This is a genomic window from Carboxylicivirga longa, from assembly GCF_050589825.1.
Lineage (GTDB): Bacteria > Bacteroidota > Bacteroidia > Bacteroidales > Marinilabiliaceae > Carboxylicivirga > Carboxylicivirga longa.
Window position 1 is genome coordinate 1 of sequence record NZ_JBNGOZ010000023.1, and the last position, 57,671, is coordinate 57,671.

At 41.8% G+C, this 57,671-nt stretch carries 27 protein-coding genes (1 of these 27 running past the window's edge); 11 read left to right on the plus strand and 16 right to left on the minus strand.

Annotation, left to right across the window (positions count from 1 at the left end):
* Positions 1 to 43 precede the first annotated feature (43 nt).
* From ACRD7A_RS16130 to ACRD7A_RS16145, 4 genes are all read right to left on the minus strand, one after another.
* Entirely contained in the window at positions 44 to 2,665 is a 2,622-nt protein-coding gene (locus ACRD7A_RS16130; RefSeq protein WP_430812235.1) for a ligand-binding sensor domain-containing protein, read from the minus strand.
* Positions 2,666 to 2,770: 105 nt separating this feature from the next.
* Positions 2,771 to 4,408: a RagB/SusD family nutrient uptake outer membrane protein gene (locus ACRD7A_RS16135; RefSeq protein ID WP_430812236.1), complete on the minus strand. Its 1,638-nt coding sequence runs from the start codon at positions 4,406 to 4,408 to the stop codon at positions 2,771 to 2,773.
* A 19-nt stretch (positions 4,409 to 4,427) separates the two neighbouring features.
* The gene (locus tag ACRD7A_RS16140) at positions 4,428 to 7,694 is read right to left on the minus strand and encodes a SusC/RagA family TonB-linked outer membrane protein (protein WP_430817955.1); all 3,267 of its coding nucleotides are present in this window, start codon (positions 7,692 to 7,694) and stop codon (positions 4,428 to 4,430) included.
* Between the two features lie 350 nt (positions 7,695 to 8,044).
* Positions 8,045 to 10,690 (minus strand): DUF4962 domain-containing protein, encoded by a 2,646-nt coding sequence (locus ACRD7A_RS16145; protein WP_430812238.1) that lies wholly within the window; start codon positions 10,688 to 10,690, stop codon positions 8,045 to 8,047.
* 384 nt (positions 10,691 to 11,074) lie between these two features.
* Here ACRD7A_RS16145 and ACRD7A_RS16150 point away from each other — a divergent pair, with 384 nt between their 5' ends.
* From ACRD7A_RS16150 to ACRD7A_RS16200, 11 genes are all read left to right on the plus strand, one after another.
* On the plus strand, positions 11,075 to 12,250 hold the full coding sequence (locus tag ACRD7A_RS16150) for a glycoside hydrolase family 88 protein (protein WP_430812239.1): 1,176 nt from the start codon (positions 11,075 to 11,077) through the stop codon (positions 12,248 to 12,250).
* Positions 12,251 to 12,263: 13 nt separating this feature from the next.
* Entirely contained in the window at positions 12,264 to 14,210 is a 1,947-nt protein-coding gene (gene hepC / locus ACRD7A_RS16155) for a heparin-sulfate lyase HepC (RefSeq protein ID WP_430812240.1), read from the plus strand.
* Positions 14,211 to 14,216: 6 nt separating this feature from the next.
* Positions 14,217 to 15,449 carry a glycoside hydrolase family 88 protein gene (locus ACRD7A_RS16160; RefSeq protein WP_430812241.1) on the plus strand — a complete coding sequence of 411 codons (1,233 nt, stop codon included), beginning with the start codon at positions 14,217 to 14,219 and terminating at the stop codon, positions 15,447 to 15,449.
* Positions 15,450 to 15,507: 58 nt separating this feature from the next.
* Positions 15,508 to 16,839, plus strand: a complete 1,332-nt coding sequence (locus tag ACRD7A_RS16165; protein ID WP_430812242.1) for a sulfatase family protein — start codon at positions 15,508 to 15,510, stop codon at positions 16,837 to 16,839.
* A 4-nt stretch (positions 16,840 to 16,843) separates the two neighbouring features.
* Positions 16,844 to 18,436, plus strand: coding sequence for a sulfatase family protein (locus ACRD7A_RS16170; protein ID WP_430812243.1), 1,593 nt, complete (start codon positions 16,844 to 16,846; stop codon positions 18,434 to 18,436).
* Between the two features lie 8 nt (positions 18,437 to 18,444).
* Positions 18,445 to 18,999: a choice-of-anchor J domain-containing protein gene (locus ACRD7A_RS16175; RefSeq protein WP_430812244.1), complete on the plus strand. Its 555-nt coding sequence runs from the start codon at positions 18,445 to 18,447 to the stop codon at positions 18,997 to 18,999.
* A 28-nt stretch (positions 19,000 to 19,027) separates the two neighbouring features.
* Positions 19,028 to 20,368 carry a choice-of-anchor J domain-containing protein gene (locus ACRD7A_RS16180; protein WP_430812245.1) on the plus strand — a complete coding sequence of 447 codons (1,341 nt, stop codon included), beginning with the start codon at positions 19,028 to 19,030 and terminating at the stop codon, positions 20,366 to 20,368.
* A 63-nt stretch (positions 20,369 to 20,431) separates the two neighbouring features.
* Positions 20,432 to 24,697 carry a polysaccharide lyase family 8 super-sandwich domain-containing protein gene (locus ACRD7A_RS16185; protein ID WP_430812246.1) on the plus strand — a complete coding sequence of 1,422 codons (4,266 nt, stop codon included), beginning with the start codon at positions 20,432 to 20,434 and terminating at the stop codon, positions 24,695 to 24,697.
* An 18-nt stretch (positions 24,698 to 24,715) separates the two neighbouring features.
* The gene (locus tag ACRD7A_RS16190) at positions 24,716 to 27,688 is read left to right on the plus strand and encodes a polysaccharide lyase family 8 super-sandwich domain-containing protein (protein ID WP_430812247.1); all 2,973 of its coding nucleotides are present in this window, start codon (positions 24,716 to 24,718) and stop codon (positions 27,686 to 27,688) included.
* Positions 27,689 to 27,709: 21 nt separating this feature from the next.
* Complete coding sequence (locus ACRD7A_RS16195) at positions 27,710 to 30,283, plus strand: polysaccharide lyase family 8 super-sandwich domain-containing protein (RefSeq protein ID WP_430812248.1); 2,574 nt, start codon at positions 27,710 to 27,712, stop codon at positions 30,281 to 30,283.
* Positions 30,284 to 30,313: 30 nt separating this feature from the next.
* Positions 30,314 to 31,942: a sulfatase family protein gene (locus ACRD7A_RS16200; RefSeq protein WP_430812249.1), complete on the plus strand. Its 1,629-nt coding sequence runs from the start codon at positions 30,314 to 30,316 to the stop codon at positions 31,940 to 31,942.
* Positions 31,943 to 32,082: 140 nt separating this feature from the next.
* On the opposite strand, the gene ACRD7A_RS16205 is transcribed toward ACRD7A_RS16200, so the two are convergent.
* From ACRD7A_RS16205 to ACRD7A_RS16260, 12 genes are all read right to left on the minus strand, one after another.
* A complete protein-coding gene (locus ACRD7A_RS16205; RefSeq protein WP_430812250.1) occupies positions 32,083 to 32,274 on the minus strand; it encodes a hypothetical protein in 192 nt (63 codons plus the stop codon).
* A 35-nt stretch (positions 32,275 to 32,309) separates the two neighbouring features.
* Positions 32,310 to 32,885: a DUF1961 family protein gene (locus ACRD7A_RS16210; RefSeq protein WP_430812251.1), complete on the minus strand. Its 576-nt coding sequence runs from the start codon at positions 32,883 to 32,885 to the stop codon at positions 32,310 to 32,312.
* A 151-nt stretch (positions 32,886 to 33,036) separates the two neighbouring features.
* The gene (locus tag ACRD7A_RS16215; RefSeq protein ID WP_430812252.1) at positions 33,037 to 36,225 is read right to left on the minus strand and encodes a chondroitinase family polysaccharide lyase; all 3,189 of its coding nucleotides are present in this window, start codon (positions 36,223 to 36,225) and stop codon (positions 33,037 to 33,039) included.
* Between the two features lie 17 nt (positions 36,226 to 36,242).
* A complete protein-coding gene (locus ACRD7A_RS16220; RefSeq protein ID WP_430812253.1) occupies positions 36,243 to 39,566 on the minus strand; it encodes a chondroitinase family polysaccharide lyase in 3,324 nt (1,107 codons plus the stop codon).
* A 443-nt stretch (positions 39,567 to 40,009) separates the two neighbouring features.
* Entirely contained in the window at positions 40,010 to 41,047 is a 1,038-nt protein-coding gene (locus tag ACRD7A_RS16225) for an endonuclease/exonuclease/phosphatase family protein (RefSeq protein WP_430812254.1), read from the minus strand.
* Between the two features lie 89 nt (positions 41,048 to 41,136).
* Entirely contained in the window at positions 41,137 to 42,363 is a 1,227-nt protein-coding gene (locus tag ACRD7A_RS16230; RefSeq protein WP_430812255.1) for a glycoside hydrolase family 88 protein, read from the minus strand.
* Between the two features lie 93 nt (positions 42,364 to 42,456).
* Positions 42,457 to 45,126, minus strand: coding sequence for a glycoside hydrolase family 2 TIM barrel-domain containing protein (locus ACRD7A_RS16235; protein WP_430812256.1), 2,670 nt, complete (start codon positions 45,124 to 45,126; stop codon positions 42,457 to 42,459).
* A gap of 92 nt (positions 45,127 to 45,218) precedes the next feature.
* On the minus strand, positions 45,219 to 48,434 hold the full coding sequence (locus tag ACRD7A_RS16240) for a DUF8487 domain-containing protein (protein WP_430812257.1): 3,216 nt from the start codon (positions 48,432 to 48,434) through the stop codon (positions 45,219 to 45,221).
* 508 nt (positions 48,435 to 48,942) lie between these two features.
* A complete protein-coding gene (locus ACRD7A_RS16245; protein WP_430812258.1) occupies positions 48,943 to 50,916 on the minus strand; it encodes a SusD/RagB family nutrient-binding outer membrane lipoprotein in 1,974 nt (657 codons plus the stop codon).
* A 93-nt stretch (positions 50,917 to 51,009) separates the two neighbouring features.
* On the minus strand, positions 51,010 to 54,099 hold the full coding sequence (locus ACRD7A_RS16250) for a SusC/RagA family TonB-linked outer membrane protein (RefSeq protein WP_430812259.1): 3,090 nt from the start codon (positions 54,097 to 54,099) through the stop codon (positions 51,010 to 51,012).
* A 947-nt stretch (positions 54,100 to 55,046) separates the two neighbouring features.
* On the minus strand, positions 55,047 to 56,594 hold the full coding sequence (locus tag ACRD7A_RS16255) for a sulfatase family protein (RefSeq protein WP_430812260.1): 1,548 nt from the start codon (positions 56,592 to 56,594) through the stop codon (positions 55,047 to 55,049).
* Positions 56,595 to 56,709: 115 nt separating this feature from the next.
* Positions 56,710 to 57,671: the 3' portion of a family 20 glycosylhydrolase gene (locus tag ACRD7A_RS16260; protein WP_430812261.1), read on the minus strand. The gene runs 1,363 nt beyond the window's last position; the window shows 962 of its 2,325 coding nt (coding positions 1,364-2,325); the start codon falls outside the window, past its right edge; the stop codon is at positions 56,710 to 56,712.

The window sequence follows — 57,671 nt, forward strand, 5'->3', positions numbered from 1 at the left end:
ACTTCTTTTATTTTGGCGGTATCCATGGCATTTTCTCATTAAGTTACAAAATTAAAACGCTATTGTAAACTACAGCCATAATCTTTTGCAAAGGACTAATAATAAGTGTTAAGGGCGTTCTAAACTCATGCGAAATATTCGTGAAAAACTGCAGTTTCATTTGGTTCACTTCTGTTATCTTGTGCTTCTCCAGGCGCTCGAGTCTTAACTGTTGCTGCGTTTTAATCCGTTCTTTTAAAAGCACATAAGCTGTGTAAAACATTGATATTAAAACAACAAAATATCCCAAATATGCCCAATATGTTTCCCACCATGGAGGCTTCACCTCAATGTCGAGAGTTGCCAATGAATTACTATCCACTTCACCATCAATAGCAGCTCTTACCTTAAACACGTATTTACCAGGTGTGATATTTGAATAATATGCACTGCGGCTAGCTTCACTTAAACGCCAATCATCATCATAACCATCAAGCTTAAATTCATAGCTTATCTTATTGCCATTAATATAGTTAATCGCTGTAAAGGCAATGGTAAATACATTTTGATCATGCGCCAACTTAATGTTTGTTGTATGGTTTAAGCTATGTTCCAGCAGTCTGGATTCATCGCCTGGGATAATAACATTGTTAAATAAACTAAAGCGCGTAAATATGACCTGATTATCAAACGCTGTATCTTGAATATTTGCCGGATCAAATATGGTAATGCCGTTAATACCCCCAAAAAGTAACTCGCCGGTACTCGCTTTGCAGAAGGAGTAATTATTAAATTGAGTATCCTGAATCCCATCATCCTTATCGTAGATAATAAATCGTTTTGTCCGTGGGTTGTAACAGGCTAAACCTCCGTTGGTCGACACCCACATCAAACCCTTATCGTCTTCTAAAATACCGTATACAAAACTGTTAGGCAGCCCTTCATCCACCGATATTTCCACGAAATTGCGCTCAATCTCGTCAAAAATGCATAAGCCATTGCGGGTACCTATCCAGATTCTTCCTTTACTATCCTCATAAACACAGGTTATTTCATTACCGGGCAAAACATTGCTAGAATTTGATTCATTGACAAATGTCTCAAACGCATTTCGGTCGGGGTAAAAAATATTAACCCCCTCAAAGGTGCCAATCCAAATTCGCCCCCGTGAATCTTCAAGCAAATACGAGATCTGATCGGAGGTTAAGCGTTGGCCGTTGCTATCGATATAATAGGGAGTAAACGTCTGGCTTTGCTCGTTAAACTGATTCAGGCCTTTCCACGTTCCTACCCAAATCCGGTTTTTTGTATCTTTCAACAGGGCGTATACATTATCATCTGAAATATCGCCAACAGCTCCACCAGCTCTAAAAACTAGGTTTTGTTTTGTATGGATATCGTAATAATTTAAGCCTGCATTGTGTGTTCCAATTAGCAGCTTGCCAGGCTCACCATATTCTATCGACTTCAGGTTGTTGGTACTAAGGGTATTGGACTTTTTCTCATCGTGTCGAATCACGGCAATGGATTTGCGTTGCCTATCCCAGTAATTTAATCCATCATCGTTGGTTAAAATCCAGAAATTACCCTTTTCATCCTCCTTTATGGCACTTACCACATTGTCGCTTAACGACAGGGCTCCTCCATTCTGGTTTAAAATATCAAATTTAATATTGGACTGATGATAATAGTTAACGCCTCCAAAAAAAGTACCTAACCATACCCCCCCATTTTTGTCTTTAAAAATCGAACGAACAGAATTTTGACTTAAAGAATAAGGACGGTCAAATTCCTCGGCGTAGTTAAAAAAAGTATTCGACTGAACATTTAGAATACTTAAACCTACAAAGGTACCAATCCACAATTGGCCATTCTCATCGAAACAAAGTGAACGCACATTGTCATTACATAAAGTATTTTCCTTGTAGACGCTATGCTGATAATGATCTATTAATTTAAAATCGGCAGCCACATGAAAAACGCCTTCACCCTCAGTGCCTAGCCAATAGGAGCCATCTACATCCTTAACAATAGCCCTTACAGGTGCATCCATCCCTGGCAGTTGTATGCGGTCTAAATTCAAACTTACTTCATCGAGCTGAAACAGTCCACTTTCAGTGCCAATTAGTAAATAGTTATCGGCTGCATACAAAGTACCAATATTTGTTCCAACGGTACTATCTGACCATTGCAGCTTCAGCTCTTCAAACTTGTCAGATGCAGCTTTATACCGAAATAACTTTCCATTATAAGAAGCGGCCCATAAGTCGCCTGACTGAGTTTGAACGATACTGGTGATGTATCTCCCTTTCTTTTGCTGAAAAAGGGGATAGTTAGTAAATTCTTCGGTGCGTTCGTTATATTTACTAACGCCGTTATTACCACCAATCCAAACCAAACCTGCTCGATCGACGAACAAGGAACGAATATAGTTCGACGATACCGTTGAGTGTACGTCGTCCCCTCTGAAAACTTTGAATTCGTATCCATCGTACCGATTGAGACCATCTTGCGTGGCCAGCCAGATATAGCCGGTTGAATCTTGTGTAATTGAAAAAACAGTACTATGAGAAAGTCCGTCTTTATTGGTAATGTTCTTAAACAACACTTTCCGGTCATTGGCCTGAGCAATAAAACAAAACCCTATCAAGACTAATTGCACACACCTCTTTATCAGCATACTCATTTTCGTTTCTATTTACGGCGTTACACTCTATTGTATAAATTACAAAAGGAGAATACCCAAAAGTATTCTCCTTAACATCAAAATCAAACCATATTATTAATAAAACTAGGAACCATAGCCCGGATTTTGTTGTTCTAAGCCATTATTCACATCCATATCTCTTTGAGGAATTGGATATAGCTGATGTTTTCCATCGACAAAATTATCCATGGCCGGGTAAGGGTATTTTTCGCGTATGGCTTTGGCAGCAGCTCCCGCTTCCTGAATTTTTTCGTTCAACAGATTCCAACGAATTAAATCCCATTTACGCCATCCTTCATAACAAAGCTCCCAGGCTCTTTCTTGCACCATGTTTTCCCGAAAATCGCTTTGCGAAATACTTTCATCCCAAGGATCTAAATCGGCACGTTGTCGCACAAGACGAACAGCTCCAAAAGCATCGGCCATTGTTAAGTTACCGGGCAAGTCATTACGGCACTCATTAATGGCTTCGGCGTACATTAACAACACATCGGCATAGCGTAACAACACCCAGTTAACATCTGTTTCATTAGTAAATTCGGGCGAGCTTGCATTCCATTCTCTTCGCCATTTACCTGGGAATATTTTATGGTAATTACTTTTTTTGGTATCGTAATACTTTCTGCTATTGTCCGCCTTGACTTCGTATGGAGCAATGGCTACATCACGTCGTGCATCATCTAGCGAAAAGGTTTCATAAAAAGGCCACATAGCATTGATAAAGGCATTGGCTCGCCCGTAACTACTCTTTGCATCTGTTTTTGGACCAATGTATGTCGAAATAAAACCTCCATTTTCAGCATTGATACCCATGGGCGCAAAGGCTATTTCAAACATGCTCTCCATGGGTTCAACTTTTCCCTCGGCATAATTGCGAAATACCTGTTCATAATCGTAATTCAACAGGTGTTCCCCCGATCGAATAATAGTATCTGCCTCTAGTGCAGCTCTCTTAAAGTATTCCAGGTAGTTATCAGGTCGCGTAATACTACCATCGAGCTGCAAGGAATAACCAGCTCTACCCATTAGAACTCTCACCAAGTATCCACGTGCAGCCCCTTGATTAACCCTTTCGTTTTGTGGTGCCTCCGAAGCCCATGGCAGTTTAGCTTTAGCATATTCTAAATCCTTTATAATCTGGTCGTAAATGACCGAACGATTTGTACGTGTAACATGTAAATCTTCGTTAACTGATGTAGGTTCTGTTGTAAAAGGTACATCGCCCCACATTCGAACTAAATCGAAATAGACCAGTGCCCTTAAAAATTTTGCTTCTCCGATATACTGCTCCAGAACAAGTTTTTCTTCATCTGTCCCATCCGTATACTGACTCATCTTGCTAATACCGTCAATGGCGTAATTAGCACGCTCAATAATAACATAATAGTCGCGCCAGGCTCGTTCAAACATGGCAACCGAGGGATGCCCCGTGTAATGTCCAACTGAACGTTTACTCCCATCATCGCCTGTACCTCTAATTTGTGAGATATCCGTATCGCATGGGAAAATTGCAGATACAACTTGACCATATAAATTAGTGGTCCCTAGTAAATCATATACGCCAATAACGGCCATATTAGCCTGCTCTGTACTTTCAAAGAACGTATTACTGGAATAAAACGATTGTGGTTCTTCGTGTAGCAAATCTTCGCATGATGTGAAAGACACTGCACCCAACACTATTAATACAAGTGCTATATATGAACTTTTTATATTTTGCATTTTTCTGATTTGTTAGTGATTAAAAACTTAGGTTCATACCAAATACATATGATTTGTTACGCGGATATGCACCGAAATCAACACCTGGTGTAATACCTGTTCTATTTTTGGTACTCACCTCAGGATCGAAGCCTGAATAGTTGGTAAATGTATACAGGTTGTTAGCTGTGAAGTAAACCCGACATTTATTAACCCTTACCTTGTTTAACCATTTCTTTGGCAAATTATAGCCAAGTGAGATATTACTAATGCGTAAGAACGAGGCATCTTCAATGCCCCAAGAATGGGCTCTCATTCCATTCAGGTTTAGCTCATCAATACGGGCTACATTTGCTCCTTTATTCATTTCTGCCAACTGCGCAGGATCGCTTACGGCAAAACCATTTTCATCAATATTTGACCAGCGGTTAGTAACAACTGCCAATGCGTTACGGTTACTACGGTCTCCAGCCGAATTAAACAGTTTACTGGCATTATACACATCGTTGCCCCACGACCAGTTAAGAAATACACTTAAATCTATGTTTTTGTACGAGAATGTATTGGTTAATCCACCAAAGTGTATCGGGTTAGCATTACCAATTACTTTTCTGTCATTTGTATCTATAACTCCATCAGGTATAGGATTACCGTCCTCATCATGATCACCTGCTATATCCCTATATTTCCAGCTACCAGGTTGAGCCGGATTATTGGGATCATCGGCAATACCTTCCTTAAGTGCATAAGTGCCATTTACAGCATCATAATTAAAATCCTCAACGCGGTAAATCCCTTCGGTTTCCCAACCATACATTTGCCCAACGGGGTCGCCTACGCGTACAATATAGTCACCTGTAATATTGGAGTTCCAGCCTGAATCGAATAAGAAATATTCCTGATCACCAACCAATGATGTCACTTTATTTTTATTGAACGAGATATTAAAATCACTGGTCCACGTAAAGTTTTTGCTTTGTATATTAACTGTTGACAGGATAAATTCCATTCCCTGATTTTCCGTTGCGCCAATATTCATCACTCTATTAGCATAACCTGATGAATAAGGAATAGTAGCATTTAACAGCAAGTCAGATACTTTGTTTTGATAAAACTCACCTGTGAATTGAATTCGCTGATTAAAGAATCCCATCTCTAAACCAAAGTTCATAGTTGTGGTCGTTTCCCACTTAAGATTAGGATTGGCTAATCGATCTGGTTCAACCCCAATGACGGAAGTGCCGTTTAAAGGATAAGTAATACCGCTAAGTGTTGATAAGGAGTTGTAATCACCAATACGATTATTACCGGCCTCACCATATCCGAATCTAAGCTTTAGGTTTGAAAAAACATTCAAATCTTTGATAAATGGTTCTTCATTAGCCCTCCAGGCAATTGAGGCAGCAGGGAAATACCCCCATTTGTTGTCAGCACCGAATTTAGATGAACCATCAGCACGATAGGTTACCGTCATTAGGTAACGTTGCCGGTAGCTATAAAAAGCACGCCCAAAAAATGAAATCAGCGTATTATCATACTCGTATGAAGCAGGTACATCTGGCGTGGCACCTAAAGAAAGATCTGCCAAACCGATGTCGTCATTTGGAAAACCAGATGCTCCTGCTCGGAACCAACGTGCTTTGCGATAATTATTTTCATTTCCTACCGTTAAATCAATACGGTGCTTATTAAATTTGTTTTTATATTTTAACAAGTTCGTGTTATTGTAGGATGCGATCTCATCGTTACGCAGCGATCCTTGTATGCTGTTACGTTTTGCAGTAATTGAACGCTCACCGTCAAATATTTCTGTACGCCGGTTTTCATCTCTAAACCCTCCGCTTACCTTGGCAAAAAAGTTAGGTAAAACTTCATATTGCATACTGGCATTCATAGACAAAATCTTGCGCTGGTACGAGCGATGTTCAGCATGTGCAGAGGCAATAGGGTTTTGCATCACGTTACCGTTCTCATCTTCCAATATGGGGTCTTCATCCATATTGATTAAATCTTCGTCCTCACCCTTTATACCAATGGTTGGACGGTATTGAATCACATGCGACAAACGATTAAAGCGGTCGTTACCTGTTGAAGTTCCATTCCCATATTTCTCCTGGCGCGTATAATTAATATTGGTAGAAATATCCAGTTTATCATTGGGCGTTAAATTTAGTTTTAGTTTCGCATTATCACGATTAAAGCCACTGGCTACCATCAAACCTTCATCATCGAAGTGTGAATAAGCCAAGTTATAACGTGCCGATTTTGTACCACCGGTTACGCTTACCTTATAGTTCTGAATGTATGCATTGTCACCGAGCGTTTCATCCTGCCAATCTATGCCAGGTCGATTGGTGTATAACTCCTCATGCTGCTCCCAAAATCCATAGATGTTAGCGTGGCTTCTGTATGCGTCTGTTGGAATGGGCATGCCATTTGCGTCAATGCCACTATAAGGATCACCCAGTGTCTCACGTTCGTAATCCATTCTTACGAAATCGTATGGACTCATCACATCCAAGCGATTGCTTAGTTGTTTAATGCCGTAATATGCATCGAAGTTAACCGTCGTCTTTTTTACGGTACTCCCTTTGGTGGTTACCACAACCACCCCATTGGCACCGCGCGCGCCATAAATAGCCGTAGAGGAGGCATCTTTAAGAATGTCAATTGATTCAATATCTGACGGATCCAAGGCTGACAATCCATCCTCAGATGGGAAGCCATCAACAACATAAAGAGGTTCATTACTTTGAGTAATTGAACCACCTCCACGCACACGAATAGAAATACCAGCTCCTGGTTCTCCTTCTGAGGTAGTAATTTGTACACCGGCCACACGACCTGCCATGGCTTGTGCCACATTGGCCACAGGCATCTTTTCCATGTCAACTACATTAACAGATGCAATGGCTCCTGTTAAGTCTTTTTTCTTCATGCCTCCATAGCCAATAGCAACCACCTCATCCAACTGAGCGAATTCGGTTTTAAGAATGACATTGATAACATCTTGTTTGCCAACAACTATTTCTTGATCATCAAAACCAATAAAAGAAAACACTAAAACATCTTGCAATGCATTATTGACCGTGAGTGTATATTCACCATTAATGTTTGTGATTGTCCCCCTGGTGGTGCCTTTGATAAGAACATTAACCCCAGGCAATTTCTCGCCGAGCTCATCCATTACTGTTCCTCTGACAGTTTTCTGTTGAGCTATGGAATAAGCCGAACACAAAAGCCCCATCATTAGAAATAAAATTTGAACACCTATCTTTTTCATAAAACGTTGGATTAAAATTTTCATCCAAAAATACATTTAGCCTTATGTCTCATGCTTCGCTTTTCGTTAATTCGCTCTAAGACTATGTTGAAAGGCTGTTAAAATCGTTGAAAACAATTTCAAAATCGTCGAATTAGCACCTCTCGGTACATTTAGACTAATTACTTTGTTAAAAAAACTGCACAAAGAAATTGATTTTGTAAGAACCAGAAGTATCGAATACGATCATTTTAAAAAAGAGCATAAGTAAACATTTGGCTGAGCATACGTTAATAATTACATCAAACAGCCCCCTTCCTTTCGAGGCCATCATGTTACAGCGATTTTGAAGCACCACTAGTCAAATGAATACGGGTCAACCAGTATGCAATACATCAATAATAGACGGCAGCTCCAGGCAAGTTGTCAATCAGCTCATCCACTCTTATGCCATCTTCAGTTTTTTCTATTACCAGCGTGCTACCTTTGGTCTGACGCGAATAGCTTACTTTATCAAACAACACATTGCCATTTCCAAAACTGACACAAGCCTTATTCCTTTTTTTCATGTCTAATTGTGCGGGCTGATTAACATTTAACTCGGCGTTTATTAACCAGTCATTAAGCTCGATTACTCCATCATTTCTCACCTTTAACTTCTTAAAGCGTTTTGACTTTGGTCCAACCTGAATAATAGCCAGGTATCTTGTGCTACTGCATTTTGATGTTTTGGCAACTCCATGCCAATGGTTGTTAAATTCTATGCCTCTTTTAGAGCCATTACCCAACCAATCATCAGCAGCAGCAAAAAATGTATCTGTCACCGAAAATTTCAGGTTGTCGTTGCTAAATAATCGACACAATGCTTTACCAGTTCTGTTTTCGGTTAGGAAGCTATTGTCTTTCTGCTCTATTACATCGCGTCCATTCAAAAGCCACGACCACTCCACTGGCTCATCAGCTTCCAGTTCATCGTAAATGACAATTATATTATCATCCAACATACTAATATGCCTTCTGAATATATTAACGCCCGGATGACCAAACCCATTTTCTTCTGTTATTTCAATATTCCACTTGTCAAACTGCTTCACAAAAAAGTCGCGCAATAGCTGGCCTGAATAAGCATTTGAAGCATCGCCTAACGCGTAAGAAAAGTATTGACCAGTTGCAAAACGGGCAACCCACCCATATGAAGCGGGTGTCATAGTTTGCCCTATTCCATTGGCCAATATAGAATTGTGGGCTCGGGTATGGCGGTAGCTCAATGCTGAGTGTGGATCGACAAAACTCGAGTAATAGCCGGTTTTAAAAAACAGTGGTTCACCGCCGTATTGAATATTAAAGGCATTTTGACTAGCATGAGCATGGCCGGTAAGGCCATAGGGCGATGAACGAAACAGCACCATTAAATTATCACTAAATTTCTGCAAGTTAGAATTCATAGATACCATTCCTACATCAGGAAAAATGGCTGTCCTCTCTGGTATAATGGATTTCTGACGCCTATTTTCATTGGCCATCATCATTGCAAACCAATAGATATTTCCATCATCTGAGAGCGATATCAAATCAAGCGGTGATTGATTATCAGATAACGGCACCCCTTCAGCTAATTGAGAATAGAGGTACCCATAAGGATCACCTGTAATGGCTGAAAGAGCTCTAACATAACTCAGGTTATTCTCTCGCTTCAGCTCTGCTAAATCACCAAACCCTCCAGCCACATGACCTATGGGTGAGGTATAATACATATATTTTGGCGAATTCTGGTACCATGGAACTTGAAAGTAATCTACCCCTGTTAGGCGACTCAGGATAACCGCAAAAGTTACCAGCGACTCGGTGTTGGCAGAGAAGTAACCATTATCAGGTACCCAACCCCCATCATTACGACTACCTATAGGCGCCCTCATCGACCAAACTTCGTAAACGTACCAAAGCCATTTGTCGGCCTCGGGCGTATGGTTTATGAGCGCAAGGCTGGTCATAAAAAAATGTCTGAAATGATGCTGCCATAAATGGTTATCAATAGCAAAAACCTCTCCTCTATGCAGTATATGGTGATAAGATTCTTCTTGCTTCTCTGTCAGATACGATATAATCTCAAGTCTTTCATTTGCTGATAGGTAATCGTAAAAAACATCAAACATTTGCGTGGTAATATTGATGTAAAATCCTTCTGTAAAATCATTATAGGCACCAGCCTCCAGAATCATAGCATATTGACGTTTCAAGTATGTATACCTCCTTCGTGCCTCTTCCTTATAACGCATATCTTCGGTTAACAGCCAGGCTTTTAGAATACTGTCAAAAGCACGAGCCTGACTACGGTATTTTTCTTTTGTGCGCTTACTTAAAAACCTTCTATAGTCCTTATCATTTAGCTGCTTTTTTTTAGTACTTAGCACCTTTTGGTTATTATAAACTAATGTGGCAGGTAGCCGCTTACCAACTAGTTTTTCGCTCTGCTCCAAAAAAGTAATTAACCCAGGTAAACTCATATCAAATGCCCCTACTTGCTCCTGAGAACAATAAATTCGTGGGTGCTTGTTGCCTATCCTGTCTTTTAAGGTCGCAAAGGGAGGAATAACAAAATCGCGCTCCTGACCACTCACCTCAAATCGAATTGGTTCTGACCACAATTGCTCTCCGCTTATTTTATGAATACTCCCATATTGCCAATACCAATACCCTTTTGCCAACTTTACATGCGGATTATAAAGTGTCCATTCCTTAACCGGTGAAGTTATCGTTGAAGAGTCAGCAAATGTTAAATCATGCGAGAGACGACACTGATAGAGATACTCTGAGTCAAAGCTATAAGTATTATATCCACTTTTACTTTTCACCACAGGTGACCAATAAAACCATGGCGCATTCACCTCAATCTTACCACTCCGAGGAGCAGCCTCGAATCGCATCAGAGGCATTAATTCCTCTTTCTGAATAACCTGCCGTGCTTTTTGAGCCCAAGTTGTAATACTGAAGACGACTATTATTAATATGGCAATACCCCGATAGGAATGGATTAAGTTCATTTTCAGTTGATTTAAAATTAGGCTCCCAAAATATAAAAATCATATAGCCCATACATTTCCGAATCACTACTTTCCCTTTAATGCAGTTGAATGTGTAATTTCTTCCCATACAGCAAATATCAAGTATAAAATAAGCTAAGCCTTTTTATAATAAAAGAGCTAATCACCAAGCTCTACAATGCTAACTATCAATACTCAACGAGCTATATACGATGAAATTTAGAATGGAGACATTCAACTAAAGTAAAATGATTTTCAACAAAAGTATAAGCTAGGAGCCATTTTTAGAAAGCTTATGGATAATCACAAAACACAAGACGAGTCATCTGCAATATGTTTGCAATACTAAAATCGAAAGAGAAAACAATAAATAATTAAACACAGATGAATCGACTATTTTTACACTTATCCAGGTACATTTTAATTGCGATTGTATTAATGGCCTGTCAAAAGCCTCCAACCGACCAGTGGCTCAACCATGCAGTTAAAACAGCAGAACAGCAACTAGTGTTAGCGGCAGAACATTATACACCTGAGCATAACCCTCGCTCGGTTTATCCGAATGGAGATGTTCGCTTGTGTCATTTACAAGATTGGACTGTTGGTTTTTTCCCCGGAACACTCTGGTATGGCTACGAATTAAGTGCCAACGATCAATTAAAGGATGAAGCCATAAAATACACCGAAGCCTTAGACTCGATTAAGCACATAACTCATACACACGACTTAGGTTTTATGCTTTACTGCTCCTACGGTAATGCCTACCGCTTAACAAAAAATGAGGCCTACAAGAATGTTTTATTACACGGTGCGCAGTCATTGATTTCGCGATATAATAAAACCGTAGGCTGCATTCGCTCATGGGATTTTGACGAATGGCAATATCCGGTCATCGTTGATAATATGATGAATCTGGAATACCTAATGTGGACTAGCAATACTTCCAATGATAAAGTCTACTCAGACATTGCCACATCGCACGCTGATATAACCATGGCTAATCATTTCAGAGAGGATTACAGTTCGTATCATGTGGTAAGTTATGATACAATAACTGGAAAACCCTTAGAAAAACACACCCACCAGGGGTACTCGCATGAATCATCATGGGCCAGAGGACAAGCCTGGGGCGTATACGGATATACCATGATGTATCGCTTCACAAAAGACCCGGCTTACTTGCAGATGGCGACCAATATCGCTGATTTTATCATGAACCTGGAAACCATGCCTGCCGATTTGATTCCCTACTGGGATTATAATGCGCCAAACATCCCCAATGCACCGCGCGACGCCTCAGCTGCTGCGATAACAGCCAGTGCCTTACTTGAATTATCAAAATACACTACTGGCGGTGAGAAGTACTTTGAATATGCAGAGAATGTTCTGAAGAGCTTATCCTCGCCAGCCTACCTGGCTGAAGCAGGAACCAATAACTTCTTTGTACTAAAACATAGTGTTGGCGCCCTACCCAATAATTCGGAGGTAGACACGCCAATTAACTACGCCGACTATTATTACCTGGAAGCTATACTACGCTATCAATCAATGAAAAAATAACGGCTACATTCATATGCTAAGATACAGAACAATACTAGGTTTATTGCTTGTTGTTGCTTTCCCATTTATGATGAAAGCACAGCAGGCAATTGCTGTTTTTGACCTGATAGACCTTGATTATCCAGGCTTAGAAAACGTTAAAACACAAGTAAGGGCTAAAAATTACGATAAAGCTCAGGAAGAACTACTCGCTTACTACCGTCAGCGAACATCTATCCAACACCCGGAGGTAAACAGAGCTGACCGTGACAAATTTTCCAATAAAAAGCTGAGTGGCGCCACCCTGGAAAAAGCCAATAAGGGTATGCAACACCAGTTTTTTGTGCACAAAGGTTATGGCTACTTCGATTATGGCGATACGATCAATTGGCAATATTGGCCAGTAAAAGATAATGAAGTCCGCTGGCAATTGCACCGCATGTATTGGTGGATTCCAATGGGACAAGCCTATTGGTCGACCGGTGATGAAGCCTATGCCAAAGAATGGGTATGGCAAATGCGCGACTGGATAAAAGATAATCCCAGAGGCTTATCGAAAGAAAACGATCGCTTTGCCTGGCGTCAGCTGGAAACAGCCCGACGGGTGCAGGATCAGACTAACCTGTTTAACTACTTTATTGATTCCCGTCATTTCACTAGCGATTTCTTAATCGAGTTTTTGTATAACTACCATGTGCATGCCGAACGTGTGCGAGAAAAATACTCCGAACGTGGCAACCACCTTTTGTTTGAAGCACAACGCATGATATATGGCGGTGGCTTTTTTCCCGAATTTAAAAATGCTTCGGTTTGGCGTAAAGAAGGGATTGCTATCCTTAACAAAGAAATAAACAAACAAGTATACCCCGATGGCTTACAATATGAGCTATCATTGAATTATCATGTTGCGGCCATCAATATCTTTTTAAAAGCCTATTACATGGCACAGTTATGTAACATGGCTAATGAATTTCCACCAAGCTATGCCTTGGCGATTGAAAAGATGATAATGGCCACTGTTAACACCTCTTTCCCTGACCATACATATCCGATGTTCAGCGATGCTAAAAAAGAATCGAAGCGTAACATGCTAAAGAATTACAAAATCTGGGCACAGGTATTCCCGGACAACGAGATCATCCGTTATTATGCCACAGAAGGTAAAGAAGGGATAGCACCACAACACCTATCAAAAGCGCTTAAGAATGGTGGATTTTATACCTTCCGCAATGGCTGGCATGATGGATCAACCGTAATGGTATTAAAAGCTTCGCCGCCCGCATTCTGGCACAGCCAACCAGATAACGGCACGTTTGAACTATGGGTAAATGGCCGCAATTTTATGCCAGACGCAGGCTGTTATGTTTACGGTGGTGATGCTGAAATTATGAAGTTACGTAACTGGTACCGTCAAAGCAAAGTACATCAAACATTAACGCTCGACAACAAAGACATTACGGTTAATGCCAACCTTATCGAGTGGTCGACCTCTTCAGACCTTGATAAATTGGTCTATCAAAACCCCAGCTACGAGGATTTAACCCATCAGCGTAACGTCTTCTTTGTCGATCAATCCTTTTTTGTCATCGTTGATAAAGCGATAGGCAAAGGGACCGGTCAAATTGATCTACATTATCAGCTGGTAGAAGGGGAAGCTGACATTAAGCTAAAACACAATAGTGCCTGTACGACCTTCAAAGATGGCAACAACGTATTTATTCAATGTTTTGCCAATAGTCCCATGCAAATGATTGAAGAGGAAGGAAAAGTATCCTATGCCTACCGCAAGGAAATACCACGTCCGGCCTTCGCATTCAGGCAACAAAAAAAAAATGGCAACAACACGCAATACATCACAATCATTTACCCTTTCAGTGGCCACAAACCACCAAAGGTAAAGGCTGCCTTTACTACTACTTCGGAAGGAAAGCAGCAAGTTGAGATAGTGGTAAATAAAGAAAAACACCGGTTAGAAATATAAGATACAATGAATAAAAGCTTGAAACATTATTTACTGGTATTGCTTATCGTAATTCTCTGCACACCGCAATCGTCTAATGCACAAGGCCTCTGTAAGGAGGAGGCCCCTGGATGGGTGCACAAGGCCTTTGATGTAATCGAAAAACAGGCCGATGGCATGCTAAAAGAGGTGAAAAGAACACAGTTAACACCGCGCTCAATAGAACGGGGTTTACGTCCATCAAAAGACTGGACAAGTGGATTTTACCCTGGTATCCTTTGGTATTTATACGAATACACCGGTAAAGCTCATTGGCAAAAAGAAGCTGCCACGGTTACAGCCTATCTGGAAAAAGAGCAATACAGTAATCATGATCACGACATCGGGTTTCGTATTTATTGCAGCTATGGCAATGGTTACCTGTTAACCGGCGAAGAGCAATATAAGGCAGCAGTGGTGAATGCCGCAAAGGCACTCTGCACACGTTTCAGCGAAAAAACACAAAGCATTATGTCGTGGAACCCCAACAAAGAACGCGACTGGAAATATCCGGTTATCATCGATAACATGATGAATCTGGAACTGCTGTTTGAAGCCACTCGTTTTTCTGGCGACCAGTCATTTACTGACATCGCCACTAAGCATGCATTGCAGACTATGAAATTTCATTATCGTGCTGATTATTCATGTCCACATGTGGTGGATTACGATGCCGAAACAGGCGCTTTTCGGCGCATGGACTATAACAATGGTTTCAGCGATCCGAAAACGGCAGCCTGGAGTCGGGGCCAATCCTGGGGCTTATATGGTTTTACATTAATGTTCCGCGAAACAGGAGAAGCACAATATCTCAGCTTTGCAGAAAACATTGCTGAGTTTTTATTGAGTCATCCGAACATGCCGGAAGACATGGTGCCCTACTGGGATTACCATGCACCTAAAATACCAACCATGCGCGATGCATCAGCAGCGGCCATTATGGCATCTGCCTTGTTGGAATTAAGCACTTACACTGATAATGGCAAGCGTTACTATAAAGCAGCCGAGAAAATTCTGACCAGCTTATCGTCTGAGCAATACCTGGCACAACCAGGCACCAATGGTCATTTCGTTATCAAGCATGCCACTGGCAATTACTTGAATGGCAGCGAGGTAGATGGTACATTAATTTATGCCGATTACTATTATGCCGAGGCCCTGCTTCGTTATATCAAGCTGAATAATAACCAATCGCTTTTCTCGTATGATCCACGTCAGTAAACACTTCATATCTGCGTTCTGCCTGGTTATAAGCCTGCTAAATGGTATAGATCTAGCTATGGCAAAAGCACCGGTAAACAAGAATAAACCCAACATCATTATTTTATTTGCCGATGATTTAGGGTATGGCGATTTAGCTTGTTACGGCTCAAAGGGGATTAAAACACCGCACCTCGATCAGATGGCAGAGGATGGCATGCGCTTCACTGATTTTTATGTGTCTGCCGCATCCTGCACGCCATCGCGCGCTTCACTGATGACGGGTGTTTATGCTGCCAGGATTGGGCTGGAAAAAGTAGTGGATGATTTATCGACGACCGGTTTAAGCGCAGCTGAATTAACCATTGCCGACTACCTGAAACAAGATGGGTACAAAACCGCCATATTTGGAAAATGGCACCTGGGACACCACCCAGAGTTTATGCCCCGTCAGCATGGCTTCGATGAGTTCTTTGGTATTCCCTATTCGATGGATATGTGGCCATTTCACCCAAAACCATCACATCACTACCCGGCCATTCCGCTTTACCACAACGAAGAGGTGATAGAGTATAATCCGAATGTTAATACACTCACACAGCGCTTAACACACAAAACCATCGACTTTATTAAATCACATAAAGACCAGCCCTTTTTTGTGTATGTGCCATACCCTCTGCCCCATGTACCATTGGGTGCTTCTGAGCAATTCAGAGGTAAATCAAAAGCCGGTTTATACGGCGATGCAGTCATGGAGATCGACTGGTCAGCAGGGCAGATAGTAAAAGTGCTTAAAGATTTAAAAATCGAAGAGAACACATTGCTGCTCTTCTCGTCCGATAACGGGCCTTGGCTATCCTACGGTAATCATGGGGGCAGTGCTGGTCAGCTCAGAGAAGGTAAAGGCACCACTTTCGATGGGGGCCATCGGGTACCCTTTATTGCACAAATGCCAGGCACCATCCCTGCTGGCTCTACCTGTAGGGAGCTGGCATCAACGCTCGATCTGTTACCAACAATTTTGGAAATAACCAATCAAACACTGCATCAACCGGTTGATGGCAAGAGCATTTATCCACTACTCACCACCCCATTAGCCAACACGCCTTACGAAGCCTTCTTTTTTATGAATGGTCGCCGTGTAGAAGCTATCAGGGCCGGTAAGTGGAAATTACATGTACCGCATCGCTACCGTATTGTGGAAACACCTGGACACGATGGACAACCAGGTAACCAAAATAACCACGGCGGTTCCATCGGCCTGGCACTTTACAATATTGAAAAAGATAAGGCGGAAAAAAACAATGTGGCCCAGCAACATCCAGATGTAGTTAAGCGATTGACACAGCTTATACTGGATTTCGAATACGACATACTAAAAAACAGCAGGGCAGCTGGTTCTGTAAAATAAGGATATGGTCAATATTAAATTTTCACATACTAGATTGATACAGGTGGTTTGTATTGTTTGCCTGGCAGCCATTCACTTTGGCTGCCGGCAAAGTAATACGACAATTCAGCAGCCCAACATCATTTTTATCATGTCTGATGATCATGCTACCAATGCCATCTCAGCCTATGGTTCGCATTTAGCAGAGGTAGCGCCAACTCCCAATATCGATAGACTGGCCAAGGAAGGGGTTTTGTTGACGAACTGTTATGCCAATAATTCTATTTGCACGCCCAGCCGGGCAAGCATATTAACCGGACAATACAGTCATACTAATGGAGTACGTACCCTTAGTGATCAACTGGACACAGCGACAGTGCACATTGCGCATCATTTACGCCGCGGGGGCTACAGAACTGCCCTCATCGGTAAGTGGCACCTTCACTCCGAACCACAAGGTTTTGACTATTGGAACGTATTGCCCGACCAGGGGTTATATTTCAATCCTGAATTTATAGAAAAAGGCCTTGACGAAAATACGGACTTCCATCACCGACAAGTGCAAACTCACGAAGGGTATGTCAGCGATGTGATTACAGACCTTTCGCTTAATTGGCTAAAGGAGCAACCCAAAGACAAGCCGTTTATGCTAATGATGCATCATAAAGCTCCTCATGCCTTATGGGAATATCACCCTAAATATAAAGACTTGTTTGATGGCATTGAGATACCTGAGCCAACTTCGCTCTTTGAAGATATGAGTCACCGCTCTATAGCTACACGCGAAGTAGGCAATACTTTAATGCGATTAGCCAAGCGAATGAGCGGACAAATAAAAGTTTCGTCTGTGCACGATTATAGTGAATGGCCAACCGGTAAGCTTCATATTGAAGGCCTAAGTGAGAAGGAAGTGGTTAAGGCCACTTATCAAAAGTACCTGAAAGACTACCTCCGCACCGTAGCATCGGTGGATGAAAGCGTTGGGCGTATTATTGATTATCTGGATGAGAACGGTTTGACTGACAATACCATTGTCATCTACACATCCGACCAGGGTATGTTCCTTGGCGAACATCAATACCTTGATAAACGCTGGATTTTTGAGGAAGCAATCAAGATGCCGTTTCTGATGCGCTATCCTGGTTCTTTAAAACCAAAAACAGAAATAAAGGAGCTGATATCGAACGTTGACTTTGCACCTACCTTACTTGATTTCGCAGGCATTGAAGTACCGGAAGAAATGCAAGGCCGAAGTTTTAAACCTTTACTTGAAGGTCAGGCCATTCACAACTGGCCAACGGCAGTTTATTACCGTTACTGGATGCACCGTTCAACTACACCTGCTCACTATGGTATCCGCACTAATGATTATAAACTGATTTTCTACTATGCACTCAACCTGGATGCCAATAATTACGGGCATCCGGATTCGACGCCCGGATGGGAACTATATGATTTAAGAAACGATCCTCTGGAAATGAATAATGTGTATCACCAACCAGAATATCAGGACGTAATTACTGAGTTAAAAAAGCAGCTAAGCCAGATGAAAGCAAAAATTGGCGATACCGACAATCAGTATACTGAGTTAAAACAACGATTGAATACAACTAAATAATTAACACAATGAAAAACTTTAGAAAACTAGCAATTGCAATCGGCTGTCTGGTGATGACGATAAATGCCATGGCACAAGATGCTAAAACCTTACCGTATAAAGCTGCCTGGGCAACCGATCTTGAAGACTGGCAGGTAATTGACAATAAATACCAATCAAAAACCTGGCAATGGAAGAGTGCGGAAACATTGACGATTACTGATAGTAAACGTGCTAACGACGACTGGTTAATCTCACCAGCCATCAACTGTTCTGGTAAAGGTGCTAAAAAGGTATGGCTAAACGCCGCTTGGAACAAAGCACAATCATCCAACATAAGCCTTTACTATTCAACCAATTTTGAAGGCAATGTAGAGGCGGCAGAATGGATCTTAATAGAAGAAAATATCATTCCGGATTCACACCCTTTTGGATTTAAATGGGCGGCGTATTACACATATAGTAAAAAGCTAAAATTTAGTGCCCCGAAGGTACATTTTGCCATCCGCTATCAACCTCATAACGAGGCGGGAGAAAGGCAAAACGAAATCCGCATTCGTCGCTTTAAAGTACTTGGGAAATAAACTTAAATCTTAAATTAAATCTATTATTATGAAAACAATTACCAAAGTTAAACAACTTTTAGTGCTTGCAGTAATCGTCGCAAGCACAATGGGTGTAAGCCATGCCCAAACAACCATGTACAGTACCAACTGGAATGATGGCTATGAAAACTGGATGGTAAGCAGTGCTACCTCAGGAACAGTTCAGTGGGATAACAGAGGGGGCGGTGATGGCATTCAGGCCACCAACACACAAGATACACAAAGTGAAGAATGGATCGTATCACCTGAATTTGATTTTTCAAATGGTTCAACTTTTACCTTAAGTTTTGTTGCAGCTCAGGCCGATAATGGGTCACCAGCGGGTAAATTAGATGTGTACTATACCGAAAACTGGGGGAGCGATGGAACCGGCGCTACCTGGACTTCTTTAGAATTAGATATAACTAATGGCTATTCAGTAGGCTGGAATGGTGGAGCGGGTTATGTGTCTTCATCATATGTAATGCCAAGTACTTCAGCAACCGTACGTATTGCATTTAAGTACACTTCAGAGGGATGGACCGACCCGAACAATACTCCCGAGGACAACACAGATGATGAGAATCGCAATCGCATTCGTGTCAAAGACCTAACGCTTACAACATCTGGTTCCGTTACCGAATGGCCTTTACCATATGCAGCAGCATGGGCAAATGATTTGGAAGATTGGACTGTCGTTAGTAATGTTCATGCAACAAAAGAATGGGCTTATAAGGCGGCAGCAACAGTGTTTATGACTGATGGAAAAAGAGACCAGGATGATTGGCTTATTTCACCAAAAGTAATATGCTCGAGTTCAAAACAAAAACAAATTTCATTCTTAGCTGGCTGGAAAAACTTCCAATCTTCAAATATTTCACTTTATTATTCGACTGATTATGATGGCGACCAGGCTGCTGCCACCTGGATTAAGATAAGTGAGAATATTATTCCAGATACACATGGTTTTGGTTTTGCTACTTCTTTATTATACAGCTATAGCCATACAATGGACTTACAAGCCGATGCCGTAACTTTTGCCATTCAATATGCACCGTATAAAGCATATGGTGATAGCCAAAATGAAATCCGCATCAAAAATTTTAAAGTGGAAGAAGCCACACCTACTAACCTAAATGACAAGGAGCTTTTAGCTGTTGAAGTTTATCCAAACCCAACTCGCGACATGCTCAATATTAGTATTGATGGTAAGGCGCATGCAGAGATTTACAATTTAGCTGGCCAGCTGGTTAAAAAGGCACCTATCAACAACAAGCAAGTTAATGTGTCGGAGCTAACTGTTGGACAGTACATTATCATGGTAAAACAAGACGAAAAAGTTTCTGTTACCAAATTCATAAAAAAGTAAATAATCAACAATGAGAAAAAGGCTTCCCCAAAGGGAGGCCTTTGCTCTTTTAACAAGATGCGTATGAAACGAAGTGCCTTGATATTTATAATCATCCTTTCCGCATTCACCTCTGTATCGGTATTATCGCAGGAATACAACTACCTATCCACCTTATCGCAACGCTCCAAACCCGGGCGACTCAAATTAGATAACTCAGGTGCTTTGTTTGTTACTCATCCACTCGCACACCAGGTGTTAAAAATAGCCATAGCCGATGGCAGCCTGCTGGCTGAAATAGGTGAAGCCAATACAGCTGGAAATACCAATACCCTGCTGAATAATCCTTCCGATGTTGATATTGATGAATCAGGCAACATCTACATTGCCGATAAAGGCAACCAGCGAATTGTTAAATACGATGCCTCCCATGCCTACATAGGAGAGATAGCGCTCTCTCTCAAAGCACCTGAAAGCATTACCATTGGACCTGATGGTAAACTATACATCTGCTACTCCGGTGATGAAAAAGGTTTACTCATTTACAATGGTACCTCATTAGAAAGTACCATCACCACCTTATCAACCGATAAGTTTCGCGACCCTAAAAAAGTAAGGTTTACTGCCAATGGCCAACTGTATATAGTAGACCGAAATACTGGTCTTATAAAAGTTTCTTCCTTCGCAGGCAATCAGGCCGTTGTCAGCCAAATTATTAAAAAAGAAAATGGTTCAGCCATTATTGTTAAAAATGAAGACTGCGCTTTTTCTTCGCAAGGTTCTTTAATAGTAACCAGTAACGAAGACAAGGTAACAGCCGGTTTATATCAAGGCTTGTACCGTTTTAACGTGCAAGGAGTGTTTGTTGATCGAATAGGTACAACGGGCGCCAGCAGCAACAACAATGGTTTTAATGCCCCTGTTGGCATTGATATTGACAACCACGACAATCTATACATCGCCGATTACAATAATAACCGCATACAGGTGTGGCAAGCAACCGACATACAAGCCCCCCACTTTCTATCCTTTAAATTAAACAACAATACAACGCAAGAGGTTAACTTTTCCTTGTCTTTGAATGAAACAGGCATGGTGTATGGACTTATTCAGGAAGCGACACTTTCGCCCCCTGAAGTTGCGCAAATCATCAACCCGGCACCAGGCGATATTGCCTTTAGCCTTAACTACACAACGCCACTCGAACCATTATCTCATAAGCAAACAGACCTCTTGGAAGGTAAAAACTATTGCATTTACTACGTTGCTGTAGACGATGCAGGCAATACCTCTGAACGAAAGGCTTCGGAATCTTTTTCAACTGCTGCGCATATTAAGCACTTAATTAACACAGCTAAAGAATCAAACCAGGTTCAGCTATTATTAAATGCCTCCCTAAGCGGCCAGGTCTGGTACGTTGTAGAACCCTATACCGGACAAGCACCTGGCTACGAAACCGGTGAACAAATAAAAAATGCACCATCCAGTTTAAACATCCCCTATCCTACGGCAACCACTGATTACACTTTTGACATAACGGGTTTAACGGCCGCATCAAACTATCGCATCTCATTATATATCGAAGACGGAAGTGGTCTTTCAACACCCGTAAAGCATTATATTTTCAGCACCTTCAACACCTTTGAAACCATGCTGAATAACTACCGCCAATGGTGTGTTGGCAATGCCTCGGCCGACTACAGCGAATCCTTACTTTTTGCTCGTTACCAGGCGATATATGCAAGCGGAGAATTAGCAATAGCTAACTTACCCAGTTACGATGTGAATAACCCGGGAGAAACATATGATTTAGTTAATAACCGCGACCACATCAATCACATACGGGAATTAATCCGAGAAACCTTATTTCCACTGGCTTTGCTTTACAATGTGCCAGGCCCGGTGAATGAACCTAATCCGTATTTTAAAAATCCAGCCACAGAGCAACAATTAATCGATTTATTCAACTACCTGATTTCCCGCGGATTTACTGAAGGTTGTAAGAGTGAATTCAAAGGTGGTGGTGTCTATCTAGGCCTCACCGGTTACTTTTATGCCGCTATGCTGATGAAGCAAGAACTGGATAAAGCCAATCTATTGGAAATGGTTAGCAAAAATATGCAATGGTGGACCCGCTGGAATTTAATTGAACTCACGACTCAACCCTGGACTTACGAACAAAAATCCGCATTAAAGCAAGCCGATTTTGTCAGAACATTCTACAATAACCACTTGATGACCATATTAACAATGCCCGATTCAGAATTAGATAAACCAGCCCAAATGTCTTTGCTGGCTGATGTGTACAACGAGGCCTGTGAAATATCGTATGGCTGGGGTGGTTTTATTAAACCCGACTATACCGGTTATCATCACCACGGCATTTGGGGCAACGCCTACATTACAGAAGCCCTACACGTAACTGCGCAAATGAGCATGATTGTAAAAGAGACACCTTATGCATTTAGCTCTTCAGCTATTGATAACTTAAGCCAGGCCATGCTTGCCTATCGCTTTTATTGTAACACATACGATAATCCAATTGGAATTAGCGGACGATTCCCCACCAACCAAGGCGATTTGTTGCTGCACACACCAGCCTTTGCTTACCTGGTTGAAACAAATAATGGCAACTTTAACGCAGAACTGAAAAGGGCCTTTAAACGACTGATGAATGCACCACAAAATCATCTACTAAACACCCTGGCGACAGATGTAAAATCATCTATCCAATTTAGAGGTGGTCTGGGGGGCTTGCAACAAAGCATTCTATTGGCTTCTAACACAAATACTGAAACAGCACCAGAAGGCAACCGTGTATTTCCCTATGGCAACATGCAAATTCATCGCCGTAATAATTGGATGGTAAGTGTAAAAGGGTTTAGCAAATATGTGTGGGACTACGAAAGCAACGGCGAACAAAACTGGTTTGGGCGCAATCAGTCCGCAGGGGCCTTAGAGGTTTTCGCCTCTACAGATCCGGAATCGGGAACTGTAACTGCCGAAGCCAGTGGTTGGATGGAAAATGGCTACGACTGGAATCATGTTGCGGGCACTACCACCTTTGTCCTGCCTAACTGGACCGACCATGACAAGGATTACATCTGGGCCAAATTCTCGCCAGAGTATTTTGTGGGAGGTGTTTCACATCAGCAACAAAATGGGGTGTTTGCACTGAAGTATGTGGATGTTAGGGAAACCGCCTGGGTACAGCGTGACTATAAATTAACTGCCAATAAATCGTACTTCTTTTTCGATGATCAGGTAGTTTGCTTAGGCTCAAACATTAATTCTATTCACCCAAGCTACGAAACGCATACAACCTTATTCCAGAATTATTTACACGATATTAATTCAACTTCTACAATTAACGGCGCAGAAAATACAGGGCTTGGGCTCAACTATGCTCACCCTGACAATACATCGGTAACGATGACTGATGTAACAGGCAATGCTTATTTTCTGCGGGATGGGGCACAGTTGAATGTAACCCGTTCCATGCAATCATCGCGCGATAACCGCGACACTAAAGATACACAGGGTAATTACATCAAAGCCTGGATAAATCATGGCTTGCCTAAAGCTGCAGCCTACGAATACCTGGTATGGGTGCAGGCACCCCAAGGCAGCATCGAACAAGTGGCAGCCAATCCAGATGCTTTCTACACAGTAGAGCAAAAAGATGCAGTGGCTCATATTGTCACGCACCATCAAAAAAATATGACCGGATATGCCATATTTAAAGCCAATGAGGTGATTAATAAAAAACACATTTTCTCAACGGATAACGACTGTTTGATAATGGCAGATGAATCAGTAGCCAACAAACTAACTTTTAGTATTGCTCACCCAGATTTGGGCTGGCTGGATAAAGAGCAAAGCCTCTACCAGGTATGGAGTGTAAAAGATAATAACCGCTGGCTACAACCCGTTGCACAACCAGTTGAGGTAACCTTAAACGGACTATGGGCATTAAGCAGCCCCCATGCTTCTGTTGCGTTGATAAATTACGATACGGCTAACAAACGCACTACCTTTCTGTTTAGTTGCTTCAATGGCGAAAGCATTGATGTGGAATTACTGGACGAAACAGTCACATCGATCGATAACACCACAGCAGATAAAGCGGTACATATTTTTCCAAACCCTGCCAAAGGTGTTTTTACGATTGACTTGTTGGATGCGGTGGAGCAAATGGAAATTATTGACGCTAGCGGCAAGAGCATTGCCAACTTTAGGAATTTGAAACAAGGTCAGCACACTATTACTAATCAGCTTTCAAGTGGCACCTATTTGGTGCGTTTATCTAACAACACTTCATTCTCTACCCATAAACTCATTATTTTATAAGCGCTAGAAAGTCAATCCATGAAGATATTACTCAGTTCTTTACTTTTATTATTTTGCCTCGGCATTAACGCCCAGGAAGTGATCTTTGCCGATTACTTTGATATAAAGACCAACTCGGACAAGCAAACGGCAGTAATGGGAAAAATACACCTTAAACGGAACAAGGATGTGCTATCGAAAGCTGTGCCGGACAGTTACCATTTTGAAATAAGCAATGATCCTTCGGGTTTGTTTAAACTTAAAAACAACCGCGAAAACATCGGCCAGATGAAAGGCCTTTTAGTGGGAGAGTTAAGTTTGAAAAAAGGCAAAAAAACACCTAAGACACCTGTTGATTATACGATAGCTATTACTTTAAAAAATGGAAAGACGTCTCTGGTTGAAAAAAAAATCACGGTACATGTGGTCACAACCACCATGTGGGAACACCTCGGCGATTTTTACAAGAAAGAGACAATTGATAACAGCCGCTTATGGGGCCGAAAAAAACTATCTGATAAAAAAATTGAGGCGCTGCTCGATGAAATTGAAGCCAATAATGGGGCCATGCCATCGCTCAGCCCAATATATACCAAATCGACTGAGGACATCCGCAAAATAGAGGACGAATGGGAAAAGGTGGCCAGCCGCATTGGTGCATTGGGCTATGCCTATGCCAATCAACAGTCGGCCTGGTATAGTTCACCTCAACTGTATAAAGGCATTGTTAAAGCCTCCACCACGTTTATGAATGGCATACCCATTTTTGGTAACGAGATAGACGACCCAATCGGCAACGAAATTGGCGATGGTTTACAAAGCTTAGGCGAGAATGGTATAGTATCGCATGGCTTTGTAACACACCAGTGGCGCCTGGTTGACGGACTTGGCGCGCCACTTGTACACATTATGCCCAACCTCCGTCACGACATAGCCAATCGCGAACCGGAAGCACTTGCTTTACAGGAAGCTATTTATCGCTTCTACCAGGCTTTTTACTCAATAACACCCAAACGCAGAGCCATGGATAACGATGCGCAACGCTGGCGCAATATCTCCGATACCCTTTACTCAGAAGGCGCCTGGAGCGATGCAAATACAGCTCATCGTATGCGCTCACTAATGGTGATGGGCGTTATTTGGAATGACTACAACCGCCCTATAACCTACGTACCCTATTGGTACGATGATTATTATAACGCTACGGAATTTGACGGTTTGTCATTTGCCAAAGGCTGGAGTCCCAAGGGCATCATTAAAGATATCCGTTTCTGGTGCTCGCGCCTTTCAGTGCCTTCGCAAATGTACGACCAATCTGGATTTCATCCCGATGGCACCGTTTCGCACCACACCGGCCATAGTGCCTCGGATGTAGCTATGGTGGCCTATGGCTTTGAATGGATGAAGGAAATTAATAAGGCAATTAAATTCTTTCAGCACACACCGTTTCCCATCGAAAACAGCCAATACCAGTTTTTAGCCGACCGCATCAACTATACCTATCGACGCATGGTCTATCAACAACAGCTGGATTATGTGGTGGCTGGTCGAAGCCATTATTCCGACATGCAGAAGTTTGTGACAAAAAGCCTGAAGAAGACTATCAATGATTTAGTAAAAGGTAAGTCGCCGTCAACCATCATCAAAAATGAAAAGGAATTGATTGAATTAAATAGAAACATGCAAAACAATACGCATAAACACACCGAATCAATTGGTTTTTGGAATGCTGATTACCTCGTTCATCGCCAGGAGAATGACAACAATCAGTTTTATTATTCAGTCAAACAGAAATCTCTTCGTACATCGGGCGCCGAAGACTTTAGCAAAGTGCGTAAATCGTGGCATGCCGGCAGCGGTGTTTTCCAGCTAAAAGTGGATGGCGATGAGTATGCGTTACCCGTGCTGCAAGCTTACGATTGGCATGTGCTACCAGGTGTTACCGAAGAGTGGCGCACCGACCCTATGCCACGCGGTCGGGCAAGTTCAGCAGGTCCAGGTTTAAATAGCTATTCAGGTGTTCTGGCCAATGGCCGCTATGCTACATCGGCCTTTCAGTATGTACCAACGCCAGGTGGCGAACACCATAAATTACCTCAATACGCCTCGGCCAGTGCCTTTAAATCTTACCACTTAAGTGATAATTATGGAACGGCAATAGGTAGTAACATTACACGTAAAGATGGTGGTCAGGGGCAATCCATCGTTACCTGTATCGACCAGTCGTTACAATCCGACATCCTGTATTACAGCATTGATGGGGCAAAGGCGAAAGCGATTAAACCCGGTACCGATGTCGATTTAGCTGTACAAATGAGTGGCCCAAGCTGGGTGTTTCATAAAAACAAAGGCTACCTTGTCTTTCCTCAAAAAAACCAACAGCTTTTTATCAAAACAGGTGCTCACATCAATGTTACCGATACTAAAGTTAACAGCAGCAAAAACTACATTATTGCGATCGACCATGGTACACAACCAAACAAAACAAGCTTTAATAACTACCATTATGTGATGGTGGCCAATGCCAGTTTAAAAGAAATGCCCGAAATTCTGGACCATTATCAAGAAAATTATCGGACATTTAAGGAAAATGCCAAATTACATGGCACGTATAACAGCCTAAATAAACGCGCTCAGCTGGCCTTTTTCCAAGCCGGCAAAACCTATCTGGATACGTCCAAAAAACAATGGTTAGAGGTGAATAAACCTGCTATTGTAATGACAGAGGAAAGTGCACAGTACCTCGAACTATCAGTTTGTGACCCATTGCATAGTTTAAACACAGAGTCGATAACCATTAAGGCATCAGTGCCCTTAAAGGAAGGGGATTACCAATATACCATCGAAGGCATTGAGTCCATCCAGGGAGAAACCGTAAATGTAAAAAGCGATGGCAATTCGTCGGCCATTACTGTCGCCCTGCCCGATGCCAAAGATGGCGCACGTTATAACTATCGTGAAGCTGTATTGGCTGGTGCACCAATAATTATCAAGTTAAACAAAGCAAATTAATCAACTACAAAGAGCTATTTAATGAGAACCATAATTACTGTCTCCATTTTATTCCTACTAGGTTTGTTTCCGGGTAAGGCCAGTGCCAATGAAAGTACTGAACCGGATCAGATTACGATGATCGCCAAAAACTATCGACATTGGATTTTAGGCAGCGACACCATCGATTACAGCAATCCTTTTGTTCAGGTACGCTATAAAGAAATGATGAAAAACGTTCGGGCGGCCTACGAGCTTTACGAACGCGACAAAAATCAGGATGGCCATCCTGATATTCTATTTGATACAAGCATTAGCGTACCCCAAAGCACCAAACAGCTTTCTTCGTTCTTTAGCAAATACCTGTTCCCATTATCGCTGGGCTACCATCTTAAACCAGCAGAAGAATATGGTTTAAACAATCCATACTACCACAATAAACAGGTACGCGAGCGCTTGCTTACCCTTTTTAACAACCTGCACCAGCAAGGTTGGAAAAGTGGTATCGACATTGGGGTATTACATATGAACCGCTATCCCGAAACAGGCTATATTGGCTATTATTCGGGCATGTCTCTGCGCTGCTTAGGCTATGCTTTGTCGGTTTTTCTTAACCAGGACCTATTGCAAAACGAAGGGCTGTTAAAGCGGGAGCTGAACACACTGGACTTTATCTCAAAAGAAATTGGACCCCAATATAACACACCCATTCTCTGGCAGCAAAAAGGCTTTAATACTGATGCTGTGCGTTCCATGTTCAACGTTCGCTGGTGCTACATCCTATCGCTACCAGCGAATGCACCGGGCCGCCAGGAGCAGATGACCTACTTTTCAAAGATGCTGAATAAATCGCTGCAAATTGCGGATGGCTGGGCCGATATGATTAAACCTGATTATCTGGGCTATCACCATCAGGCCGCCTACCTCAATGCCTATGCGCCACATGGCTACCACGCGGCATCCATCTTTGTGCATCAGCTTAACAACAGCCCCTACCAAGTGGGTAACAAAGCCATCAATAATTTAACACAAGCCTTGTTGCATTCACGCATTTACTGCAACCTTTACGATGCCCCTCGCAGTGCAGCCGGCCGCTTCCCCGATAGGCTCAATACCTTAGTAAAAAACATTCCCGCCTTTGTCTATCTGTCGCAGATTCAATCACCCCATCAGCAGGAACTCAAAGGGGCGTTTATGCGGTTGTGGCAACCTGATGTCAATGATTTTCAAAAGGACTACCTGAAGCAGGCCGACTGTGCCATTGTTTACACAGCTTCATTAGGCGAGATTGAGCAATCGGCCACACTAGCTGCCAGTGGTATTCAGCCCGAACCATCGCCCAACGGCTTCTGGTATTACCCTTATGGTGGTTTAGGTATTTACCGCCAGGCTAACTGGCAAGTATCATTTAGCGGATGCAGCCGATATATCTGGGATTATGAATCGAGTAAACGAGGCGAAAATCAGTTTGGTCGATTCGCCCGTGCCGGTGTATTGCGCATTCTGGCCGGTGGCCATCCCGTATCAGCTGCCAGCAGCGGCTATGTTGAAAAAGGATGGCACTGGTGTCGCCTGCCAGGTGCTACCACCATTGAAATACCTTTTAATAACATGAAACAAGATACCTACAAAGACAGCCATCGGAAATTTACAAGCGAAAGTTATTTGGGCGGTTTGCACATCGATGAAAACACAGCAATGGTATCACTCAAGTACAATGCTCCCCTTTACAACAACACCCCCATTAACGAACTAAAAGCCAACAAGTCATTTTTCTTTTTTGATGATTATATTGTTGCCCTTGGTACCAATATTAAAGGACAGTCGAAGAATGACTATCCGGTACAAACAACTTTGTTTCAGAATGGGATGGACAATATAAAGGTTGAAACCACGGTCAATGGCAAGGTACATAAAAATGCATGGGCCAAAACCTTTACCAACGAAAGTGTTAGTTTATGCGATGCGCAGGGCCACGCCTACTTTGTACCTCACGCACCAACATTATGCATAGAACGGACTCGCCAAAGCGCTCCCGATGATGAAAACAAGGCCACCCATACAGGTTCCTTTACCTCAGCCCGATTAATGCACGGCGCTGCACCAAACGATGCATCGTATTTATATTTCATCCAGGTGCATGGCGGTAAAGAGGGGGCGCAATCCCTAGCCAGACATCATCAAGACATGTTTACTGTCAGTCAGCAGGACAGTATTGCCCATATCGTAAGTTATCAGGCTGAAAGAGTGAGCGCCTATGCCATCTTGAAAAGCCATGATCAATTTCAGGATAAGTGGCTGCAACGGAGTAATACACCATGTCTGCTGATGATTAAAGAGCAAACAAATGAACGCATTCGCCTGGCCATTCAAAATCCGGATCTGGGTAAATTGGAAAAGACATACAGCTATAAAAGAATAAACCGAGACTTTGCCCATGCACCAAGTACGGTTCAGCCCGTTGAAATTACATTACAAGGTATCTGGAAACTAGCAGCAAGGGATCAAAGAATTGATAATATAGAACACCGTGGTAATCAAACATTGATTCGCTTTAACTGCTTCGATGGTCAAGCAATACAGGTGGAACTTCAGAAAATAACAAGTGAAAAATAACTACTAGCTAGTCAATTAAAACACAACAAAATGAAACTAATACAATTATTTGCCTTTATTCTGCTGTTCACAGGATGTCAGGGTTCTAAAAATAACACCCAACCGAATCAACGGCCCAATATCCTGTTCATCATGACCGACGACCATACCACACAGGCCATGAGCTGCTACGGCAGTGAGCTGATTGAAACACCCAACCTCGACCGCATTGCCAAAGAAGGAATGCGCTTTAATAACTGTTACGTCACCAATGCCATTTGTGCCCCATCGAGAGCCGTGATACTTACCGGTAAACTCAGTCATTTAAACGGTGTAACAGATAATGCCAAAGTGTTTGATGGCAGCCAGCAAACCTATCCTAAATTACTGCAGAAAGCTGGCTACACAACGGCTATGATTGGCAAGTGGCATCTGGGCTCAAGTCCAACCGGATTTGACTACTGGAGCGTTTTACCCGGTCAAGGGAACTACTATCAACCCGAATTTATTGAAATGGGTGATACCATTACCGAAGATGGCTATGTAACCGATGTGATTACAGATAAAGCTATTGAGTGGCTTAACAAGCAAGCAAAAGACCAACCTTTTGCCATGGTATATCAACATAAAGCACCTCATCGCAACTGGATGCCGGCCCCCCGCCATCTGGGCATTTTTGAAGACAAAGTGTTTCCGGAACCAGCCACCTTATTTGATGATTACGCAGGGAGAGGCTCGGCTGCGCGGGAGCAGGAAATGGAAATTGCCAACCACATGTGGGATGCCTGGGATTTTAAACTGGCCTCTAAAGCAGAGCTGGACGAGTTTGGGGCGAATAATCAGCTGGAAATTATTAACGATGCCAAACATCACGATGTTGCCGGCGCCAATAAGCGTGAGGAGGATTTAGAGAAACTGTACCGCGTATATCGCCGCATGACACCGGAACAACAAGAACAATGGCATAAAGCCTATGCGAAACGTATTGCAAAATACAAAGAAGGGAACCTATCTGATAAAGAGTTAATTTCCTGGAAATATCAACTGTACATGCGCGATTATCTCGCTTGTTTATTGTCATTGGACGACAATGTTGGACGCTTGCTTAAGCACCTTGAAGCACAAGGTCAACTGGATAATACCATTGTGGTGTACACCTCGGACCAGGGCTTCTTCTTAGGCGAGCACGGTTGGTTCGACAAACGCATTATGTACGAGGAGTGTTACCGCATGCCATTGTTAATACGCTATCCAAAAGCCATTGATGCAGGCCTTGTCAGCAATGCCTTATCCATGAATCTGGATTTTGCCCCCACCTTTTTGGATTATGCCGGTGTAGAAATACCTGACAACATGCAAGGCGCCTCTTTACGTCCACTCTTCGAAAATAACGGCCAAGCGCCTGACACCTGGCGAGAGGCAACCTATTATCATTATTACGAATACCCGTCGTGGCATTCTGTAAAGCGCCATTATGGCATGCGCACCAATCGCTACAAACTCATCCATTTTTATAACGATGTGGATGAATGGGAACTTTACGATTTAGAAAAAGACCCGCAAGAGTTAAAGAACGTCATTAATGAAACTGAATACGCCAATTTAATTCCGCAATTAAAAGCCCAATTAAAAGCCTTACAGGCAAATTATAAAGACGACTCAGCAGAGTACTTGAATTAACTATTTTCCGATTGAATATATAAGGCCACTTACATTACTTGAGATGTAAGCGGCCTTTCTTTTTTAAAAAAACTCAAAAACATAAAGGCTCAAACTATCTGGTTAAACAGATAATTTGAGCCTTGTTATCACTATTAAAACTAATCTAATACTTCGTATATCGCGTAATTATCATACAGACCTTTAGCGGGTACCATCAAACGTATGGCCGTTTGGCCACCTTTCAGATAAGCATCTTCCATATCATCAACAAATTCAAAACTTAACTTACCATCGATGTACCACTCTATGGTGTTTTTATATTTAACAACTTTCAGGTGATGCTTTCCCATTTTATTGTTGAGCAAGAAATCTACTCCTTTAATGGTTAAACGCCGCCCCGGCCTGGAGCAAAAAAGGAAATACGGTAGTTATACAGGTCGCTCTTGGTATACTGCGCTGCCACCCCCCAACGTTTTTTCAGATCCTCATCAAACACATCCTGACCTTCGTTACCTGTGCAGCTAAACATGAGCATATGAAGTGCATTTTCGCTCAGGCTTTGAAAATCACATTCGATAATATAGTTATCAGGGGTTTTAAATTTGTTCCAAAATACGAGGTGTCCTCCCCTAAAAATACCACCGGCATAGTAATCTCTAACAGATTCGCCAATATCGTTGCGCATAGCCGCTTCAACGTCATCGTAATAGTTTTCTCCCAATCCACTAAATGGCTGACCATTTTCCTCAAACCAGGCGTTGGCTACTTCATAATATTTCGAATGAAGCAATAACTGGCCATCCTGCAAGCTGGCTACTCCTGGTCCTTCCATCACCCAATCTTTCAAATCATCCGCCGAAGAAAAATCACAGCTATATACCCGTTTTGTTGTATAGTTCTGGGCCTGAGAAAAGGAGGACACTCCAACCATAAATAAGAGCATAAAGAAACGCATTATCATATTTTCTTATTTTAAATTCTGGACAAGCCTATTCAGAAGTCGTATAGCGAATGCGTAATTAAAAACGATAGGATTCAACTATTTTACACCTGTATCAAAAAAAAAGCCGGGCTGCTTATTTTATTATAAACAACCCGGCTCCCAGCGCTACCTACTTTTTCTCTCGCAATGGTAAATCGATGCTTTTACCGTCTTTACAATATATTTTAAACCGGGTTTGTGCATCCGTGTAATCATAGTTAAGTAATTCATAAACATAAGCCGCCGGCTTCCAATGCCCCTTCAAGCTTATTGTAACAATACTTCCTTGCGACCATTCATGAACAATATCGCCTGGCATCACCGACATGTTATGGTTCCACTTCTTCAGTTTTAAATCAGGGTTAGCTACCGTTAAACATGCATTGTGTTTATCCTGTTGGATGTATAACATCACCGGGGTATCCACCGATGCCACTAATCCCTTATGTACTGGTGCATCAGCATTAAAGATGGCGTAAGCACATGCGTTGCTGGCATGATGCTTTACAATATGTGCCGAGGCATCGCGTTGCAATACTTCGTACCCCTTGTTAGTTTTTCTTGTTAAGGCCTTATCAACCGGCTCATCCATTAAAATCAGGTATTCATAACCTTCTGCTTTTGGCTGCTTGCCATGGTTTAACCAGGCTTTAACATGTGGTGCCGTTATTGGTTTATATTTGCCTCCTGCTATCTTCTGCAGCGAAGCCTGATTTTTTTGCTCTAATATCACATTAAAAGCTTCCGGGATGATGTAGTGAATGCCTTGGGCATCGGTAAGCACACCGCCCTTTAAATTCTTAGTCAACGATAAGGATTCACCAATGGACTCTCCATTCAATAACGTGGCCCTGTCGGGTATACCATGCTCACCAATATTCGTTTGAAACAAGGTGGTAATAGTTGCATAGTCCTTATCATCATTACTAATGTTTGAGCCTAAACACACAATCTCACCATCGAAAAAGAAATAGGATTTACGTGCTCTAAAACTGGCATCGAACAAGTTTTTATCCGGTGATGGCTGCACATCATCGCGTAATTCCATGGCAAATACACCGTTTTTACCTTCTGCTGTTAGGCCACGTGCAAAAGTTGTTTCGGTAAAACTACGGTGAAAACCCTCTTTGTACTTCTCTGTTGGTTTGTTTTTAAAATACACCTTATCAATAGGCATAGCTTTAGTAGTGGCCCCGGGCAAGTACCCCCAATGGAAACCACTGTTCTGTTCCATTCCAGCGGCTTTCATGCCTCCGCCCGGCGATGATTTAAACAGGAACATGGCACCATGACTCAGGTAGCGGCCTAAATTGTTCTCGCCTTTATGACCGGTTTCGTAGTCCCAAACATATTTGTCGTAACCTTTTACCGTAGCTAACCAATTATCGCGACGATGCACGGACAAGCTGGAGTAAGGTAAACTGTAATTCCCGTCTTCCGGTTGTAAAACCCTGTCGCCCATTTTCTTGTTCAACGTCACCATTAGGTTGATGGTGCCATAGGTACCAGAATAGGTTAAAGCAGGGGTTAATATACCTTTTACACTTTCTTGAGGACTTAATTTATACAAATAGTTAAAGACGGCTGCCATTTGCTCATCTTCAACCACTTTATCATTGAGGCTCATAAAGGCATAAGCTGGTAACATAAATCGATCAATCCCTGTATTTTTATATGGGAAACGACCTCCAACACCCATGTGTAAATCCAGACCATGGGCAATCTCATATTGACGCACTAAGGTCTTTTTTAGAGTAGTCTGGGTATCGGCCGATAAAGCGAAGTCTGTTTCATTCAACATCCAGCTAATCATGGCTATGGTATTAATGGCCGACACACCATAGGCATTTAAATAGGTGCCACGGTGGTGAAAGATCGAATAGTCAGGCTTTACTGTATCGGAATAGCCAGGAGCAAAGGCCGTGACGTAATCCATGTACATTTTAAACTCATTCAGCATTTGAACTTTTTGCGGACCATCAGACATTAACAAAACAGTTATCAACTTAGCCAATGCGCCTCCGCGTACCATATCCGTATTTTCCCCTTTCGACTGGTCGCAATCGATGATATTCCCAATGCGTGTGTGCCAGGCCAGGCACTTTTGGTGCTGCTCCAGCATTTCCTTTGGCAAATCGTTGCGCATCAAAAACAAGGATATAGCATACGAATTAAGACGAATAATGTGATCCACGGTTCCTAAAGCACTACCAGCCTGCCAACCCTGATCGGATAAGTAATTATATAGCATCAATAATTTTTCCTGTGATTCGCTTGCCTTATTGAGGCGGTAATCCATGGCCAAAGGAAACAAAGTATTTTGCATTACTCTCTGGAAGTTTTGCCCATTTTGGGTCCCGTGCTCATCGCGGCAGGTATAAAGTGGAATACCATTAACCATGCCTCCCTGTTCGCTCAACTGCAATTTATTATATGCCGCAATAGCTTTCTTTGTCTGCCGTGCAGTTTCCTTTTTCAGATTGATACCATGGCTTTGCCAGTCCGTATCATTTCCACCAAGAATTATGTATTCTAACCGCTCTTCTATCTCACTAGAAATACCTGACGCATTAGACCCGCTGTGAGATGCTGTCAAAAAAGATTCATACTTTTGGTAGGGTTTTAAAATCTCGTAGCTATCGGAACGAACCTGCGCCTTATTATTCACAAACACTTGATCGGAGTGACGCTTATAGCTAACAAACTCAAGCAATTGAAAGTGATCGATAAACAGCGTTCCTTTAGACGGACCCTTTTGTGGCTTGGCAATAAGACTCTGCATCTGTTGACTCCCTTTGTAATCTGGAATCAGGGCATCTTCATTAAACTGCACCCAAACAGCTCGCCAACCGGTAAAGTTAAGGTTAATGGCAAATCGATATTTGGGATTGTCTAAGGCAGCTTTTGCATTGCTTCCTACTTGAAAAACCATCTCACCGTCAATAGCTTCTGACTGATAAACCCACATTTTAATGCCACCGTAATAGCCTTCTTTATAAAAGGCCGGCTCATAGTTTTCCGGCTGGCCACCACCATATTTACTGGTTGCCTTTTCCAATCCTTCAAGCTGATTGACACTAAGGATATCACCCTTTTTCCAATTCCACATAAGCGAATGGCGTCCTTGCTTTTGATGCCTATCAGACTGCACAAGTCGACCTTTTTTGGCCTGCCAATTGTGATATTCGCTGGCCTGTTCAAAACCAATTTTATGAATGACGATATCGCCCTTAATTTTCATGTTACCCTTTTCAATGGCCCCCATTTGGTTCACTCCTAAAACAAGACCGATGAGTAATGTAAATAGCTTTTTAAACATGTAATATTAATTTGATTTTAGTTAGTTGTGTTTTTTATAACTTTCGTTCTGGTGCATTGCTCACCATTGATGCATTCGAGGATATATATACCATTGCTAAGCCTCACTAAATCAAATGAAGTGGCGCTACTGGCCATCCTTATTAATCGACCGTTTAAATTGTATAAAGCAGCTGTCTCGGCCTGAGGGAAATTTACAATACCTGCTGTTGGATTGGGCCAAACAAGGTACTGGTTATTGCCCCCGGGAGCAATGCTGTTGACCGAGTCTTTTTTTAGCTCAAAATCATACGTTTCTGCATCGTGGGTTTCTATTTGAAGCACAGTTGAAGCACTCGTCACCGATCTAATGCTAACATTATCGGGTAAATTATCAGCCGCCCAGGCACCTTTAAGGGTAAGTTCAAGCCACTGTGTTGGAAACGGTCCGAATAAGTCATCAAACGATTTTACATCACCGATATCCTGAGGCTTGCTTCGGTTAAAATCCGGATTACAAACACTTAGCTGCTTTCTACCATCAGCATGATTCGATACCATCAGCATTAGCGGTAAAGATGAACTGTGCACAAAAGCATCATTCGTTTGCTCATTGGGTTCAAACAAGGCGTATCCTGTTTGGTCTAAAGCAATATGCTTCACAATATGGGCCTTTGCATCGTGTTGTATTATTTCATAAACAGGGTTATCATCCATGGCATCCAGTTCCTCTTGTGTTGTTTCCATCAAAACAAGGTATTCGTAGTTATTTCGATAACCATGATTCATCCAGGCCGTTAAAACATCGCCGTTACTGGCTTTGCAACGCATGGTTTCGGATTGGCGGTTTTGAAGCACTATATTCAAACCGTTGTCGTTGGGCACATAAATGCCCTTCCCCTGATTATCGAGCAGTGTGGCATACCCTCCAGTGGCATTATACACGTAGTTATCACTGGTAATCGGTTCGCCATTCACCTTGTATGCATAGCCCGAAGATGATATAACATTCTGCAAGATGGTGGATTCGGTTTTGCCCTTCAGAGCAGATGCAATATTTGAACCAAGGCACACCATCACACCCGGTTGGAAGAAGAACACCGATTTTTTAAAGGCCAAACGTGTGCCATAGTTAACATCGTTAAATTCCATCGCCCATAGGCCTGTTTTATTTTCCTGCTCTACCCCACCAACAAAAGTATTGGGTGTAAACATGCGCTGCTGGTCCGACTTAAGCTGGTGAAGTTCCATGTTAAGAGTGGTTGTACCTGGAACTCGACTCCAATCCCAACCTTTATTATAGTCGTGCCCACTGCGCACCATCGATGGATAAGGCGTCTGATTATTAATAATCTCCATCTGACCATAACTATCGTAACGGCCATAGGCATTTTCATTATTACCACTCTCGTAGTCCCACACATAAGCGCTGGTACCTTTTAGCGAAACAAACCAATTAGCATCTCTGAAAACAGCCATTGCAGCATATGGCTTTATCCATAATCCAGAGGCGTTTTCGGCTGCCTCCACACCGTGGGTCTCTACATCCAGTATAGCCTCTATTTCGCCTGGTGTATTAAAATAGGTGATGCTCATAGAGGCTTTGTTTACCAAATCTTTACTGGGCTGATGCTGAGGTTTCCAATAGGCCATGGCAGCCGAAGCCAGCTCTTCATCCAATGCATCCTCACTCATACATTGCGCCATATAAGCCATGGGTGTAAGCATACCAGTCACCTTTTCGAGCCCACTGATTCGACCACTAACTCCTTTGGGCACATCATAAAAACCGGTAATCGTGCGGTAGTTCAACAGGTATTTTTTAACCGTCTGCTTGGCCTCATGATCTGCATCGAAAGCAGTATGACGCAAAAAATACAAAACCTGACTCATAATGTGCACACCGTTATTAGAATATGCATTCATGTAGGGGCCCCGATGATGGTATCCCATACCATCTGGTTTAATTCCACCCGTCCACCCCTGGAAGGTTCTCAGGTTACGGTTAATCCATTGCGTATAATGATTCATATACTGAACCTTAGTGGGATTATTGTTATCCATCATCAGTATATACATCAGACGCATAAGAGTTGCCGACCTAAAATCATCAACACTGACTTCCAAGGTATTGTCGAGCGGCGCAAAAATAATATTGAAATAGCACAGCCAATGAAGCGTGGCCATCTCCCGATCTAAAATAGTTTTTCCATCTTTCCATGGAATCGTTTTTAAATCATCATGCAGGAGGTAAACAGAATATGCCCAAGCCGCGGTTCGAAGCTTCTGGTGGTCGGTGGTTTCCATGGCACTGCCTGCTGCCCAGCCCTGATCGTGCATATAATCATACAGTAGTAACAGCTTTTCTTTACTCGCCTGAGTGCCATTCACCCGATAGTCAAGAGCCAATTGCAAACATAGTTTCTCACCCATGTCTCGCCCAAATTTAGGACCATGAGGCGACTTATTGCTAAACAAGCCCGGCCCATGAATACGACCTTGTTCATCCTGACTAAGCGCCAAATTATTAAAGAGATTCACACCACTACTGATGTATCTACTTCGAGCAGCCAGGCGCGCTTGCATATGCTTGCTTGCGGTATAATTATCCGTACCGAGCAACCAGTTGTTGAAGCGCAATGCAATAGCGTTGAAGGCTTGTTTGCTGACATCCGATACAACATCGGGTCGTGCTGCTGTTGGTTGCGGATAGCGCTGTTGGTATATTAAGCTGGCCCACTCGTCTTTTACTTCTTCATCATCGGCATAAGGATAGGGGTGAGCATACTGGTAACTCGGCGAACGTTTATAGCTGATGCTTGATTTAAACTCAACAATATCGAAAAATAACTCGCCAGAATTGGCCGTATTAGGTGATCGTATTTCCATTTTGCTTAAACGCACCTGGGTATCAGCGACTGCAATATCATCCCAAAACCGAACCCACAAACCACGCCAACCGACAAAATTTATACGGTAATAAAACTGGCATTTTAGCCTGTTGAAGGCATCATAAAACCGAAACTCGATACTGTCGTTAATATCTGCACTGCTATACAGCCATATATGCATCCCGGCATTTTTCTCACTACTTGCTACCTCAAGTGAACGATCTGTCACCACAATTTTAGCATCTTTTTGCCAACTCCACTTTAACGATTGCTGTCCTTGCTTATAACGTTCTGTGGAGGTTTCTATCAATCCACCACCTTCCGTTTTCCAGTTTGAGGGTAAATCGTTTTCAAAGGTTTCACAATTATCAAAGGTATTTGATTCTATAAACGTTTGAGCAACAACTAACGAATTAAGGCCTATTCTAAAAAAGAGGACTACAAGTAAAAAACAATGTGCTGAATATTGCATTGAAGATGTCTGTTTGGTGAACTAACTTCCTAAATGCAATATTAGACTCATTGCCCCAATGTGGCTTACACAAGTAACTAATTTAGTTTAAAATTGGTTGAAAAGTCTTTATGAACGGTCTTATTTTCTTCAAAAAGCAACGTAAGAGCTGCAAACTTCACGTTAATTATTAGAACCATTTTTACACAACTAATCTCATGGAAAATCCAGATGCAAAATCCGAAAGTTTACAAAAACGAAGCGCTCATACTCAACAAACCAGGTGGTTATAAAATCCGTATTAATGGCTGGCAGAGAGGCTAGCAAAATAAGAGCTCAACCAGTGAAAAAATAGGACTCATGCTTGATCAATTTATTATGATTTTTAAAGAAAGGGTTCAACTCTAATTAAGCTGAACCCTGATATTTTTACTTACACACTTAATGGGCTAGTGTCTCTTTTATTATTGTCCCAAATAGAACACGGCCGTCATTGGATAATGATCAGAAAGAAAGCGAGTTGCTTCTTGATTATATATCTGTACTTTATTACACATTTTCGCCAACTTAGGACTGGCAAGTATGTAATCAATCCGCTCTCGGTCCCGTTCAACACTCTTTTTTGTTGCACTGTATTTGCCGATTAACGCTTTTGTTGGAAAGGTAAAAGCATCTTTTGTCTCTGTTCTATTCAAACAAACATCAATTGCCGGGCAAGCCAGAAATTCTGAAATTACTGAGTAGTCGAACTCACCATTTCGAAGATTGGAATATTTACTTTTCTTTTTACCCAAAAGCTTGGCTCTTAACTCATCTTTGTTTTCCAACCAATTGGCATCAAATGGTGAGTGTGAGTTAAAATCCCCCAGTATTATATAAGAATCTGAATTACTATTATCAATTTTCTCAGTTATCAACTTTGCTTCTTTCAATCTAAAGTCACTATCCGCTGGCGATAAATGGACGATATAAAAATCAATCCCGTAGGTTTCGCAATGCAATAATCCGTGCCAGAAGGGCTTAATACTTTTCTCCTTAAGCCTGATCGGTTGGTTGGATGTCAGAGCGGTCGGATAACCTTTAGTTTTTAATAGTTGAACATACTGATGTCCCCATTGCATAGCATCCTCCTTAAGTTGATCTTCAGTATAACCACACAGCTCCTGCAAAGCAAGTACATCTGGCTTTTGTTTTTTAACCCATTCTATCAGATTCGCCTTTCTTTCAGTGTCCTTTCCCCAGTCAAAGCCATTCCAAATATTGTAGGTCATCACTTTTATGGTCTTCTGCGCCTGTTTATTGGTTTCCAATGCCCTTGCAAAGCACTGTTCTTGTGCCTCATAAGGATCATTCAAGCTTGCCTGGTCATCCGAAGTAACGGGCATTGGCAGCTCAGGCGAAGTAATTGCAGTGCACCATAAATTCTTATCCAAATTACCTTGAGCTAAAGAATTCGCACCAAAAAAAATGACCGCTATTAATACTAAAATTAGATTCCTCATAATCTTCTTTAAAATATCAAGTTATATAACTTTTGAAGGGCAAGCTTAATTATCCAATCTCTTACCCATTATTTATCAATTCAAATATTCTACTGCTGTGTTTGTTGTAACCTAACCAAGGCTTCCAGAAAATAATAATCGGCATAAACCAGCGGAACATCTTTTTCCACGCCATGAGGAATACTGCCGACACTATGATCGAGTATAAAATACTTATTCACTTTTGGATCAGCCAGGTAGTTATCAACCAAACTATTGACCATTGCCACTGCCTGGTCATAATATTTGTCGCCCTGTTCGGCATTCCAGCTGACTTCAATTAAGGCGGATGCTACAATGGCCGCAGCCGAAGCATCGCGCGGTATCACCGAATACTCTGACGCATCATAATCCCACTCAGGTGTAAAACCAGGCGTTTGAACATTGTAATCCCACAAGGGCACCAAATCATCAGGCAGATTATCATCATTAAGGATAAAGTCCGCAATATTAAGTGCAAAATTCAGATACTTTTCGTCTTTTGTATACCGATAACATAAGACGTATCCATAAAGTCCCCAAGCCTGTCCGCGTGCCCAGGAGGATTCATCAGTAAAGCCCTGACAGGTCGCTTTATCTTTCACAGCCCCTGTTTCCTCATCGTAGTCCACCACATGATAACAACTGTAATCAGCCCGATAATGATTCTTCATAGTGGCATCTGCATGAGCTATTGCGATATTGTAATATTTAGGATTACCACTCAATATTGAGGCTTCAAACAGTATCTCAAGGTTCATCATGTTATCGATTATCACCGGATAGAACCATTCAGTAGTCCCATCCCAGGCTTTTCGATAGTCCCAGGACTTAATTAAGCCCACCTTGGGATTAAAGCGTTTTGACAATGATTGAGCTGCATTGATGAGTACCTCCTTATATTCCTCTTTTTCACTCAGTCGATAACCATTACCATAGCTACAGCCAATCATAAATCCTACATCATGGTGACCAGACCAATGCTGAATAGGTGCTAAAGCTTCTGTCCATCGGATGGCTTCCTTTTTCCATTTTTCTTCACTCGTCAGTTGATAAATATACCATAGGTTACCGGCAAAGAAACCACTTGTCCAATTGTAGATACCCACAGTCGTCAGTTTATTATCTTTATCCAAAGTGCGAGGTATGCGACTGGTATCCTTAACTTCCTGTAATGTGTAGTTGGTTTGCGACTCAGCAAATTCAGTAACCTGAGCGTAATCCCTATTATCATCAGGCGTTTGACAGGAAACAACTGATAACATAATTACTAATCCCCATAAAACCAAGCTGTTCATATTTTTTATTATAAACTTTGTTATACTATTAATATTCATTTGAATTTTAATCTTTCCCTATAGTCATGTTGGATATTGCACCAACCAGCATCTTTACTTTGTTTTCTCACCAAAGTCTTCCTGCTGTTTTTCAACCTCCTTGAGTTTTAAATCGTTTAACTCTTTTCTCAGGCGCTTCACTTCCTCTTGCAAATCCTTATCCTTATCCTCGTTTAAAGCCCGCTTTATTTGAGTATTCATTGTTCTTTGTGACCATTCCACCTCATCATATAGCATTGGTTTATCGGTCGGGTGCGATTTTATTTGCAGATGTCCACTCACGGGTTTATTAATGCCATCGAATAAAACAGACGCTTTAATATTGATAACACCAGGCTTGGTGGTGGCCCTTATTAAAGCAGGTGCTGTACCCCACTGAACGGACTGTAAACTGGTTAAAACAGCCTCATCACCAACCAAACTACCTTCGCCCTCAACTTCAAATTTCACATGCCAATTATTCAGGCGTTTGATCCTGCCATTCTTATCCGCAATAGCCGCCACTACCGTTACGCAATCCGAACCATTGGCAGTGAGCTGTGTCCCTTCATCATCCAACCATAAAAGGATTTTTTCAGGCCTCCTGGCTGGTGACACTCTATGAGAAGCCACTTCTTTACCGTTCACATAGCCGACTGCTTCCATGAAAACTTCAGCTTGCTTTCCGGCTCGCGCTTTGGCTTTATCTTTCATAAAATCATACACGCCTTCAAAAACGATAATGGGAGCAGGCATTCCCTTTTCGTGCATCCCTCGGGTATAGGTATAACTTTCACCCCCTTCAAATACCTGCAACCTTACTTCGTCACAATTGGAATAAACGTTGACATCTGACGGGGAGAAGGGGGTCATCTCGTGCGCAATAAAAACCATTGGCCCGGTTTCGGCAATCAGGTCCTGTTGCTCAGCCGAACGCTGTGATTTAAAGAGTTCGTATGAATATTTAGGTTGACGAAAAGCATCCATAATACCCCCATAGAAAGGATCGGGATGATAGCCCCGGTTATGATCAAAAGCGTGCCAAAGGCTTCCTCCAACATGCTGCCTAGTTGTTCGGTAGAGAGCATCATAACTTGTGAAAGGATAATCGGGGCACGCATAATGCTTCGCCTGAATCAGCATAGGCACTTCTCCCCAATCTTTATTAACCCGGCTGGTTGAATTATGAGCATTCCAATCATCAACATTATCCCCCCATTCTCTTGTAAAATAAGTTCTTGAGGGATCAAGATGCTTAACCGACCACCCTTTGGCACTGGTTTGTGGGTGTGCAAAGTGGATATCAAAATGTTTACTCCCCCTGGCTTCAGCATCACAGGCAGAGTAGCAATTCGGATATGGAAATTCTTCATCCACAATTTCTCTGGTGTTTTTAGCAAAATTAGCCGGATACCAAGTCTCATTCAGTATAGGTTCCCACAACCAGATAGAAGCATGATTGCGATCACGTCGCACCATATTACGAATATCCTTGTATACTCGCTGTTCAAAAATTGGATCGTCATTCCAAAATTGCCAGCCGGGCGTATTCACAATCACCAGCAAGCCTAATTCATCACAAGCATCCATAAAGGCCGGGTCTTGAGGATAATGCGCATTACGTATGACTTTTAAACCGGCATCACGTAATTTCTTGGCATCGCGCCAATGTATGCTATTGGGGAGTGCATTGCCCAGAACGGCAAAATCCTGATGCCGATTGGCCCCGATTAGAGGGTTTGGATATGGTTTCCCATTCAACCAAAAACCATCGGCGCCCTTAAACTCAAAGCTGCGGATACCAATGCGCTTGCGGTAACCATCAATTACCTGACCAGTCCTATTTTCAACGCTAACCTCTAAACTATAAAGGTATGGCTGTTCGGGCGACCACAAACAGGGTTGAACCACCTCCATTTTCTCAGTAACAACATTCGCCTGCTTACCCTTAAGCTTCATCTTACCTTCAGTCCTTGCCACAACAGCACCTTTATCATCTTTCAAACGATACTTAATCATTCCCTCGAAGTCTTCAGGAAGTTCATTGCGAAAATGGGCTTTAAGTGTTATTGATGCCCGCTCCTCTGATACTTCATCGTAAGCAACCAACAGACCACCTCCTGCTACCTCGTCTTCATAATTGGCATTGGTGATGTATACAGAATTATGGGCGACTAACCAACAGTCGCGATAAATACCTCCAAAATAGGCAAAATCAAGAACCTCTTGCGGTTTGCCCGGCGGGAATGTTTGATCATTGCTATTATCGGCCCATACCGCAATCACATTGTCTTCCTCCCAGTTTATATAGGAGGTTATATCAGCAATTACCGGCAGATAACCACCAAAATGCGTCTTCACTAAGTGACCATTAATCCATACCTTTGACTTGCCCATGATGGCTTCGAAGTTCAAGAAAAGCTTTTTACCTTTTAATTCTATATCGGGAGTAAAATGCTTTCGGTACCAGGTTTCGCCCTGATAGTTGATACTGCCACTAGCTTGCAACGGCAGATACTCTGTGCCATGTGGCAAAGCAACCACATCCCATGTACTATCGTCATACTGTTTTTCAAAAGCACCTTCTTGAGCCCCTTTAAAAAACCGCCACGCCACGTTCATTGAATACACCTCACGTCCGCTATTTTCCAAGTGAAAGAACCCTGCTGTTGAAAACGTTGGTTGGTGTTCAGCACGTATAAAAGCTGATAGCAATAACATATTTAATAAAAAAATCCTCTTCATTCGGTTATAGTGTAATTTTATCTATGAAAAGATATATTTAACTCATTAGAAACTTTTGACAATTAGGCTGTGTTCTTTCCATAAAAATGCAATTAGAAAAATGATAAATCACCAATGGCCGCCCATTTTCGATTATTGACTTCTTTAAGTGAAACAAATTTAACGAAACGCACATCGGGCGATTTCTTAAAGAAAACCTTTTGAATAGCAGCACTATTTGTAAATTGCCCTTTAACAATAGGCTTTCCCCAATTTTTCCCATCACTACTAAGGTAGACCTCATAATCAGCTACTCGCCCGTTTTCGGAATCCTGACGTGGCGTGTAGGTCAAGCCAGATAACTGTCTCTCCTGTCCCAATTCAATAACTACATAATGCGAATGACTAGCCCTCCATTCACCATTCCATTCACTGCTCCAAAACGTATCCGGGTCACCATCAAGCATATCTTTATAGTCATGTAAGGGCCAACGGCTGGAACCTTCCACCACCCGATTCTGAGTTTTCGGATCACGCAGAAGATTCCGAAGGGCCCCCATGTCAACCTTTTGGTCGGGACAAAAACGCTTGCTATTCATATACTCCACAATTGCATTTCTTAGCTGCTGTGCAACAGGGCGCTCTTCCAACTCTCTTTCCAAATCAAATGCACAGGCTAATAATCTCCCCTTGCCAATCCTGGCTTCGAAAACTGCAGCTAACTTATTATTACGATGATAATCATCAATTATCTGCACCACCGGCTTTAATCCCTTAAAATCATTGATTACAAAAGCATTGGCGCCATCCACTAAATCCATCCAACGGGCATCGGCATGTGACTGTGTGGGGAAATATTTGAACAAGGGGTGCTCGGGATTGCATAATAATCCGGCGGTACCAGGATATACACGCCCAAGGGCCCCCCGATTAAAAGACCAGTATTGAGGCGTGTATGATATCTTTTGAACTGTATTGCCATAATCAGCTGTTGGCCATAGAAGTAATACCTTACCTCCATCATTTAACAGCTGCTGCGCCTTTGCGTCAATACGATGAGTTATATAGATACCATCCTCAACAGGTCTTTCGCCAGAAGATGGGTAGACATAAAAATCCCATTCATTTTCATAACTCGTCTCTTCTATAGCTAGTTGCAACACATATTGCCCTGGCTGCTTGCAAACATCCAATTCCAGCCTAATCAGTCCAATATTTGTTACTGCCCCTTGCTCTGCATTCACTTTATTAAACTGTCCATTCTTGATTAAAGCGCCATTTTCATTAATTAAACGCCATGTGACAGTTTTGTCTTTTAATATTTTCTGACCATAGTTAAACACGCTAGCTTTTGCCTCAAACGATTCATCATTGGTATAGACCCACTTATCCATGCGCAAAAGCGGGACCACATCATTGCAGAACTGTTTGAATTTATCCGTAGTTATATAACCTTTACTATCCCAAAATGGATCAAGGATACCAACCATCGCTTCCGACTGCCCCGGAAAATCCTGAAGACCTAAAAATTGAAACCCAGCCACTCCTTCGGTCCTAAAAAGTGATTCAAAAACCTGCTTGGTATGCCAAATGCCATGCTTACCAGAAGCTTCAGCCATTGCTTCATCCTGATCTGCCAGTCCATTTTCGACTAAACGTTCATAAAGAGGATAAAAATTATCGGGCCGCTTCACTCCATCATACTTCTGCATAAATGCGAAACCAGGGTACATCACCCACTGCCCATTTTCATGTATGATTAATGGTGGTTCATCGGTACTTTTTCCAGCCGAGAAGTCGAAATTATTATTCTTAATTAGTCGTTCCCTTGGTATGTTGCAACTTTCACCATTCTCCCAATTTTTATCATAGCGAATAGCACTTGAGCGGTGCTTTTTCTTTACATGACCGGCCTGCGTTGAATACAAGCGGCGCGAATCAAAACCTCTATAGGCATCAATCACCCTGTTTTTATGCACATTATCTGCATGTGACAATTCATTCCCAAGAGCCATAAAGGCAAATGAAGGATGATTACCATATTCCTTCAATATCCGAAATCCATCATTATAAAGATATTCAAGCACATATTCATCGGGAGTTGGTTCGGGACCCCAAATTAGCTCTGCCTGTAAATAAATTCCAAGCGCATCAGCCACCTCAAAGGCGGCCTTGGGGGGACAAACCGAATGAAAGCGAACATGATTCATCCCGTAAGACTTGATGGTTGATAAGATACGCCTCCATTCTGATTGATTCATTGGCATGAATCCTGTTTTAGGATAGATAGCACAATCAAGTGTGCCCCGAAAAAAAACGGGCCGGTTATTAACAAGAACAGTTGTGCCACTGGTTGATATTTTACGAAACCCAAAATGGGTGTCGATCTGCTCATGGAATAAGTCATTTTGCACATCCGACATTTCAACGCTCAACGTATATAATTCAGGCGAATATTCATCCCACCAAGTGACCGGTTGCTCAACCGTCAAATAGAATTCTTGTAGGCTACCTCCATATTCAATATTGCGTGTCGTTGTTTTAGTCGCCACCACCTTTCCACCTTTATCTTTTATGACTAGTCGGAAACACCCTTTGGTTCTTCCTATATGATTAGCGACCTTGGTTTCAACCCTTACAGCCTGATCTTCAATCTCTGTAAACACACGTGTTGAAGTCATATGCACCTGGTCGGTTGAGCGGAGTTCCATTTGACCAACGACTCCATTCCAGTTGGTTTGGGTATGATAGGTATAACCATGTGCCATACCGCCAATTAGGTTAGTGTTGTCAATACATAGGGTAATACGATGCTTCTTTCCGGGCTTTATATAATCTGTGATATCAAAGCTTCGCGGTGCATAAAGTGAAACATCCTCTCCCACCTTCTGCTCATCAACCCAAACCACCATTTTAAACAGACTTCGCTCTAAAAAAAGCTCCACCCGCTTTCCTTGCCAAGACCGAGGAACCACCACTTCTTTCTGATACCAGGCAGCTCCAATATATTTATATTTTCTGGTTGGGGCAGTATTCAATTCATAAATCCACTCGGGGCTTCCAAAATCACGAGGGAATACAAAATTACGGGTGATTGAGTCTGCCGGCCAAGGTTTGGTTTTATATCCTTTTTGATTTGTATCAGTCGTTCCGGGGAGTTGCACGGTCTCGTTTAATTCATCGTTTAGGAACCATTCGTCCTTAGAACCTATGTTGTCAGGATCGAGTTGAAAACGCCAGGTTCCAGATAGATCAATCACATTCTGAGCAACCAAAGTGGCCGAGTTACAAGCTAACAACGCTAACGCAAATAAAATAACTCTATTCATCTTTATTCATTTTTCATATTCATTATAAACACAGCGCATAAAACCTTCGCTTGGGCACTAATAATCAATATATTTTTACTCCAAAACAACTTATACACTTGCTAGTATAATTCTGTGTAAACCGCACTCTCTACGATAACACACAAAATGAATTTTAACGTAAATAATAAACTAATAAAGGGTTGGGCTTTTTATAACATGATGTCTGATGCTTATGCTTGTTGCATGTACGAGCAGCATCAAAGATTTTAAAAGGCAAAAGATAGAAGGTGTTCTTAAACAATTAATAGGTGGTTAGATCTTATTGTGAGCACTATAAAAGGAACCTACGCCCTGTCTATTAATAGTAAGAAGATTGCTTTTGACTATAGTGATGGAATGGCCTTAGCTCAAAAGCGCCCCGCCATTCCATCAAAATATTATCAACATGCCGTTTTTAGAGCAAAATATTCTCTAGGTGATTATTTTCATTTTGAAATACAATTACGCTTTGTAAAGCTATGTGTCACTATTTAGACCACCACATTTTAACAGTATACCAGTGGTTACTTGGGCCTACAGAAGGATTTGCTTCCCGTTGTCTTTCCATGGCACCAAAAACATTACCTCCATTGGCGGCCAACTCTGAAGGCGGATACTCAGCACGTTCAGCACGGTAACCTTCGGTAACTCCACCGGCATTTTGCATCCAAGGAATATAAGCAACGGGGTTACTCGGATAACCAACACCTGGTATCCATCCGTCTGGCACTAAACCTTCGAAACCAGGAATAAAACCTTCTTCCGGATCGGAGTAATATACAGGAACATAAAATGGTAAGCCTAAACGAGTAATGGGCTCTCCTTCTGGTGTAAATGTCGCAAACTCTTCCATTGGGAAATTCTCAACGACAACTTTAGGCAACTTGGTTCTCCGCCATAATGCCCAAGCTTCGAATCCATTTGGGAACAGCGCTTTCCAACGCTCAAGCACAATTTGTTCCATAGCATCTTTAGCTCCCCATACAATTGCCGGGTGCTGCAAATACTCTTCTACAGACGCCTCATAATCCAAATTATCGGACGCACTTTGATTGTATTTGGCAATCATCCGTTCCACATGATCTGCTCCTGCAAGGTATTTTGGATACTTGGCGAAACAAGCGCGAATACCATTTTCGTAATTGCTTTTAACATCACCCCCAATTTGCCATCGATGAGCTGCCTCTGCAAGCAGAAAACAAACTTCATCATAACTCATAATAATGCTTTTATTAGTGACGTTACCAAAGGTTGTTGGATTAACAGCTGCGAAACAGTTATACTGCAAAAACTCAGCTTCTTCAGGCGTAGTTGGTTTCTCTCTGGGTGAAAACCCGGTTAATTTAATCCCAATATTGGCATTGGCCAATTCGCCTAAATCGGCAACATCAACAGTAATGTACTGCAGGTCTCCCAGCTCATTTTCGTCTGGTCGCCAGGTTCTAAGACTTACATTGGGGATATACGGTTCGCCACTATGTGCTCCTTTTATAAAGGGATTGTAGTCAATTTGTCCTTCCCATGCCTCAATATCGTAGGCGGTTGAGGACTTTACATACTGAGAGGCTACCCAAAAGATACGAGCATCTTTAGTATCCTGCATTTCTCTAACAAATGGCTCCCCTACAAAACACTCTTCCCATCTTCTCTGGTATCCACTAAAAACAGCTGCCGATTGATTGATATGTATACCGGCACCCCCCAGTTCTTCATGCGAAACGGTGGCATCATCATCCAAACTAGTCATTACTCCGGCACTGTGGCTAATGGCATCGCTAACTACTTTTTTAGCTTCTTCGGCATTAACATTTACCATTCTCATACCCACACGCATTAGGTAGGAGTTAACAAATTTTTGCCATTTCGTAATATCACCGGCATACATCAGGTCCGATTTTCCGGTAAATGGTGTTCCTGATTCGAGCTGGGTACGCGCCTCTTGTAAATCTGCAATGATATAGGCGTATACATCTTTTTGATTGTCATATTTTGGTGATAAAACGCCATCGACAAAGCCTTTACCGGCTTCTTTATAGGGGATATCCCCAAAAATATCTGTTAACCGGTGCAGGGTAATAGCCTTGAGTATCTTAACCTGAGCGAGTTTGGCATCGTTTTGATTGTTTTCGTTGCTTACTTGAAGTTTACTGCGAAGATCAGCCAAGTTTTTAATGGTGGTTGTGAATTGTGTGTTCCAATAACCATTTAACGCACTCAAGTCTCTAAACGCCTGTCCATCTGGATAAATATGATTTCCCAATCCGGACAATGGTAAAACGGTTGACCCCAGTGCATAGTACATATTTCCACCAACATGAGCCAGTTGCGAATAAGCGAACTGGTACTCATCGTTGATTTCTGTATTTTTATTGGGGTTGAAATTGATCTCTTCAAAATCTTTTGTGCAGGCAATTGCTATTATTGCCAGCAAAAGGACTGAAATTTTATATAAATATTTCATGTGTCTATATTTATTTTCAACTGCCACAGGGAACTCTCCACCTTAATCATTTTCCAGAGTGATTAATCCCTTATCATGGCCTGTTGCATGTGATTAAAATTTGAGATTTAAGTTAGCTCCAAAACTACGGGTCAATGGCATGCCATAGGTCTCAAGTCCCTGTCCACTGCCACTTCCAAGTGCTGCTGCTTCCGGGTCAATGTTGTCGGTGTTGCGCCATAGGTACACCAAATTGTTTCCGAATGCCCCAACTGACAGGCTTTTTATAAACTTATTTTCAAACCACCTTGCCGGTAAATTCCAGCTTACAGAAGCATCTCTCAGTTTAATAAAACTACCGTCATAAACATTTTCTTCATGTATCAGTCGAATATCGTGATAATACCGTTCTGGATTGGTATTGGCGTCGTAAGGAACTAAAGCACCACTAGCATCATGCGTAACTAGGCCCTCTGGGACCCACTTCTCGCCTGCAGCATATATATCACGCCCAACAAGTGTCTTCTTATTTTTCCCCATACCATAAGATGATTGCTCGGTGGCAGAGAAAATATCGTTTCCAAATCTGCCATCAATTAAAAATGAGATAGCTACATTCTTAATCTGAAATGTATTGCGAATACCACCCATCCAATCAGGAACACTATTTCCTAATACTTCATCTTCGTCTGCAATAATTGGTGTACCGGAATTGGTAACAATCTTATTCCCGTATTCGTCTCGCTGATATGCCTTACCAATGATTAAACCATAGGGCTGTCCAGGACGCGCTTGTATACTGGCACCTTGTTCCGAGGCAAGAACTAATTGGTCAAGGCCTGGATAAAGATCTATGATTTCATTTCTGTTCCTTGCCCAGTTTAAGTCAATAGTCCAGGCAAAACTATTATTTGAAAACGGTTTAAAGTATGATGTAACCTCAATTCCGGAATTACGAATAGAACCGGTATTAATTAAAGCTCCATTATAACCTGTTGAAGAACCAATTGCGACATTTAAAATTTGATCATCCGCAGTTTGGTCATAATAAGTTACATCTAGTCCAACTCTATTATTAAAAAATTTCAAATCGAAACCCAGTTCATAAGAGGTCGACATAGAAGGTCTCAAGTCTTGATTGGGAATATTATTGCCTGAAATACTACCGATAGGCGTGCCACTATGCGTAAACTGGTCGATGGTATAATATTGTTGTAACACATAAGGATTTGCATCAGACCCTACTTTGGCCCATGAAGCTCTTAGTTTACCGAATGAAAACCATGCCGGCTGGTTGAGAAATTCAGTGAAGATCAAAGATGAACTTACCGATGGATAGAAATACGAGTTATTATCGGCTGGTAAGGTGGAAGACCAGTCATTACGGGCTGAGAAATCGACATAGATAAAATCGCGGTATCCTAATTGAGTAGTTGCATATAAAGAGTTAATAGCACGTTCGGTAATGATGCGATTGGAGCTTCTGGTATTGCCGGAAAATGGATTTTGCAGATTCGGATCTGAAAAATTCTCTGAGGTATTGATAATTGTTTCGCTCCATGCTTGCATTCTGTTTCCTCCTGCATTTACATTAAAGCTAAAATCCTCACCAAAATTCGTATTGTATGAGGCCAATACATCAAAATTATTCTCCCAGCTCTTATTATTCGCCTGTCGAGCATAACCAATTGAACTATATGAGCCTGCCGTACCTATAGGACGAGTCACCACTGTTTTGTAAAAATTGAGATCTGCACCTGCACGTGCTGTTAAAGATAGTTGCTTAGAGAAAGCATACTTTAATGAAGCCATTCCCAACACGCGGTCTTTATTCATTGAATTGGTCGCTTCGTAAGCATCCCAATAGGGATTGCTATTTTGGAAATCATAACCAATAGGGTGACCGTCATCATCTTTGTACGACTTCAGTTCTTTTACATCATAACTATCTGGTAAATAATAAAGTGCATATATAGCTCCCACACTTCGGTTATCTGATTGTTCATTTGCATAACTCACTTTTACATCAAGCGTTAATTTATCGTCATAAAGTTTACTCGTTGAGCGTAAAGCGAATGTGTTTCTTGAATAGTCGGTATTTGGAATGATACCTTCGTTACTTAAATTGGAATAGGAAAAGCGCAAAGATGTATTTTCTGAACCACCTGTAATGGCCACACTATTATTTAGCGTCATCCCCGTTTTAAAGAATTCATCGTAATTTTCATGAAACTTGTAAATCCGTTCTTTACCGTCATAGGTTGCATCGTAAGTTTGATTGGCATATTTAGCTCCCCACATCATGAGCTGTCTTCTGGCGGCATCAACAGAGGTTGAGATTTTCCCTGCCTGGCCTTGTCCATACTGATCCTGCCAGTCTGGAAGTATTAAGGCCTGATCAAAGGTAGCTTTTGAGCTAAATTCAACACCAATATTTTTTTGGAAAGAGTCGCCACTCTTGGTGGTAATAAGCACTACCCCATTGATAGCACGCGTACCGTATAACGCTGTTGCAGCCGGCCCTTTTAAGACTGACATGGAAGCTATGTCATCTGGATTAATGGAAGCCAGTCCATCTCCATAATCAGCACTTGATCCAGTGACAGAGTTATTGTTCATTGGTATACCATCAACAACATACAACGGCTGATTACTGCCAGCCAGGGTCGAATTACCACGAATAATCACACGAGATGAAGATCCGGCACCACCGACACTGGGGGAAATTTGCATCCCGGCCACTTTACCACTAAGAGCATTCATTACGTTAGCATCCTGCGACTTGTCAAATTCGTCACCTTTAACTTCGGAAACGGCATAACCAAGCTCCTTTTTCTCCCGAGAGATTCCCAAAGCGGTTACCACAACATCATCCAATAGTTCAGTGGACTCTATCAAAGTTATGTTTAGGGTTGTAAGTCCCGCAACCTCCTTTACTACACTTTCAAATCCAATAAAGGAGAATTGTAGTTTGGCCCCTTCACTTACTACAATCGTAAAATTTCCCTCCATGCCACTCAGGGTTCCATTGTTTGGGTTTGCAACTTCCACAATTGTAACTCCAGGAACAGGGAGCCCATTTTGATCCTTAATAGTGCCCGATACAGACTTTGTTTGTGCTAAAACAAAATAATTGGAGGCTATTAACAGGAAACTCACCAATAGACTCCGTAAAAAATTCGGTTTGTTTGTGATTTTTTTCATCAACTTTGTTTTTAGTAGTTAACTAAAAGGATTTAAACTTCATTTTACTGCATTATCACCTGCTTCAATTTCATAGAAGCTGCATAGAAGCAATAAACATGTAAGAGAAAATAACATAGAGTGAAAAGAAGCTTTTCAATAAGGTTTAGCTATGTCGATTTTTACCATAACCTAAGCCAACTTAAAGAGGCCCTTTACATCCAATATATTTATACATCAAAATTAGATTGTTCCATAATACTACCGAAGTATTTTTTTGTCATTATAATGTACTATTTTATCATTTAGCCTTATGATTACACTTCAATTAACTCGCAAGAACGTTTTTAGCTTTACTCAACCCTATTCACTTTAAATATCTATACAAAAAGACAATAAAGCCACAATCATAAGTTCATCAAGAAAGAATTGCCGACGATCCACTCCCAATAACCGCTTTCTTTTTTACGATTACATTGATAATACTTTTTCATTGCTTCATTGATAGGATTCCGTAAGGCCTCAGACAGAAACGAACTGGTTTTTTCGTCCAGTAATCGCTATTTATGCAAAAACAGGGTTCTATGAGGCTTTTACCGTCGAACTCTACAACCCTATAAACAATTTCTGCATGGTTGACAATAATTTGATCATTTTACTAACGAAATGGATTCATGTAGCTGTGCATACCAGGCATAAGGCGCCCACACCTTTTGGATAGTATCCATGAATCATGTTTCGCCCATTAGCTACTAGAACGCTTATTGAATTCACTAAAAAGTATTGACTGCACCTGGTTACGTTTTTCGGGCCATTTCCTATAACAACCTTGAATTATGCCACATAACGCATCATCCACATCTTTAACAGATTAGATTCAGCGATAACTCCCAAATAAATGAAATCATGCTGCTATAACTTTCCATGGAAGCAGAATAACTACTCTTTACGAAATACAATCACTCTGCTTATTGGTTATCATTCGCTTTTTGGGGTCTGGACATTGCCCGCTTCCAGTTTTTATATATACCTGTAAGCTCCTTTACCTTTTCGGGGTATTTTTCTGCCAAATTAGTTACTTCACCTATGTCTTCTTTTAAATTAAAAAGGTTTGTGCCTCCTGGATAATAATCATCAGGCCCCTCTACGCATAGTCCATCTTCATATTTGAAACCGCGATGTTCCCAATCACAGTTACTGGTTAATTTCCAATCGCCTTTCCTAACGGCCCATATTTTATTACTTCCTTTCGCCCAACACAAACTCAAGTGATGCTGAATGCTATCATTATTAAATACCGGAAGGAGACTCTTGCCATCCAGATTTTCTGGAATACTGCCACCTACTAACGCTAATAGTGTAGGAAATAAGTCCATAGAGGATACAAGATTATGAAACTTAGCTGCCGGTATTTTTTGGGGCCAGCTAATTATCATGGGTATACGAATCCCCCCTTCTCCAAACATATATTTATAACCACGCAGAGGGGTGTTGTCAGAATAGGTATTGATCGTACCTCCATTATCTGAGATGAAGATAATAATCGTATTTTCTAATTTACCTTCTTCGTCAAGCGTATTGTATAGCCTTCGAATATTGTCATCCAAAGCTTTTAGTTGTGCTAAATAAGCTTTTCTCCCATATGGATATATCTTTCCCATATGCCCCCATTGGTTATGAAACTCTTGGTGTTTCATATCAGTTGGTTCCCAGTATGGAAATTCCCATTTATCGGCATTGCGATCAAAAGGAGTATAGGGAATCCCCACTAGATTTGCGTATTTTTCGGGAACAACATATGTTGGCTGGTGCACTGCATTGTATGATAACTGAATATAGAATGGCTGACCACCCCGATCACGCTTCACAAACTCAATTGCTTCATCAGTAAATATCTCTGTAGTAAAACCATTTTCATAAGATACTTCTTCTCTCTTATCATTTTTAACCAATGGCCCTATCACCTGGCATCCAAACTCTTCTACTCCTTTAGCTTTATATGCTTCAACATCTTTTTCGCTCAATCGTATGTAATCCCAGGTATGATGCATAAAACCTAGAAACTCGTCAAAACCATGGTCCGTTGGATATTCTGCAGCACCACCATTCATGTGAGTTTTTCCTACCTTTTTGGTATTATAACCTAGTTTCTTTAAGGCTTGAGGGATGGTGAGTTCATTGGATGGCAAGCCACCTTCATTGTACCAATAATTACCCCATCGTTGCTGGTATCTACCTGTTATTAAACCAGCTCTGGAAGGGCTGCAGATTGGCGCCGTTGAATAGGCATTGGTAAAATAGGCACCCTTTTCTGCCAACAAATCAATCGCTGGTGTACCAATCGCTTTGACATCTTGTGGAGCCTGAGATAAAAAGCTCATATCGGCATATCCAAGATCATCGACTACTATTAAAACAACATTGGGTCGGTTATCATGCGTGAAGCCATCAGCACTTGCCTGATGATTCCCACCTATAATGATAATCGTAAGTAAAAACAGTACTCTTCTTCGCATCCTTAAAGTCATAATAGTTTCCAGTTTTATAGGGTTTTACTCTGACAATCCCCACAGCAGCTATGCTAAATTTATTCATACAATGCTACCCAAACGAGCAGCGCCAAAGGGATATCTATATCTTAATCGTTCTATGGAGTACTAAACCCTTTAATCCACGAACCTTATCCCCTGAAGGCAAGATAACCTCTATACCAAGCTCTTGCCCGCCGGTAGACTCAAAATAAATCAGCTTAAAGGGATACTTACCTCCTTTGAGCGCCAAGTTACTTTTCTTGTATTCTGGCGCATGACACCCGTCATTATCAATTATCAATTGATTATTCAGAAAAAACTGTGCCCCATCGTCGGAACCCAACTTAAACTTATACAAACCAGTTTGTTCGATATTAATATATCCTTGAAACACCACTCCGAAATGATCTTCCGGGGCTTCTTCAGGTAGGCCTATTTGAGTTACATCAAAGACTCTACCTTGTGCTCTATCCACCTCACTACATGTGGTAAACTGTCCTTCAACAAATTTACATGTAAGTTCTTCTCTTTCATTTGTGGCCGAAAGACCTTGCATAAATTCTAACTTAACAGCGGGAACTTCGAGCACTTCACTAACTTCTCCTGTCTGGTTTATTGCCACCGCTTTCACCACTCCCTCCTCTGAAATAAGAATCCCATTCTCATACAAGTTGGATGATTGGTTAGGGGTTGAACCATCCAGGGTATAGTAAATTTTCCCACCTATTGCGTTATTGATCAGATCCAATGTGTCTGAAGTAATAAATTCGACTTTTTGACTTGAGGCAGTCGGCATTAAAACTTTATTAAAATAATTGACTCCAAGAATATCCAGACGCTTACAATGAGTATTAAGTCGCCTTGCAAAATCATCAAAATTACGCTGACTCTTCTGCAACCATCCCACTTCGGCTAACGCGCATGCTCTTGGATAGGCCATGTACTCAACGTGGTCGCCCGAGGGCATATATTCTGTCCATAGGTTGCCCTGCACTCCAATAATAAATTTTGCTTCGCTTTCGGTTAAGTCGGGCGGAATTGGATTATAGGAATAAACCTTAC

What these genes read in the sequence shown, in the direction of transcription:
- ACRD7A_RS16160 (WP_430812241.1), top strand. Translation starts at nt 14,217, where the DNA reads ATGAATAAAAGCTTGAAACATTATTTACTGGTATTGCTTATCGTAATT.
- ACRD7A_RS16230 (WP_430812255.1), bottom strand. Translation starts at nt 42,363, where the DNA reads ATGAACAGCTTGGTTTTATGGGGATTAGTAATTATGTTATCAGTTGTT.
- ACRD7A_RS16195 (WP_430812248.1), top strand. Translation starts at nt 27,710, where the DNA reads ATGAGAACCATAATTACTGTCTCCATTTTATTCCTACTAGGTTTGTTT.
- ACRD7A_RS16190 (WP_430812247.1), top strand. Translation starts at nt 24,716, where the DNA reads ATGAAGATATTACTCAGTTCTTTACTTTTATTATTTTGCCTCGGCATT.
- ACRD7A_RS16165 (WP_430812242.1), top strand. Translation starts at nt 15,508, where the DNA reads ATGGCAAAAGCACCGGTAAACAAGAATAAACCCAACATCATTATTTTA.
- hepC (WP_430812240.1), top strand. Translation starts at nt 12,264, where the DNA reads ATGCTAAGATACAGAACAATACTAGGTTTATTGCTTGTTGTTGCTTTC.
- ACRD7A_RS16185 (WP_430812246.1), top strand. Translation starts at nt 20,432, where the DNA reads ATGAAACGAAGTGCCTTGATATTTATAATCATCCTTTCCGCATTCACC.
- ACRD7A_RS16130 (WP_430812235.1), bottom strand. Translation starts at nt 2,665, where the DNA reads ATGAGTATGCTGATAAAGAGGTGTGTGCAATTAGTCTTGATAGGGTTT.
- ACRD7A_RS16145 (WP_430812238.1), bottom strand. Translation starts at nt 10,690, where the DNA reads ATGAACTTAATCCATTCCTATCGGGGTATTGCCATATTAATAATAGTC.
- ACRD7A_RS16220 (WP_430812253.1), bottom strand. Translation starts at nt 39,566, where the DNA reads ATGCAATATTCAGCACATTGTTTTTTACTTGTAGTCCTCTTTTTTAGA.
- ACRD7A_RS16170 (WP_430812243.1), top strand. Translation starts at nt 16,844, where the DNA reads ATGGTCAATATTAAATTTTCACATACTAGATTGATACAGGTGGTTTGT.
- ACRD7A_RS16205 (WP_430812250.1), bottom strand. Translation starts at nt 32,274, where the DNA reads ATGGGAAAGCATCACCTGAAAGTTGTTAAATATAAAAACACCATAGAG.
- ACRD7A_RS16250 (WP_430812259.1), bottom strand. Translation starts at nt 54,099, where the DNA reads ATGAAAAAAATCACAAACAAACCGAATTTTTTACGGAGTCTATTGGTG.
- ACRD7A_RS16140 (WP_430817955.1), bottom strand. Translation starts at nt 7,694, where the DNA reads ATGAAAATTTTAATCCAACGTTTTATGAAAAAGATAGGTGTTCAAATT.
- ACRD7A_RS16245 (WP_430812258.1), bottom strand. Translation starts at nt 50,916, where the DNA reads ATGAAATATTTATATAAAATTTCAGTCCTTTTGCTGGCAATAATAGCA.
- ACRD7A_RS16235 (WP_430812256.1), bottom strand. Translation starts at nt 45,126, where the DNA reads ATGAAGAGGATTTTTTTATTAAATATGTTATTGCTATCAGCTTTTATA.
- ACRD7A_RS16210 (WP_430812251.1), bottom strand. Translation starts at nt 32,885, where the DNA reads ATGATAATGCGTTTCTTTATGCTCTTATTTATGGTTGGAGTGTCCTCC.
- ACRD7A_RS16175 (WP_430812244.1), top strand. Translation starts at nt 18,445, where the DNA reads ATGAAAAACTTTAGAAAACTAGCAATTGCAATCGGCTGTCTGGTGATG.
- ACRD7A_RS16215 (WP_430812252.1), bottom strand. Translation starts at nt 36,225, where the DNA reads ATGTTTAAAAAGCTATTTACATTACTCATCGGTCTTGTTTTAGGAGTG.
- ACRD7A_RS16255 (WP_430812260.1), bottom strand. Translation starts at nt 56,594, where the DNA reads ATGCGAAGAAGAGTACTGTTTTTACTTACGATTATCATTATAGGTGGG.
- ACRD7A_RS16225 (WP_430812254.1), bottom strand. Translation starts at nt 41,047, where the DNA reads ATGAGGAATCTAATTTTAGTATTAATAGCGGTCATTTTTTTTGGTGCG.
- ACRD7A_RS16240 (WP_430812257.1), bottom strand. Translation starts at nt 48,434, where the DNA reads ATGAATAGAGTTATTTTATTTGCGTTAGCGTTGTTAGCTTGTAACTCG.
- ACRD7A_RS16180 (WP_430812245.1), top strand. Translation starts at nt 19,028, where the DNA reads ATGAAAACAATTACCAAAGTTAAACAACTTTTAGTGCTTGCAGTAATC.
- ACRD7A_RS16150 (WP_430812239.1), top strand. Translation starts at nt 11,075, where the DNA reads ATGAATCGACTATTTTTACACTTATCCAGGTACATTTTAATTGCGATT.
- ACRD7A_RS16200 (WP_430812249.1), top strand. Translation starts at nt 30,314, where the DNA reads ATGAAACTAATACAATTATTTGCCTTTATTCTGCTGTTCACAGGATGT.
- ACRD7A_RS16135 (WP_430812236.1), bottom strand. Translation starts at nt 4,408, where the DNA reads ATGCAAAATATAAAAAGTTCATATATAGCACTTGTATTAATAGTGTTG.